We start from the raw sequence: 57,671 nt of genomic DNA, 5'->3' as shown, positions 1-57,671 counted from the left end.
CGCACTGACGCTCAATTGTTCTGCGAACGCCGTTTGCGCGTTGCTGCTGGCACCCAGCAGTACCTGGAGATCGTCGCGGCTGCTATCACTGAGGCTCATAGTGGTCGTGAAAGGCTTGCGCGCGGCCTGCACGAACAGTTTACTGGCCCCATCGGTGGTCGAAGGTGGGGGCACCCGCGCCTGCAGGGTGATACCGGGCACCCGGCTCATGAGGGTGGTGTAGCGGTCGAAGGTTTTCCGGGTCAGCGGGCGCTCGGCCTTGAGCTTGGCAACGAGCTTGTCCAGGTAGACCGAGACCCGGCCAATATCGCCCTGCATCTCGTGATCACGAATATAGCCCTCGACCAAAACCACACGCAGGCGACCTTCGGCAAAATCCTGCACCGGCAAAAAGGCGTAGGACAACAGGTAACCATCCTGCTGGTATCGCTGGGTCAGGCGCCGGGTGGCCTCGATCAGATCGGCAATGGTGACCTCGCGGTTCAACAGGTCCTTGTAATTGTCACTCAGTTCGCTTAGCGGGTAGACGCTCCCCCCCTCGATACGCACTTTGCGGATCAGTACCCGGGTGTTCATCATCAGCGCCTGAGGCTGACTGGCTGCGGGGGTCGGCATCTGAAGCTGCGGTGTGGACGGCCGAAATGCATCTGCCGGCAGGTTGGGTGCCGGCAGGTTGCGTTCAGTTTCGTTGCTGTTCAGAAAAGTGGGAAGTGGCTCGGCCTGTAGCGCACTTACCCAGGAAAGACTCACTAACGCGATTGCCATCGACCGCATAGGACACTCCATCATCCTGAAAAGTACGAGGGAACCAAGACGGTTCCCTCGTCAGACTCAAGCGTAGGTGTTGCCCGTAAGATCGTCTAACCAGGATGATGGCTTTTTACTTCGCACCACCCAATAAACCACCCGTCACGCCGTTCAGCACTCCCCCCAGACCTCCGGTACCCGTGGCGGTGGTGCCGGCGCCGCCCGAGACCGCTACGCCAGCACCGGTGCCCGCGGTTGCACCACCGAGCGCCCCGGTCACGGTATTGACCACGCCGCCAACCGTCCCGGTAACGGCGCCGAGACCACCAGTGCCGCCGGTAGCACCACCCAGGGTGCCGGTCACGCTGTTCACCACACCGCCCACGGTGCCCGTCACGGCGCCGAGACCGCCAGTTCCGCCGGTAGCACCGCCCAGGGTGCCGGTCACGCTGTTCACCACACCGCCCACGGTGCCCGTCACGGCGCCGAGACCGCCAGTTCCGCCGGTAGCACCGCCCAGGGTGCCGGTCACGCTGTTCACCACACCGCCCACGGTGCCCGTCACGGCGCCAAGACCGCCAGTACCGCCGGTAGCACCGCCCAGGGCACCGGTCACGCTGTTCACCACACCACCTACGGTGCCCGTCACGGCACCAAGACCGCCAGTACCGCCGGTAGCGCCGCCCAAGGCACCGGTCACACCGCCCAAGGCGCCGCCAAGGCCGCCATTCCCGGTGCCCGGGCCGTTCAGCACCGTGCCCACGCTGGTGACAGTGTCACCCAGGGCACCCACACTGATGGCCAGGCGTTCGCCGACCGGGTTGGTCGGCCCAGGGTTGGTTTGCGCACCAAGGCTGGTAAGCGCACCGCCGAGGTTATTGGTCACACCGCTGACCACAGTACCAAGCCCGGTTGCAGCGCCCACCTGCTGCGTCACACCCAGCGCAGTGTCGACCACCGGCTGCACGACGCCGCCCACGGTGCTGGTAACCGTAGCAGTGAGATAAGGGGCAGGTCCGTTGTTGACGTGACCAGTACCGCCGACCACAGGCCCGGCCGAAGCCAGCAGGTTGCCCACACCCAACAGGTTCACAGCGGTGGTACCGACCACGCCATCCGGGTCATGTACAGTCAGGCCACCGCCGACACCGGCGACCACCCCGCCCACGGTTTCCAGAAGCCCGCCAGTACCTGGTGCACCGCCGCCATTGGCATTACCGCCGCCCACCAGATCACCCGCCTTGCCAGCGATATTGCCCACGGTTGCGACCAAGCCGCCAGCCAGGTCGGTCACCTGATTGCCACCCGCACCCGCGACCTGCTGGCCGACAGAGGTGACGGCAGTACCTACGGTTTTCAGCACCGAGTTGAGTGGCGCACCGAGGCCGGTGGTTTCGCCCAGGGTACCTGCAGTGTTTTCCACCAGCGCCACGAGTTGCACAGCGCCGGTGTTCAACTGCTGGGTAACATTGTTCAGCGGGCCGGAAGAGGTAGCACCGCTGATAGTGTCGCCCAGGGCGACCACGGTGGTGCCCAGAGAACCCACGACACTGTTGACCACGGGCACCTGTTCGATCACACCGCTGTTGGCCAGGCCCTGCACGCCGCTGCCGAGTTGCGCAACACCGGCGCCGACGCTGCCGAGCGTGTTGCCGATCGCGTTGTTGCCGGTACCGAGTTGGCCCAGCCCCGAACTGACGCCACCACCAATGGTGGAGACGGTAGCTCCCACACTGCCGACCAGGCCACCGGCGGTATCGCCCAGTACCGGCAGGCCATTGACGCTCCCACCGGCGCCGCTGACGGCATTGCCCAGTGCGGAAACTGCGGAGCCTGCCTGATCTGCGACCTGGGCGGTAATCAGCGGATTGCTGGTAGTGGTGCCAGTTCCACCTGTGGAACCATTCCCGCCTGTACCGGCCGAGCCACCTGCTCCATCGGTGCCGCCCGTGCCACCAGTGCCACCGATCACCGTTCCGTCACCACTGCCACCGCCACCCGAACCGCCGGTTCCGGTTCCGGTGCTGCCACCACCACTGCCCGCAGTACCGCCGGTACCGCTGTCGGTGGTGCCCGAGCCGGCGTCGCCGGTCGCAGCATCGGCCGCAGCCGGTGAAGATTCGTCGACCACGCTATGAGAACCGCCACCACCGCTGCTGCATCCTGCCGAGAGGCTCACAGCCATCACCAGTGCCAGTGCCGAACTTGCTTTCATCCACGCTTGAGTGTTCATGGCGACTCCATTGCTTTCGCTGCCGCTGCTTTATGTATGCGGAAACTCCAGGACGGAAATCCGCGTCGGTGCAGCTATCTCAGTCCGGCGGGCGTGGTGTCACAATTCTGAACTTGGTATTAACCGGATATATACGTTGGTGATGGCAAAAAAAATCCTTCTATTTCAGAAGGTTGAAATAGTGATCAGGGCGCAGTGATAGCACTTCGACTTTCGCGCTATAACCAATTGACGGGTATCTGACGCCAAATCGCCGCGCATTCGCGGCGATTTTCCGGGCGCGCTCTATGACGTCAGTCGCTGACCTGGAACGTCAGGCGGGCGGTCTGCCCGCTGGCGTCGAGCACACTCAATTCGTACTGACCGGCGGCGTCGAAGCGCGCCTTGAGCACGTCCTGCCCGGCGCTCTCGCCCAGGGGGGCACCATTGAGGAACCACCAGCGCTGGCCATCGCCGCCCAACGCCGACAGGTCCAGTTGCAGCGCCTCGCGGCTGGTCGCCGGGCGCCGGAGCTGGTCGCCCTGGCGCACCCCGACGATGGACAACGGCGGCGCACTGGCCGGCACCTGTGGCGGGCAGCTCGGATCGATGGCCGGCAGCCGGGCGTCGCGGCGCTCGGCCCGGGTCAGCCAGGGCTCCAGCGGCGCCGGCCACAGGGCGATGTCCCGGGACTGTGCGCCCGGGCAGGTGGCGTCAACCCGCAGCCCCTGATCATTGACCCAGACATGCTCCAGCAAACCGACACCCAGTGGCTGGTCCTGCGCCAGCAGGGTCGGTGGTGTGGTGCCGTCGAGGGTCCAGGCGAAACGCTGGCGCCGACAGTTGCCATCGCTGCGCGCCAGCGGCTGGCCCTGCGGCCAGCAGATCGCCGCCACACCAACGCTGGCCGGCACCGACGGGACCGGCGTGCGAATACCGCGCTGGCTGTCGCGGTTACTCAGCACGTCATGGACTTGCAACATCAGCGGCGCTGCCGAGGCCAGGCCGAACTGGCCCGGCACCGGCGTGCCATCGGGGCGGCCGATCCACACGCCGATCAGGTAGCGCGGCCCGACGCCGATCGACCAGGCATCGCGGAAGCCGTAGCTGGTGCCGGTCTTCCAGGCCAGTTGCGGACGCTGCACCAGTTCGGCGTGGGGATCACGGTCAGGCCGCGCCTGACCGCTGAGGATGCGCCGCACGATCCACGCCGCCCCCGGCGAGAGCATGCGCCGCTCCACCAGCGGTACATCCGGTTGCAGGCGCAGGCTGGCGCTCATGCCGTCGCGGGCGAAGGCGCTGTAGCCGCTGACCAGGTCTTCAAGGCGACTGCCGCCCCCGCCGAGGATCAGCGCCAGGTTGGGCTCGGCCAGGGCCGGCAGGCTGATGGGGATGCCGCCGGCCCGCAGTTGCGCGGCAAAGCGCTTCGGCCCGTAGGCTTCGAGCAATTGCACCGCCGGCAGGTTGAGCGACAACGACAGCGCCGAACTGGCCGCCACCGGACCACTGAAGCCCATGGAGAAGTTGCCGGGGCGGTAGTCGCCGTAGCGCCGCGGTACATCCTGGAGCAGCGATTCGGAATGGATCAGGCCGTCGTCCATGGCCATGCCGTAAAGGAATGGCTTGAGGGTCGAACCCGGCGAGCGCCAGGCGCTGATCATGTCGACATGGCCGAAGCGGCGCTCGTCGGTGAGGTCCACCGAGCCGAGGTAGGCGCGCACGGCCATGGTCTCGGATTCCACCACCAGGATCGCCGCCGAGGTGCGCTCGGGCAGGCGCGCACGCCAGCCGGCGAGGAGGTCTTCGAGGCGGCGTTGCAGGCTGGCATCGAGGGTGGTGCGGATCAGCGGAGGACTGTCGGCGCGGTTCAGGCGTCGGGCCAACAGCGGGGCCAGCGCGGGTTCCTGACGCGGCGCCAGGAGCAGGGGTTCCTCCGTCGCTTCGCTGATCTGCTTTTCCGGCCACACCTGATATTCGCCGAGGCGTTGCAGGACCTTGTCGCGGGCCGCCGTGGCGCGTTGCGGATGGCGATCCGGACGCAGGCGACTGGGAGCCTGGGGCAATACCGCGAGCAGCGCCGCTTCGGCGGGCGTCAGTTGGCTCGGCTGCTTGCCGAGGTACGCCCAACTCGCCGCCGCTACGCCTTGCAGGGTACCGCCGAAGGGCGCGCGGTTGAGGTAGATCTCGAGGATCTCGCGCTTGGACAGGTGCCATTCCAGTTGCAGGGTACGCCAGAGTTGGCGCAGTTTGCCGGGCAGGGTTCGTTCATGGGGATCGAGCAGGCGCGCCACCTGCATCGACAGGGTGCTGCCGCCGGACAGCACCCGGCCACCGCTGAGGTTCTGCCAGGCGGCGCGGCCGAGAGACAGCGGGTTGACCCCGGGATGGCTGTAGAACCAGCGGTCCTCGTAGGTCAGCAGGGCTTGCAGGTAGAGCGGCGAGACTTCGTCCACCGACACCGGATAGCGCCATACGCCATCGGCATCGGCGAAGCGCCACAGTGGCGTGCCGTCTTCGGCCAGGACGACCCGGGCCAGGTCGTCGGCGGGCAGTGGCAATGGCCAGACGCGGTCAGCCAGCCATAGCAGGGCGATCAGGGCCAGTGCCGACAGCCCCGCGATACTCGCCAGACGGGCCTTGCGCCCCCGTGGCAGGGCTAAGCTGAACATGGTCGGGAACCGAGGCGGCCCAATGATGGCCAAAGGCTGGAAGGCAGCGCGAATGCTGTGACGATCATCAGGACACGACCATGCGGGTAGAAGGTTTTTTCGAGTGGCTGGGCCAGGCGCTGGGCGCCGTCATCAAGTTCGTGGTGGACCTGCTCAGCGGATTGTTCGCCATGCTGGCCAGTGCCGGGACGAAGTTCATCGACGGGTTGGCCAACACCCTGGGGATGGATACCTCGCTGATCAGCATCCTGATCCTGATCATCGGGCTGCTGTTGCTGTATTCGGCGGTGCGGGCGTTCATGCGGGCATCGGTGATTGCGGGGATCATCTGGGCGCTGCTGGGGTTGTGGGTGTTGAGTTGGGTGGTGCATTGAAAAGCATCGCTGGCAAGCCAGCTCCCACAGGGACCGCGTGCACCGCTGAACCTGTGGGAGCTGGCTTGCCAGCGATGAGGCCCTCGAGGGCTCAGCGACCCTTGATGACCATCTCTCCTGCACTCTCCCCCACCGCCTGCCAGTCCGGCCGGTACATCGACTCGACCTGCGCCGGCGGAATCCGGTAGCTGCCCGGGGTCACCGCCCGCGCCAGGTACAGCAGGTGGGTGGTGCCGTAGCCATCCAGGTTCAGCGCGGCGACATAGCGGTCATCGCGATACTCCTGGTGCACCACGTTGGCATTCTCCATCGCTTCACGCCATTGCTTCACCGCGCTGCTGGCGTTGTCCAGGCTGGCAGCACTTTGCGCGAGGTTCTGGTTCTCCAGTTCCAGGCCCGCCGGCAGCAGGTCCACCACCAGCGCATCCGGCACCCGCTCCTTGGCCTGGATCGCCAGGTGCACCAGCACCAGATCACCACTTTCCAGCGATTTCAGGTCCAGCGCCTGGCCGTTCATGCCCAGGTAGTCGCGGCGGATGCTCATGTTGTTGCCGCTGGCCGGCGGTGCCTGGCGTGGATAGCCGGACAGGGTCAGACGCTGGTACAGGGTCTTGTCGCCGTCGTTGCGCACGCTCAGCGGCGAAGCCAGCAACGCACCTCCCAGATGCAGGCCGGACTGCTCCGGGCCCAGCTCGCGGGTCTGCCCGGCGCTGTCCAGTTGCGCCGTCCAGTTGCCTTCCGGCTGCAGCGCCAGGCCACGGCCGGCGAGGAACAGCGCATTGCGCTCCTGGGTCGACAACCATTGGCTGCCGGCCAGTTGATCGGAGAGCTTGAACAGGCGATCCGGAATGTCCTTGCTCGCCAGCTTGTATTCATCCAGCAGCGCGATGATCAACGCCTGGTCACGCAGCGAGCTGCCATAGTCGGCCAGCCAGCCCTTCTCACGACCCGCTGCAAGGCCGGCGATCAGCGCCTGATCGGCCCGCGGCTTGTCGCCCATGGTGTCGAGGGCGATCGCCAGTTGCACCAGCGGCAGGCCGGAACGGGCATCGGCACGACGCTCGAACAGGCTGCGCAGCGCACCCAGCGGCGCCTGCTTGCTGCGCGACAGCACCAGTGCCGCGTAGGCCTGTACGGCAAAGCGGCTGTGCTCGGCGTTCTCGCTGTAGTTCACCTCGATCAGGTTGCGCTCCTGCACATAACGCAGCAGGCGCTCGCTGGCCTTTTTCAGGGCGTCCGGCGGTACGGCGAAGCCCTGGTCACGGGCACGCAGGAGGAAGTCGGTGACATAGGCGGTCAGCCAGTATTCCTCTTCGCCGTCGGAACTCCACAGGCCGAAGCTGCCGTTGTAGCGCTGCATGCCCAGCAGGTGCTCGATGCCGATTTCGATCTTGCGCTTGCGCGCATCTGCCGGCTCGCCGGTGATGCCCAGGCGCTTGAGGGTCGCGGCATCAGCGTAGAGCGACGGGTACAGGCCACTGGTGGTCTGCTCGGCGCAGCCATAGGGGTAGGCCTTCAGCGCCCGGATCTGCTCGGCAAGGTTCAGCGGCGGGCGGCTGGACAGCGCCAGGGTGCCTTCCAGGCCGGCCGGTTCGAAGGTCGCCAGGTCCTGCTCGGGCAGGGTCCACGGCTCACCACCGTTCAGCGCCACGCGGTAGTGCTTGAGCTGCGCCGGGTAGGCGGGGCGGATGCCCAGGGTCCAGTCGCGGGAGAAGCCGGTATCGGTTTCGCCCGGCAGCACCAGGCCATCGACGCGCACGGTGACGCGGCCCTGGCCGTAGCCGCCGGTGGCCTGCACCGGGATCTTCAGGGTGACGCGCTGGCCCTGCTTGAGCTTCAGCGACTGGTGGGACTGGCCTTGCAGGTCCAGCTGGCCTTCGGTGGCCAGGGCCACGGCGAGGGTCTGGTCCTGGCCGGACAGGTTCGACAGGTCCAGCGCCAGGCTGGTGCGGTCGCCGCCGGCGAGGAAGCGCGGCGCCGACAGCTCGGCGATCAGCGGCGCAGCGACCACGGTCTTGGCCTCGGCCACGCCGAAGCGGTCTTCGCTCCAGGCCTGGGCCATCAGCCGCAGTTCGCCGTTGAAGTCGGGGATATCCACCGTGGCCTGGCCCTTGCCTTCGGCATCCAGGGTGACCGGGGCGCTTTGCAGGGCAACGATGGTCACGCTGGTGTCCGGACGCTTGCCGCCCTTGGCCATGCCGGCGTCACCACCGAAGGCCAGGCTGGCCAGGCGACCCTGGCCGGCTTCGATCAATTGGCCGTAGATATCCAGTTGGTCGGCGCCGTAGGCCTTGCGCCCGAACATGCCGGTGAACGGGTCCGGGGTGACGTAGCTGGTGATGTTGAGGATGCCCACGTCCACGGCGGCGAGCAGCACCTGGACCTGCTTCGGCACGCTGCCGTCGGCATTGTGCGCCTGGATATTCACGGTCAATGGATGCTTGGGTCGCATCTTCTCCGGGGCGTCGAGGGTCACCGCCAGCTTGCGCTGGGCGCGGTCCAGCGGCAGGTGCAGCACGCCAACGGCGCGCTTGGGCGTGACATTGGCCTTGCGCTCGCCAGGGCGGATCACCAGGGCGCTGACATAGAGGTCATGGCGGGCCCATTTCGGATCGAGCTTGATCTCGAAGGCCTTGCCCTCGGCAGGCACGTCGATCTCCTGCCACCACAGCGGGCCGTCGCCGCCTTCGACCATCAGGTAGCCCTTGCCGGCCGCCGGCGGGGTGACCGTGACCGTGGCGGTGTCGCCGTCGTTGTAGGCCGGTTTGTCCAGGGCCAGGCGTACCTGGTCCGGGCGTACCGCGCCGCCGTCGGCGTTGTCCTGGGCGCGGTAGCCGGCCCAGAAGCGCAGGCTGCTGGTGATACCGGTGTCCGGGTCTTCCACCTCGACGCGGTACGGGCCCCACTCCACCGGGAAGCTCAGCTTGGTGGTGCTGCCCTTCGGCACGCTGACGCTCTGTTCGCTTTCGGTGAGGTACTTCTCGTTGAAGTTGTAGCTCCAGCCGTCGCTCTGCGAGTAGTTCCAGTAGTAGTCGCGACGCTCGCGGACCAGGCGCACCCGCAGGTTGTCGGCAGCCAGCTTGTTGCCGTCGCGGTCGGCCATCAGCAGCTCGATTTCCACCGGGGCATCGCCGTCGGTTTCCTCGCCATCGAACAGGCCGCGCAGACCCGGCAGATGGTCCGCCGGCCAGATCGGTTGCTCAAGGCGGCGGGTGATCGGACGGCCACCGGACTCCTGCAGGCTGGCCTGCACGGTGAGTTGCAGTGGCGAGCGGGCTTCGGCCCATTCGCTGGCGATGGCGAGGGTGGCTTCGCCGTCAGCATCGAGGGTGGACTCTTCCAGTTCCAGGTCGTGGCTCAGGTCTTCTTCGGTGATCGAGCCGAACTGATAGCCGGGCAGTGCCGGGACGGCTTCACGCAACGGACGCACGTAGACCTGGCCGCTGAGACGATTGCCTGCCGCCGGGGCGCCGTAGAGGTAACGGCCATTGACGCTGATTTCCGCGGTTTCATCCGGGCTCAGCGGGGTATCGCTGCCCTTCAGTTCCAGGGCCAGGCGTTCAGGCAGGAAGTCTTCCACCAGCACTTCGTAGACTTGCTTGTGTCCGCCGCCGAGGTCGAACAGCAGTTGCCAGCGCCCGGTCGGCGCTTCGCCGGCCAGTTGCAGCTGGTACTGGTAGAAACCGTTGGCATCCGCCTCCCAGACGAACTTGCGGCTGACCTGCTCATCCGGCCGGCGCACTTCGACATTGATCGGCTGGCTCTTCACCGGCTTGCCGTCCTGGTCGCGCAGCAGGCCGTTGAGCAGCACGGTTTCACCCGGGCGATACAGGTCGCGCGGGCCAAAGACGAAGAGTTGCAGCGGGTTGGCCTGGGGGCCGGTGACGGTGAATTCGGAGAGGTCCAGGGCCGAGCTGTTCAGGCGCAGCATCGTGGTGTTGGCACCCTGGCGTGCCAGCAGCACGTCGGCCTTGGGTGGCAGGGGCAGTTGCGCATGGCCGTCGCTGTCGGTCTTGCCCTGGGCGAGGACCTTGCCGTCGTGGTCGAGCAGGTCGAGGTCGATCGCGCCCAGCGCCTTGCCGCCTTCCAGGGCCTGGGTGAAGACATCCAGGCGATTGCTGTAGCGGTGCACCGACAGGCCGATGTCGCTGAGGGTGAAAAGGGTCGCCGGCTGCGAATAGTTGTAGGTGCCGGCCTCGCGCATCACCGCCAGGTACACCCCGGCTTCCTGCAGGGGCTTGATCCCGGCCATGGGCAGCAGCAGGGTTTCGCGGGTGTTGGCCGGCGGGTTGAGGTCGAAGCGGCCGGCGTAGACCAGGTCGGCCATCGGCAACAGGTCGTTGGCTTCATAGCTTTGCAGCGAGCTGCTGCGGCCCCAGGCGCCGAGGAAGCTCGGCAGCGCCTCAGGCTTGATGCGGAAGAACTCCACCTCGACCTTGTTCACGTTCAGGGCGATCACCGGCAGGCCTTCGGCCAGACGGGTCGGCAGCAGCGAGCCGCGGCTGGCGAAGCCGATGCTCGGCTGCATGTCGCGGGTTTCCAGGCGGCTGACGTATTCGTTGGCGAGCTGGTTGCCATTCAGGCTGCGCAGGCCGGCATCGATGGTCAGCACCAGCTTGCGCTTGGGCTCGAGGTGGCGCAGGCGCAGTTCCATGCGGTTGTCGGAGAGTTCCCAGGCACCGTCGACCTTGCCCTTGGTGGTGTCTACCAGGTGCAGGCGCTCGGCGAAGCGCTGGTCGTCTTGCAGCGGGGCGGAGAAGGTCACCGACAGGGCACTGGCGCCATCGACCTGCACTTCCGAGACATCCACCACGTTCAGCTCGCGACCGGCGTAGCGCTGGGCCAGGGTCGCGTCATCGACCTTCGGCGCGCTGGCGGCCGGGGCGGCGGCTTTCTCAGCCGGGGCCGGAGCGGTTTTTTCGGAAACAGACGAGTCGCAGGCACTCAGCAGCGCCAGCGCGCAGGCCAGCCACAATCCTTTGTTCAGCATGGGAGAAAACTCTCAGGGCAGCAGGGGGCAGACGGGAAACTATATATCAAGGTCCGCGGTTTCACCGGGGAGCGGTGCCGAGGTGAGACAGGGTTCACCGAGCAAAGTGCCGTCAGGTGGGTAGAATGTCCGGCTGGCGACCCACTGCACTCCCCCTGTGGGAGCGAGCTTGCTCGCGAAGGACCGCGAAGCGGTCCCAAAACTCACAAGGACTTCTTGAATGTCTCTGCTAAAAGACTGGCGCCACCGCCCCACCCATCACAAGGTCTGGGCCCTGGCCGCGCCGATGATCCTGTCGAACATCTCGGTGCCCCTGGTGGCCCTGGTCGACAGCACCGTCATCGGTCACCTGCCCCATGCCCACCAGTTGGGTTCGGTAGCGGTCGGCGCCAGCCTCTACACCCTGCTGGTGGGGGTGCTCGGTTTCCTGCGCATGGGTTCAACCGGCTTTGCCGCCCAGGCTGCCGGCCGCTCCGATGGCGACGGCCTGCGCCAGGTGTTGGTACAGGGCCTGAGCCTGGCGCTGCTCTTCGCCCTCACCCTCGGTCTGCTGGCGATCCCCCTCAGTCACCTGGCCCTTGGCCTGATGCAGCCGGGTGCAGAGCTGGAACAGGGCACGCGGGACTTCTTCACCACCCGCCTGCTCGGCCTGCCGGCGGCGCTGGCCACCTATGCCCTGGTCGGCTGGTTCCTCGGCACGCAGAACGCCCGGGCGCCGTTGATGATCCTGCTGACCACCAACCTGCTGAACATCGTCCTCAACCTGTGGTTCGTGCTGGGACTGGACTGGGGCGTGGTCGGTTCGGCGCGGGCTTCGGTGATTTCCGAATGGGTCGCCGCCCTCCTCGGCCTCGCCCTGACCCGCCCCTCGCTGCGCGCCTATCCGGGGCGGGTAGTGTGGCCGCTGCTGGCGCGCTGGCAGAACTGGCGGCCGCTGCTCAGCGTCAACCGCGACATCTTTATCCGCAGCCTGGCGTTGCAGGGGGTGTTCTTCCTGATCACGGTGCAGGGCGCGCGGCTGGGTGAAGCGACGGTGGCGGCCAATGCGCTGCTGCTCAATGGCTTGCTGGTCACGGCCTATGCCCTGGACGGGCTGGCCCATGCGGTGGAGGCATTGTGCGGGCATGCGATCGGCGCGCGGGACCGGGATGCGCTGCGGCGCTCGTTGACGGTGGCCAGTGGCTGGTCGCTGATTGCCAGCCTTGGGTTCGCGCTGTTGTTCCTGTTCGGCGGGCATCTGTTCATCGCCATGCAGACCGATATCCCCAGCGTGCGCGAGACCGCGTTCGAGTACCTGCCGTACCTGGCACTGCTTCCATTGATTGCGGTGTGGAGCTATGTGCTGGACGGGCTGTTCATCGGCGCGACGCGGGCACGGGAAATGAGGAATGCAATGTTGCTCAGCGTGGTGATCGCCCTGCCCTTTGCCTGGTTGGCGCGGGATCTGGGGAATCATGGGTTGTGGCTGGCGTTCCTGCTGTTCATGGCGGTGCGCGGCGGGACGCTGGGGGTGATGGGGTGGCGGTTGCAGCGGCGGGATGGGTGGTTTTGCTGATGGCCTCATCGCTGGCAAGCCAGCTCCCACAGGGTTCTCGGCCAGCCTCAGGAAGCACGCTCGACGCCGTCACTGTAGGAGCTGGCTTGCCTGCGATGGACCGCAAAGCGGTCCCAAAGACCATCCAGCACGAGCCAAGGATTGGATCAGGATTTGGATTCAGCGCCTGATGGATTGCATTTATCCAGATACTCGGTGGGGGCAGATTTTGGGACCGCTGCACGGTCCATCGCAGGCAAGCCAGCTCCTACAGGAATCTCCGTTAGCCACCAAATTCAGAGTCGGCATACATCGGTGGGGACACTGACAACGCCCTCGCACAACACAAGCTGTCACATACCTATCGTTGACGCTGCTGCCCCGCAGGCGGAAAAAGCAACGTCCCAAGGAAGGGAGACCTTAATAAACAGATCAAACGAAAAGGACATCTCATGCCAGTTCCAAAAAACCCTCCCGGCGTCTCGGTCGAGAGCAACATGCGCGAAGCCCAAAGTAAAAAGAATTTCTTCAGCAAAGGCGGAACCTCATTTCTTTTTTCCTGGTTCTACACCAAAGTCAGAAACCGGGGTGCCTGGGACTACAAGCAACAAGGTCGCGATTACGAGGCCTTCGGAAACCTCAACTACGGCGCCTGCGGTACGGCAGCTGGCATTTCGGCAGAGGTACTGCTTAGAGGAGCCGGATGGGCACAAGTCAGAGCAGGTACTGGTAAACCGGAATATGGAAGCTGGTGGTTCAATGCCCCCTATGGCGACGACCCAAGAGATCAACAATGGATCAAGAAGGGCATTGAGTATGCGAAGTTCCTCGGGTACTAAGTGGCTGATCATCGGATTACTGCTGGTGATTGCAGCCCAGTCGCTGTGGATCTTCACACCTGGTCCAAAACCTGAACTGAGCAAGATCATCAACAGCTACCCCATCGGTACCCACAGCGCTGTCTACGAAGTACTGAGTAACAGCGGCGGCGCCACGGTTCCCATGACCTACCTCTACTTCGTCGCCAGCCGGCAGTCCGACGAAGCCGAGGCGCTCAAAATGCTGTGTGATCACACGCCGTTCCTGGTTACCAGACATCCAGGTGCCATTACCGCTGTAGACGGTCTGAAGATCACCGCCCAGACACACGACAGCGTCTACAGCTTCACCAGTACATCGCTATTGCGGGAAGACAATGAGATCAAACCTGTTCTCATCGATCTGACGGCGACCAGCGAGTAGCACCAAAGTCCAGGGTGCTGCTGATGACCTCATCGCTGGCAAGCCAGCGATGAGGCCAGCAGGAGCAATACGGCTGCCTGATCAGCCCACAAAAAAGGCCCGCCCCCGAAATCCCGGGAGCGGGCCTTTTCTACATCGGCAAAGCCTTACGACGACAGATACGAAGACCGCGTCAGCCCCAGCCGCAGCGCATCGAGGAACTGCGTGCGCTCACGTTCGCTGAGCCGTGCACTGGCCACCTTGTCACGGTAGTGAGTCATCAACTCCTCCGGCGACAGGTGCACGTAACGCAGCATGTCCTCGATGGTGTCGTGGGTCTCGATGCCGGCGTGGTACACGCTGCCATTCGGGTTCTGGTAGATGTTCACCGAGTCGGTATCACCGAACAGGTTGTGCATGTCACCCAGGATCTCCTGGTACGCACCGACCAGGAATACGCCCAGCAGGTAATCCTCGCCTTCATTGACCGAGTGCACCGGCATGCTGGTCTCGATGCTCTGCTCGTCGACGTACTGGTTGATCTTGCCGTCGGAGTCGCAGGTCAGGTCCTGCAGCACCGCACGACGCAGCGGTTCTTCGTCGAGACGGTGCAGCGGGATGATCGGCAACACCTGGCCGATGGCCCAGGTGTCCGGCAGGCTCTGGAACACCGAGAAGTTGCAGATGTACTTGTCGGCCAGCTTGTCGTTAAGCTCGTCCAGCACCTGGCGGTGCGAGCGCTGACGCGCCTTGAGCGAGTTGTGCAGGCGCCGGCAGACGGCGAAGTAGCACTGCTCGGCCAGGGCCTTCTCGGACAGGCTGATCTTGCCATCGGCGTACTGCGCGGCCACGTCACTCATGTAGTGGGTGGCACGCCAGTAGGTCTCGGTGACCATCTCGATATCGGTCGGGCCGAGCAGATCGACCAGCCATTGCACGGTTTCCGGCAGGGCTTCCTTGTTCTCGATGGTCGGCACTTCGTCGTTGTGCTTCTCGACGTCGGTGACCTGGATCACCAGCATGGCGTGGTGCGCGGTCAGCGAGCGGCCACTCTCCGAGAAGATGTGCGGATGCGGCAGGCCCTGGGCATCGCAGAATTCCTTGAGCATGCCGACCACGACACCGGCATAGTCGTCCATGTCGTAGTTGATCGAGCTGGCATTGCGCGAGTGAGTGCCGTCGTAGTCGACGCCCAGGCCGCCACCGACGTCGATATGGTCCACCGGCAGGCCGAGGGCACGCAGTTCGCCGTAGTAACGGATGGCTTCCTTGAAGCCGTGCTGGTAGTCGGCCAGGTTGGCGATCTGCGAACCCATGTGGAAGTGCAGCAGGCGGATGCCCTGGTCGAGACCGGCGTCACGGAAGCGCTGCACCACAGAGATCAGTTGCGCAGCGGAAAGACCGAACTTGGACTTCTCGCCCCCGGTATCGGCCCATTTGCTCGACGCGAGCGACGACAGGCGCACGCGCAGGCCGACCTGTGGCTTGACCTTGAGCTCGGCAGCTTCCTCGATCACCAGGGCCACTTCCGACTCTTTCTCGATGACGATGAACACGTTGTGGCCGAGCTTCTGGCCCATCAGCGCCAGGCGGATGAACTCGCGGTCCTTGTAGCCGTTGCAGACGATGGTGCCGCCCTTCGGTGCCAGTGCCAGCACCGCCAGCAGCTCCGGCTTGGAGCCGGCTTCGAGGCCGATGGAGACGTTCTGGGTGGCGATGATGTTCTCGACCACCGCTTCCTGCTGGTTGACCTTGATCGGGTACAGGGCGGTGTACTGGCTCTGGTATTCCAGGCGCGCGATGTTGGCGTCGAAGGCGCCGGTCAGCTGGCGCACGCGGTCCTGCAGGATGTCAGGGAAGCGCACCAGCAGCGGCAGCGACAGGCCGCTCTTGCGCAGTTCGTCGACCTGCTCGTACAGGTCGATCGGCGCGCTGCCCGGGCCGTTGGGGCGCACTTCGACACGCCCGGCTTCATTGATCGCGAAATAGCCCGCGCCCCAATGGCGAATCCCGTAAACACTGCGGCTGTCGGCCACGGTCCATTGGCTGCCATCGTCTTTGCGTGTGCGTCGTACGGACATCGAAGTCCCCTATAAAGAAAGTCAGATAACACCGGCCATGCGGGATGGCGCAGTGTAGAAAATGAAAATGACGATTTTCCCTGTTCGGGTTTGGACCCTTCACAAGGCAACGAGTTTAGACGCAGGCTGAAGAGCACCGCTGCCAGCGATCAACCGCCGGATTTCTTCGCTTTGAAACCCTGCTTGATCAACTCGCCGAGCAGCAGCTCGACATGGTCGCCCTGGATTTCGATGACGCCGTCTTTCAACGCGCCACCGGTACCGCAGCGCCGTTTCAGGGTGCTGGCCAGGTCCTTGAGCTGTTCGAGCGGCAGGGGCACGCCGCTGATGGTGGTCACCGTCTTGCCGCCGCGACCTTTGCTTTCGCGACGCACACGGGCGATGCCATCACCTTCCGGGATGAGCGTCTGCTTGCAGATGCAGGCATCGATGGGTTGGTTGCAGTCCGGACAATGCCGACCTGCATCGGTGGAGAACACCAGGCCGCCAAGGGCGGAGAATGACGAGGCTTTCTTGGCCACTTTTGATCCTCACGTTTGAGGACAAAAAACTGGTCGCCGACCCGGACGGGCCACGACCGCGAAGCCCCACTCTGGCAGGGGCAGCGCACCTGCCACGAAGGGTTCGCGGCAGGGTAAAAAGGCCGCGCAGTGTAACGGCAAATGTCCCACTTGCTAAGTACAGAACTGCGCCAATTTGGACAAATATTGCGACGTCAGGATTGCCGGTCGAGCGCCCGGGCCAATGCAGCGAGGGAGTCGGGGCAATACGGCAGTGTCTGCGACTCTTCCCAGACCACTTCCGGGTTGACGAAACGGGCCTCGCTGACCTCTTCCGGCTGCAAGTGCAGGGGGCCGTCCCAGACCGCCGAGAACACCGCGCACCACAGGCGGTTGCCCGGCACGTCGAAGAAGAAACGGTCATGGGGACGCATTTCGACGCCGCTCACGCCCAGCTCTTCTTCCAGCTCCCGCGCCGCCGATTCGGCGTACGCCTCGCCGGCCGCGACCATGCCGCCGGCCGCTACATCCCAGTAGCCCGGATACAACGCCTTGCTCAGGGTGCGCTTGTGGATGCACAACTGGCCGGCGCTGTTGAACAGCAGGATGAAGGTGCAGCGCCCGATCAGCCCGCGTTCGCGCAACTCGGCGCGAGGCAGCGCGCCAAGCAGTTGGTCGTCGGCATCGACCCAGGCGACCTGTTCCTGGTCCGAGGCGGCACGGTGCGCCGCCTCTTTCTCGCTGATGGTCATATCAGCCCTGCGACAGCAACTGGCGCAGGTCGATGACCGCGGCGTTGGCCCGGGAGATGTAGTTGGCCATGACCAGCGAGTGGTTGGCCCACATGCCGAAGCCGCTGCCGTTCAGCACCATCGGGCTCCACAGCGGTTCCTGGGACGCCTCCAGCTCGCGGATGATCTGGCGCACGCTGACGGTGGCGTTCTTCTTCGCCAGCACGTCGGCGAAGTCCACCTCGATGGCGCGCAGCAGGTGCGACAAGGCCCAGGCCTGGCCGCGGGCCTCGTAGAAGACGTTGTCGATCTGCAGCCACGGAGTCTCGACCATTTCCTCGTCGACCTGCGGCGCCTGGCCTGGCACCACCACTTCGGTCTTCAGCGTGCTGTTCAGCTTGACCCGGCCAACGCTGGCCGACAGACGCTGGGACAACGAACCCAGGCGGGTGGCCACATCGCCCAGCCAGTTGTTCAGGTTGTCGGCGCGGGTATAGAAGATGGCGCCCGAGTCACCGGCGGCCAGACGGGCCTGGTAGCGGTTCAGCGACTTGATGCCTTCCTCGAACTCGGACTCGCTCGACGGCAGGATCCAGCTCTTGTTGTCGAAGTTGAAGCGCGGCTCGGCCTTGGCCAGGTCGGCGTCTTCGGTAGACTGCGACTGGGAGCGGGCGAAGTCCTTGCGCAGGGCGCGGGACAGGTCACGGACCTGGACCAGCACGCCGTATTCCCAGCTCGGCATGTTGTCCATCCACAGGCCCGGCGGGAAGCGGTCGTTGGAGATGTAGCCGCCCGGCTTGTTGAGCAGGGTGCCAGCGACGGTCTTGAGGGTTTCGATGGTGGTGTAGCCAACCACCATCTGCTGGCCGTTGCGCTCGGCGGCGGCCTGGGCGCTCTGCTGGACCGGGAACAGGTCGGGCTCCTCGCTCCAGTACCAGCCGAGGGCGATGGTCACGACCAGGTAGACACCGATCAGCGCACCCAGCGAGCGGCTGAGCAGGCCACGGAAGTAGCTGCCGCTCGCCGTCTCGCGTTTGGCGCTGCGGTCCTCGCGCGCCTCGGCGCCGCCTTTACGGTTTTTCCAGTCCAGCATGGCGTTGTCCTTATTCAGTCAGGGCATGTGCAGGGTTCGACCGCCGCAGCCGGGCATTGGTGCCAGCGCATCGCAAAACTCGGCGGATGCACTGCTGCCAGGGGCGGTCCGGGTGACGGCCACTATAAAGCAAGGGGGCAGGATCGCATAAACGACCATCGGGTCACGAACTGAATGAATCTCCGGCGTCAAAAAATTGATGCAGGGCACTCGATTGCGTCGAAAGTGGTGCTAGCATAGAGCCATCACTCGAACTGCCTCACCTTTAATAAGAAGTAGTCAGGACATGACCGAGCCAGAAGACCCCAATCGTGAGCGACTCAAGCAACACTTTGCCCAGCGGGTCATTCATCAGGCCCGGCAGATCCTGGAAATCTGGCAGCGTCTGCAGCGCAGTGAATGGTCCAGCGGCGACCTTGGTGAGCTGTGCGAGGCCAACCTGCGCCTGCAACGCTACGCCGAGCGTTTCGAGCAACCGGAGCACACCCAGCTGGCCGAAGCCATCGGCCAGACCCTGGACGCGGTCGAGGCCAATAGCGCACGGCTGAGCAGCACCCTGATCAGCGAACTCAACCGCCTGATGCAGCGCCTGTCGCGCACCGGCCTGCGCCAGGGCGACCGCCTCGAACAGACCACCCTGCCGCCGCTGCGCAAGCCGGTGTACATCATGCTCCAGGACCACGATCGCGCCGAGCGCCTGGCCAAGCAGCTGGAGTTCTTCGGCCTGGGCGTGGAAGCCCTGTTCACCGCCGAGGCCTTTCGCGCCTCGATGAGCGAGCGCCTACCTTCGGCCATTGTCATGGACGTGGACTTCTGCGGCCACGGCCAGGGCCTGGTGCTCGCCGAACAGGCCCAACAGGGCCTGGAACAACGGCTCCCGCTGCTGTTCTTCAGCCTCCACGAAACCGACACCCCGACCCGCCTCGCCGCCGTGCGCGCCGGCGGCCAGGAGTTCTTAACCGGTACGCTGGAAGCCTCGAGCCTGCTGGAAAAGGTCGAACTGCTCACCAGCGTCACCCAGTACGAGCCCTTCCGCGTGCTGATCATCGACGACTCCCGGGCCCAGGCCCTGCACACCGAGCGTCTGCTGAACAACGCCGGGATCGTCACCCGCACCCTGACCGACCCGATCCAGACCATGGCCGAGCTGGCCGATTTCCAGCCCGACCTGATCATCCTCGACATGTACATGCCGGCCTGCACCGGCACCGAACTGGCCAAGGTGATCCGCCACAACGACCGCTATGTCAGCGTGCCGATCATCTACCTGTCCGCCGAGGACGACCTGGACAAGCAACTGGACGCCATGAGCGAGGGCGGCGACGACTTTCTGACCAAGCCGATCCGCTCGCGCCACCTGATCACCACGGTGCGCAACCGCGCGGCCCGGGCACGCAACCTCAAGGCGCGGATGGTCCGCGACAGCCTGACCGGGCTGTACAACCACACCCATATCCTCCAGTTGCTGGAGGACTGCAGCTTCCGCGCCCGCCGGGAAAGCCGGCCACTGAGCTTCGCCATGCTCGACATCGACCACTTCAAGAAGGTCAACGACAGCCACGGCCACCCCATGGGCGACCGGGTGATCAAGAGCCTGGCGCTGTTCCTCAAGCAGCGCCTGCGCAAGACCGACTACATCGGGCGCTATGGCGGCGAGGAGTTCGCCATCGTCATGCCCAACACCGATATCGACGCCGCGCACAAGGTCCTCGACCAGATCCGCCAGCGCTTCGCCGAGATCCACTATCCGGCGCAGCCCCAGGACCTGTCCTGCACCTTCAGCGCAGGTATCGTGGCCCTCAGCGAAGAGCTCGACGCCCTGAGCATGGCCACCGCCGCCGACGAGGCGCTGTACCGCGCAAAAGGCGCCGGACGCAATCGGGTGGTGCGGGTGGAGTGGTGAAGTCAAATGGCCACTTTTTTTGACCCGGAAGACGGGTTCGTCATAACCACGTCATAAAATCGCAATAACTTCAGTGCCTTGCCTTCCAGCCGTCGGTAGTCAAGCACATGCGCCTGAAGCTGCTCACCAATCTCAACACCCTGTTACTGGTCCTGGTCTGCCTCGCCCTGGGCGCCACCTTGTGGTGGTCGCAAAAGGCCCTGGAGCGACCGTATCTGCTGATGGAGCGCTACCTGGGCCTGTCCCAGCAGTTCCAGAACCAGGTGGCGCGCAATATCCAGACCTACCTCGGCAGCGGCGATGCACTGCAGCATGCCACCGCGCTGCAGGCCACCCAGGACCTCCAGGAAGAGCTGAAGCAGTTGCCGGAAGACCTGGTCCAGAGCGTGCGCCCGAGCCTCGACAGCCTGGCCACCTTCACCAGCAACGAACTGCTGGCCGCCGGCAAGCTGGCCGGCGATCCCCAGGCCCTGCTGCTGCAGGCCGAGCGCGAGCTGGGCGCCAACCTGGAGCAATGGCTGCGTTACGCGCAGAACGGCAACAACCCGGAAGGCGCGCGCTACACCACCCCTCTTTTCGAAGCCGGGCTGCACCTGAGCCGGCTGTCCCTGGCCCGCGACAAGCTGGTCAGCAGCGGTCGTCCGGAGCTGGCCGAGGAAGTCGAGCGTGAGTTGAACCTGATGGCCGAGCAGGCGAAGATCCTCGACGCCCTGCCGCTGCTCGGCGTCAAGGAAGCCAGCGCTTCCGGCTCCGACGACTTCGCCGCGATGATGGGCCTGGAAAGCGAGAGCAAGAGCGAGGCCGAAGACACTGCGATCGGCCTGCGCCGCGAACTGAATAGCCTGATCACTCGTTATCCGGCCGAGCTGCAACGGACCCGCGAGCAGATCCAGCGCCGTGGCGAGCTGGCGGCCACCACCACCTCGCGTATCGCTGCGGTACAGCAGGCCATCGCCGATCTGGAGCCGGGCGTGCGCAGCCAGCACGGGCAGATCCAGAGCGAAGTGCGCCTGATGCAAGGCGTGATGATTGCTCTGATCCTCCTGATCGCCCTGGTGATCGACCGTCTGCAACGGCGCCTGGCGCGGGTGCTGACCGCTCTTGATCCAGCCCTGTCGGCGTGGGCCGGTGGCGATTTCAGCAAGGCCATCGACCTGCCGCCGAGCAACCGCGAGATGCACGATATCCAGGACTCGCTGAACCGCCTGCGGGATTACCTGGTGGAACTGGTCGGGACCATCCGCCACAACGCCGAGCAGGTGGCCGGCAGCAGCCGTGCCCTGGCCGGCATGAGCAGCGCCCTGCACGACGGCGCCGAGCGCCAGGCCGGGGACACCGCGCAGATTCGCGATGCGCTGGGTGAGCTGGAAGCCACCATCGTCCAGGTGGCTGGCGACGCCAGCCAGGCCGCCGATGCCAGCCGCCAGGCCGGTGAAGCGGTGGAACAGGGCCAGGCGGTGATCGGCCAGAGCCTGACCGGGCTGCGCAAGCTGGTGGACGAAGTGCAGGGCAATGCCCAGGTGGTCGAGGAGCTGGCCCAGGAGTCGGCGACCATCGGTGGTGTACTGACGGTGATTCGCGCCATTGCCGAACAGACCAACCTGCTGGCCCTCAACGCGGCGATCGAAGCGGCGCGTGCCGGCGAGATGGGCCGCGGCTTCGCCGTGGTCGCCGAGGAAGTGCGCTCCCTGGCGCAGCGCACCACCGGCGCCACCGGTGAGATCCAGACCCTGATCGTGCGCCTGCAACAGGCCGCGCAGGAATCGGTGGAAGGCATGCGCGCCCAGCTCGAACACGCCGAGGCCACGGCCAACCAGGCGCAGGCGGCGGATGGTGCGCTGGATGAAATCGTCACGGCAATCCAGACCATTGCCGACACTGCGGTGCGGATTGCCGATGTGACGGCGCAGCAGAGTGGCGCGGTGAGCGAGATTCGCGATCACAGCGAGCGGATTCACGGGCTGGGCGAGGACAACCTGCAGCGGATCGGTGAAGGGCGCGATCAGGGCGAGCAGTTGTTGCGGTTGGGTGGAGAACTGAATACGGCGGTTCGGGCTTTCCGTTTGTAGGTGGCCTTTCGGGCCCTATCGCTGGCAAGCCAGCTCCCACAGGTTTCTGTGTACACCGCACACCCTGTGGGAGCTGGCTTGCCAGCGACAGGGCCATCAGCAACGCAGCAAATCCCCGAGTCGGCTATCATGCGGGAATTTCCGCCCCACCCCGCGAGCCCACCATGCGTCGTCTGCTTTGCCTCCTGCTGCTGGCCCTTGCCCTGCCCGCCATGGGCGCCGGCCTGTTCGACAGCCGCCCCAGTGCCACCCTTGGCGCGTCGTCCCTGAACAACAGCGCTGATTTCCTGCCGGTGCGCGAAGCCTTCAAGCTCAACCTGATGGACGGCGACAGCAAGACCATCAAGCTGCGCTTCGTCCCCGCCGAAGGCTATTACCTTTATCGCCACCGCTTCCAGTTCCGCACCGAACCCGCCGACATCGCCCTGGGCACGCCGCAACTGCCGCCCGGCGAGGCCAAGCACGATGAGTTCTTCGGCGATGTCGAGGTCTACCATGGCATCCTCGATATCGACCTGCCGCGCAGCGACGACCAACGTCCCTTCGCCCTGGTGGTCACCTACCAGGGCTGTGCCGACAAGGGTCTGTGCTACCCGCCGGAAACCGAACGCCTGAGCATTGCCGGCAACAGCAGCGCCACCGCCCCGCCCGCAGCCAGCACCCAGCAAGCCTGGACCTGGAACAGCCTGCTGCTGTTCTTCCTCGCCGGGGTCGGCCTGACCTTCACCCCTTGCGTGCTGCCGATGCTGCCGATCCTTTCCGGGGTGGTCCTGCGTGGCCAGGTCGGCGGTTTGCGCGGCCTGGCCCTGTCCCTGGCCTACGTGCTGCCGATGGCCGCCTGCTTCGCCCTGCTCGGCGCGCTGATGGGCCTGTTCGGCGCCAGCCTGAACCTGCAGGCACGCCTGCAGTCGGCCTGGGTGCTGGTGCCGTTTTCGCTGTTCTTCGTGCTCTTCGCCCTGGCCATGTTCGGCCTGTTCGAGCTGAAACTGCCGCGTGCCCTGAATGACCGCCTGGACCGCGTCGCCGGCAACACCAAGGGCGGTTCGCTGCTCGGCGCCGCCGTGCTGGGCGTGGTCTCCAGCTTGCTGGTCTCGCCCTGCGTATCCGCGCCCCTGGCCGGCGCCCTGTTGTATATCAGCGCCAGCGGCGATGCCCTTGGCGGCGCGCTGAAGCTGTTCGCCCTGGGCCTGGGCATGGGCGCCCCGCTGCTGCTGGTGGCGACCGGCGGTGCCGCCTGGCTGCCGAAGAGCGGGCCGTGGCTGGTGACGGTGAAAAACGCCATCGGCGTATTGCTGCTGGGCCTGGCCATCGGCCTGCTCAGCCGCGTGCTGCCGGGGCAGGTCACCCTGCTGCTGGTTGGTTTGCTGGCCGCCGGAGTGGCGCTGTTCCTCGGCGCTCTGGAATTCGGCTACAAGGCGCCGCGCCAGCGCCTGGCCCAGTTGCTCGGCCTGTTCCTGCTGGTCTATGCCGTGGCCTGCTGGTATGGCGCGCTGAGTGGCCAGAGCGATCCGCTGCGGCCCCTGCCCGTCGCCGGCAACGCCGCCGTCGTCAGCCAGGCGAAGAGCGACACCTGGCAAACCATCGACAGCCCCGCCGAACTCGACCGCGTTCTTGCCGAAGCCAAGGCCGCCGGCCAGCCGCTGGTGCTGGACTGGTACGCCGACTGGTGCATCAGTTGCAAGGTGATCGAGCATGAAGTGCTGAATGCGCCGAACGTGCTGCCATTGCTCAAGGAATACCGGCTGGTGCGCTTCGATATCACCCAAAGCAGCGCCGAACAGCGCGCCCTGCTCGACCGCTACCAGTTGTTCGGCCCGCCCGCACTGCTGTTCTTTGCGGCAAACGGCAGCGAAAACAGCGCCGCTCGCGTGGTGGGCGAGACCAACGCCGGCGAATTCGCCGAGCATCTGCAGCGCATCCGCGCCGATCTGCGTCTATAACTTCCCGGGGCTGCGAAAAACCCGCGACTGATGACCGGGATTAACAAAATAGTCATATATTTCGCGCGAATCTCGGTCATCGTGCTGGCTATTGCAGGCAACTGGACAGTGCTCGGGTCTTTGCGGCATAGTCGCCGCGCTTGTATTCATGTCCTACAAAAAATCAAAGGATGCGCAGATGGCGACCCTACTGGTGCTGCACGGCCCCAACCTGAACTTGCTCGGCACGCGCGAGCCCGGTGTCTACGGCGCCGTGACCCTGGCGCAGATCAACCAGGACCTGGAGCAGCGTGCCCGCGCCGCCGGCCACCATCTGCAGTACCTGCAAAGCAATGCCGAGTACGAACTGATCGACCGGATCCACGCCGCCCGCAACGAAGGCGTGGACTTCATCCTGATCAATCCGGCGGCTTTCACCCACACCAGCGTCGCATTACGTGACGCATTGCTGGCGGTGAGCATCCCATTCATCGAAGTGCACCTGTCGAACGTGCACAAGCGCGAGCCGTTCCGTCACCACTCCTACTTTTCCGATGTAGCCGTGGGAGTGATCTGCGGTCTGGGCGCCAGCGGTTACCGCCTGGCCCTGGAGTCCGCCCTGGAACAACTGGCCGCCAAATCCTGAATAACGCGGGCCTGGCCTTCGCCAGGCTTTCAAGAACGTTTCAATCACGTTCATACGACCCTGACCAAATCTTGGGAGTTGATGATTAATGGATATTCGTAAAGTCAAGAAACTGATCGAACTGCTGGAAGAGTCCGGCATCGACGAGCTGGAGATCAAGGAAGGCGAAGAGTCCGTGCGCATCAGCCGCCACAGCAAGGCGCCAGCCCAGCAGTACTACGCGCCGGCCCCGGTTGCCGCCGCCGTCGCTCCAGCTGCCGCCCCGGCGCCAGCCGCTGCCGCTGCTGCTCCGGCCGCCGCTGCTGCGCCTGCACTGAAAGGCACCGTGATCCGTTCGCCAATGGTCGGTACCTTCTACCGCAAAGCCTCGCCAACCTCGCCAGCCTTCGTTGAAGTCGGCCAGTCGGTGAAGAAAGGCGACACCCTGTGCATCGTCGAAGCCATGAAGATGATGAACCACATCGAAGCCGATATCGGCGGCGTCATCGACGCCATCCTGGTAGAAGACGGCCAGCCGGTTGAGTTCGACCAGCCGCTGTTCACCATCGTTTGAACCGCGGAGAGCCTGCGATGTTGGAAAAAGTTCTGATCGCCAACCGCGGCGAAATTGCCCTGCGTATCCTGCGTGCCTGCAAGGAACTGGGTATCAAGACCGTCGCCGTACACTCCACGGCCGACCGCGAGCTGATGCACCTGGGCCTGGCTGACGAGTCCGTGTGCATCGGCCCGGCCGCATCCAAGGATTCCTACCTGCACATCCCGGCGATCATCGCCGCGGCCGAAGTCACCGGTGCCACTGCCATTCACCCTGGCTATGGCTTCCTGGCGGAAAACGCCGACTTCGCCGAGCAGGTCGAGAAATCCGGCTTCGCCTTCATCGGCCCGAACGCCGACACCATCCGCCTGATGGGTGACAAGGTGTCGGCCAAGGACGCCATGATCAAGGCCGGCGTACCGACCGTACCGGGCTCCGATGGCCCGCTGCCGGAAGACGAGGAAACCGCGCTGGCGATCGCTCGCCAGGTCGGCTACCCGGTGATCATCAAGGCCGCCGGTGGCGGTGGTGGTCGCGGCATGCGCGTTGTGCACAAGGAAGAAGACCTGATTGCCTCGGCCAAGCTGACCCGTACCGAAGCCGGTGCGGCGTTCGGCAACCCGATGGTCTACCTGGAGAAGTTCCTGACCAACCCACGTCACGTGGAAGTCCAGGTGCTCTCCGATGGCCAGGGCAACGCCGTGCACCTGGGTGACCGTGACTGCTCGCTGCAGCGTCGTCACCAGAAGGTCCTGGAAGAAGCCCCGGCCCCGGGCATCGACGAGAAGGCCCGCCAGGAAGTCTTCGCCCGCTGCGTCCAGGCGTGCGTCGAGATCGGCTACCGTGGCGCCGGTACCTTCGAGTTCCTCTACGAGAACGGCGCGTTCTACTTCATCGAGATGAACACTCGCGTGCAGGTAGAGCACCCGGTTTCGGAAATGGTCACCGGTATCGACATCGTCAAGGAGATGCTGAGCATCGCCGCTGGCAACAAGCTGTCGTTCACCCAGGATGACGTGGTGATTCGTGGTCACTCCCTGGAGTGCCGGATCAACGCCGAGGACCCGAAGAAGTTCATCCCGAGCCCAGGCACGGTCAAGCACTTCCACGCACCAGGCGGCAACGGCGTTCGCGTCGACTCGCACCTGTACAGCGGCTACGCGGTTCCGCCGAACTACGACTCGCTGATCGGCAAGCTGATCACCTACGGTAAAGACCGCGAAGAAGCCATGGCACGCATGCGCAATGCCCTGGATGAAATCGTCGTCGACGGGATCAAGACCAACATCCCGCTGCACCGCGAGCTGGTCCGTGACGAAGCCTTCTGCAAGGGCGGCGTCAACATTCACTACCTTGAGCACAAGCTGGCTTCGGAGTAATCCGGACGGTTTTGCCCCGCTGTGAATGCGAAAGCCCCGAACCCAGGTTCGGGGCTTTTTTATTGTTCTGGAGAACAACACGGACCCTGTGGGAGCTGGCTTGCCAGCGATAGGGCCAGACCAGACAACTTCATTGCCCAAGCCGGCTTCATCGCTGGCAAGCCAGCTCCCACAGGGGTCAGCGTCGCTTGCTAGAGGGTAGTCAGTTGCAGGGACTGCGCCGCGATCTGCTGCACCGTCGCCGGCCGCCCGGCCAGGGTGGTGACCTGCCCGTCACCCCGCTGCACCAGCGGCTCCTGGCGGAACCGCTGCATGAAGCGTCGGGCCCGTACGGCGATAGCGCTGTTGCCACCCAGCGAAGCCTCCAGCAGGATCGGGTCGAGCACCTTCTGCACACTGGACCGGGTCGAGGTGAACACACGTGTCGCCCCGTCCGCCAGGTCAAAGCACACGCCATAGATATTGCCCAGGCACGACGAATACGACCAATGGTCCCACTGCGCCTGGATGCCCCGTCGCGCCAGGGCCGAACGCAGCGGCCCACCGATATCCGCCGCCGTGGACAGCCAGTCGCCCCCCACCAGCACAGCACTGACCCGCCCTTCTTCCCCGCCACGAAGAACGCCGTGCAGCGCCGTGTCCAGCGCCTCCTCCACCAGCCGGCCGATATTGTGATCGACATGGATCAGCGCCCCGCCATGGGTCGCCGGGTTGTACAGGCAGACGGCAACGCAGGATTCGATATTCAGCGAGTACAGGTAGTTGTCGCTGCTCGCCGGGTTGAAGCGCGCGATCAGGCCCTCACCCTGCAGGACACCGCGCTGCGGCAGCGGGCTGGTCCGCGCCGGGAACGCCTCCGCCACGTCCCAGACTCGCCCGAGATACTGGCTCGGCGCCCCGCCCCGAAGCCCGACCCGCTCGTTGAACTGCCAGCGATTGCCCGGCCCCAGGCGGATCGGCACCCGGTAGTGGGCCCGCGGATAACGGGGATCGAGCAGGCGCAAGGTGTTCAGGCCACGGTCGTGAAGCACCTGGAAGTAGCGCCCGCGATCATTGACGTAGAAGGCTTCACGCCCGTCGTCACCGAGGCGGCTGTAAACCCCGCGCCAGACCCCGCCACGTTCCATGCTGCGCAGGTTGTCCGGGACCTTGCGCAACGCCCGCTGCTCATCCATGACGCTGACCGCCGCCCGCTCGCCCTGGCGGATGCCCGGCCGGGCCTGATCGGTAAGCTGGGTCCAGCGGCTGGCCTCGCTGGCCTTGCGCAAGCCGGCCCGCGAAGCATGGGTCAAGGCGCCCCAGGCGCCCGGCAAGGCAATGCCCCAGAGCGCAATCGCCACGCCCACCCAGTGGTTCAGCGCCGCCGAATCGTCATCGGCGATGTGGCTGGCGATCGCCTTGGCGCTGCCGATGGCAATGAATACCGCGTCGAGGGCGAAGCCCAGCGGCGGAAACGCCAGGCTCAGGGGAAAGGCCGCGTACAGCAGGCCCTTGGTCACCTGCTCGACGATCACCTCGTGGCGGCTGCGGGTCACCGCCTCGATATCGCTGACATGACTCTCCAGGAACGCGTCGTACTCGGCCATGAAGTCGCCAATCCGGTTGCCTTCGCGCAGGGTGTCACGGGTTCGCTCGCCCTTGGCCAGATGCAGCAGCCACTCGGACACCTGCGGCCGGTCGACGAAGCGCACATGTTGCAGATACCAGTCGTGCAGCGCGCCACGGCCGGCGCCGACGAAGCCCTGGTACTTGCGCAAGGTCAGGCCGTCGGGCGCCTGCGGCGTGTACAGCCAGTCCTGGGCCACGCCGCCGACGATACGCCGGAACACATACAACCCGGTGCTTTTGCGTCCGTTGAGGGTGAAGCGGAACAGCCCGTCGCCGGCGATATTGTCTGCCGACTCGCCCTGGGGCTGGCGCACCTCGGCCAGTTGCCCGACGACCTCGAGCAACCAGTCACGCTCGTCGTCATCGATCATCTGCTTCCCGTGCGTGGCCTGTACATCGCGCAGCAGGGTGGTTTGCGCCAGGGCGAAGTGCAGGGCCCGGCGCTTGGCATACAACGGGTCGGTGGGGTCGAGGAAACGTCCGCGAATCGAGTCGGCATACGCCGAGCCGATATAGGCGCTGCGCACGTAGCTCAGCAGTTCGGCAGCACGCACCCTGCCCAGGTCCTGGCCGACGGATGAGCGCACCGGCATCCGCGGGTTGTCCAGGCCCCAATTGTCGTCATAGCCATAGATGGCCAGGTCGAGCAGGGTGCGGGTGAGCTTTCCCGAGGCATTCAGCCCCGGGAAGAAATCAAAGAGGATGGTCTGCGGATCGACTTCTCCGGTGACCCCGCAATCGCGCAGGTAATTGGCGATGGCCGCCTTGACCGTGCGCCGGGAGAACGCCAGCAGGCTTTCCTGCTCGTCGACCTGCTGCTGCATCGCCTGGTTGAGCAGGCGCAGGTCCTCGTTGAGGCCGGCGATCACCCGGCGCTTGTCCAGCGGCAGCTCGGCGAACCAGTGCGGCGCTTCGTACCAGGCAACCTGTTCGAGATGGTTGTCCCGCCCCAACTCGACCAGGTAGCGGCTGCATTCGGCGTAGCCATGGCGCGGGCCACGATGGTCGCGGGACAGGTCCCAGGCATCGGCACGTTCGCGTACGCTGGTGTAGAACTGCTGGGCCTTGCGCTGCCCGCGCACATTGATGCGCTCCAGCAGGTAGCGGGTGCCCGCCTCGTCGGCCAGCCACTGGCCCAGTTCCACGGCCAGGGCGCGCAGCGAGGCCAGCTCGATCCACTCCTGGCCATCGGGCTTGCCGGGCGCATACAGCACCAGCCCGGACAACTGGTGCGCGTCGTCCTCGTGATAGAACAGCAGCAGTTGCGCCAGCGGCTCATCGGGGAACTGGGAAACCCCGGTGACCTTGTCGCCCGGAGCGTCGCGGCCCACGCCGTTCCCCGCACGGACCCGCAAGACCCGCGCATAACTGTCGGCGCCCAGGTGCCCCTTGCAGCGCGCGATGAAGGCGCTCTGCTGCAGGCGCATGTCGTTCAGGTCGAGCAGCGCGGCGAACACCTCGGGGCTGGCATAGCGCTCGGCCAGCGCCTGGTGATAACCGGCGCGGGGGTCGACCGTGAACAGCAGTGCGTCGAGAAAGCCGGGCGGCAGCACCTGGTTCAGCGCGCCCGGATCACGCAGCAAGGTGCGCGCCTTGTCCCGGCCGGGCGCGAACGGGCCTTCGGCGACCAACTCAGCGAGACGCAGGGTTCGCTCTACCGGGTAACGCGGATGCTCGACCCGGGTGCGCACCTGCAGTTCGTCCGGGTCGATGTCCAGGCCGAGGGTCAACCGGCAGTGGTCGATGATCGCCAGGCGAGCATGGGCCTCCAGGGAGTCCACCCCATACAGCAACAACGCGAGCTGTTCGCGCAGCAGGCCATGCTGGCGCTGGAAATGCCGCAGCACCTCCAGCTCTTCCCCGCTCAGGGCGCCGAACCAGTCGCCCAGCGCCACCCGGACCAGGGCGTCGATCTGCTGGCGCTCGGCCTCGGGCAGGCTGCCAGTCCCCTCGAACAGCGTGCGCCAGCGCTTATCCATGTCCTGGATATAGTGCTGCAGGCTCTCGCCATCGAAGCGCTTCAGGGTTTCCGCGCAGAACAGCGCCTTCAGCGCCGAGCAATGTTCTTCGAGACGCTCAAGGAAACGCTCACCCAGTGCACTTCGCTCATCGAGTCCGGCCGGGCGCTGCACCCATTGCCGGCGCAGCGCCTGGCAGTAATCGTCCAGCACCCCGGCCGCCGCGCCCTCGATGATCTGCATCAGGGTCTGCTGGCGTTCGCTCCAGCCTTCCTCACCATCCTCCGGCGCATCCTCCATCAGCCAGCGCAGCGGGCCGTGCAGGTCGGCGTCGAAATCCGCCAACTGGCCGTCGATCAGGCGTTGCAGCAAGGCCAGCAGCAGCGCCCGGCGAAAACCGGGGGCGATATCGCCTTGCGGGTAATAGGTGCGCAGGTGAACCATCAGGCGCTCGCGGGCGAACACCTCGAAAAACGGCCGCTGCTCGAAAAACCCGTCGATCCACAGCTCCCAGCGCGTCAGTTGCAGCAGCGACAGGCGTGCCGCGCCATCCTCCAGCTTCGTGCTCATCGTCTGACTCCTTGTTGAATGAGGCAGGTCAGGGTGCGTGAGTCCTGGCACGACGAGGTGATAGATAGTTAACCGGGTTGTTATCCACTTTGCCGCCCGGCTCGCGTAGACTGGCGGGCTTTCGCAGCACTGCGCTGAATCCCCTGGTGAAGGTACCCCCATGCCCTGGTTACAAGTTCGTCTGGCCATCACTCCGGAACAGGCCGAAACCTATGAAGACGCCCTGCTGGAAGTGGGCGCGGTTTCCGTGACCTTCATGGATGCCGAGGACCAGCCGATCTTCGAACCGGACCTGAACACCACGCCACTGTGGTCCAACACCCACCTGCTGGCGCTGTTCGAGGCCGATGCCGAGCCCGAGGCGGTGTTCGCCCACCTGCAACTGCTGACCGGCGCCGAGCTGCCGGAACACCACGCCGAAGTCATCGCCGACCAGGACTGGGAGCGCAGCTGGATGGACAACTTCCAGCCGATGCGCTTCGGCCAGCGCCTGTGGATCGTGCCGAGCTGGCACGCGGCGCCGGAGCCGGATGCGGTCAACCTGCTGCTGGACCCGGGCCTGGCCTTCGGCACCGGCACCCACCCGACCACCGCCCTGTGCCTGGAATGGCTGGACGGCCAGGACCTGAAAGGCGTCAACCTGCTCGACTTCGGCTGCGGCTCGGGCATCCTCGCCATCGCCGCGCTGCTGCTGGGCGCGCGCCGTGCCACCGGTACCGATATCGACGTGCAGGCCCTCGAAGCCTCCCGCGACAACGCCGGGCGCAACGGCATCGCCGAGGCGGATTTCGACCTGTACCTGCCGGAGCAGATGCCGGCGATGCAGGCCGACGTGCTGGTGGCCAATATCCTCGCCGGCCCGCTGGTCTCGCTGGCACCGCAGCTCAGCGGCCTGGTGCGTCCGGGCGGCCTGCTGGCGCTGTCGGGCATCCTCGCCGAGCAAGGCGAAGAGGTGGCCGCGGCCTACGCGGCGGACTTCGACCTGGATCCGATCGTCGTGCGCGACGGCTGGGTCCGGATCAGTGGTCGCCGCCGCTAACAGCACCTAGACTTCACCTCAGCCCACCCCGGATCGCCGCATGACCGACAGTTTCGTCACCCAGTGCCCGCATTGCCAGACCAGCTTTCGCGTCAGCCATAACCAGCTGAGCGTGGCGCGCGGGGTCGTGCGCTGCGGCAATTGCCTGCAAGTGTTCAATGCCGCCAAGCAGTTGCTGGAACAGAATGCGTCGTTGCAATCGGTCCTGAGCCCGCCCGTTCCGGCACCGGTCGTGGTGGAAACCGCCGAGCCGCCGCTCGAACCCGCCCCTGCCGACAAGGCACCGGCCCTGCCGGCCTGGGGCGAGGTCGACCTCGACCAGCTCGACCTCGACAGCGAGCTGGCCCGCCTCGAACAGCGCGAGATCCAGCCGAGCCTGTCGTTCCACGCCACCCCGCGCCGCGAAGACAGCCTCAGTGCCAAGCGCGATGACGCCGATGCCGACGAGCGCCTGGAAGACGGCCTGTTCAGCACCGAGGACCGCGACCCGGTAGCGCCGATACTCGACGAGCCGCCGCTGCAACTGGAGCGCCCCGAGGAAGAGCAACCGCAGCCGGAAATCCGCACCGAGCCTTCGCTTTCGCTGGACCTGCCGGAGCCGGACGACACGCCGCCGGTCCGCTCGCTGGCCCTCGATGAAGAAGAACAGGACGAGCCCGTCGAGCGCGGCGCTCGCCTGTCGGCCCGCGACGATGATGACGAGGCGGATGACCCCGAACCGGAGATCTCCGAGCGTCGCGAACCGGGACTGGGCGCCCTGCCCCCGGCCGGCAGCGCGCCGCGCAAGGAATCCCTGGTCGACCTGGTCGACGACCCGATCCAGCTCGACTGGCAAAAGCCGAAAAGCACCCTGGGCCGCAAGCTGCTGTGGTCAGTGCTGATCCTTCTGGCCGCTGCCGGCCTGGCCACCCAGTACATCTGGTATCACTTCGACGAACTGGCCCGCCAGGACCAATACCGTCCGTGGTTCCAGGAACTCTGCCCGACCCTGGGTTGCACCGTGCCGTCCAAGGTGGATATCGGCCGGATCAAGAGCAGCAATCTGGTGGTACGCAGCCATCCTGACTTCAAGGGCGCGCTGGTGGTGGACGCGATCATCTACAATCGTGCACCGTTCTCCCAGCCGTTCCCGCTCCTCGAACTGCGCTTCGCCGACCTCAACGGGCAATTGATCGCCAGCCGGCGCTTCAAGCCCGCCGAGTACCTCAGCGGCGAGCTGGCCGGGAAGGACGAGATGCCCAGCCAGACCCCGATCCACATCGCCCTGGACATCCTCGATCCGGGCCCGAAGGCGGTCAACTACAGCCTGAGCTTCCGCTCTCCCGAATGACAGCAGCGGCAAGCCGCAAGCTTCCAAGCCACAAGAAAAAGCAGCGGCGGCACGCGGTTGCTCTTTCTTGTGGCTTGAAGCTTGAGGCTTGTAGCTGGTCGCCAGAGCGACCCAACTGTTCAGATTTTATCCAGATTCATCTTTATCCGGTCATCGAGAGCGGGTATCATGCCCACCCTTTTTCGAACTCTAATGATCCGGCCCCACAACAGGGAACTCCTATGTCGGCGGTACGCATCGGCCCATACGAACTGCAGAACAACCTGATCCTGGCCCCCATGGCCGGAGTCACGGACCAGCCTTTCCGCCAGCTTTGCCGACGGATGGGCGCAGGCCTGGTGGTGTCGGAGATGGTCAGCAGCGACATGAGCCTGTGGAACAGCCGCAAGTCGCGCCTGCGCATGATCCACGAAGGCGATCCCGAACCGCGCTCGGTACAGATCGCCGGTGGCGACGCGCAGATGCTTTCCGCCGCAGCTCGCGCAAACGTGGAGCTGGGCGCGCAGATCATCGATATCAACATGGGCTGTCCGGCAAAAAAAGTCTGCAACAAGGCCGCCGGCTCTGCTTTATTGAAAGATGAAGCGCTGGTCAGTGAAATCCTCCACGCGGTGGTCGCCGCGGTGGAGGTGCCGGTGACCCTGAAGATCCGTACCGGCTGGGACCGCGACAACAAGAACGGCCTGGTCGTGGCGAAGATCGCCGAGCAGGCCGGGATCCAGGCGCTGGCCGTGCATGGCCGGACCCGCGCCGACCTGTACACCGGCGATGCCGAGTACGAAACCATCGCCGCGATCAAGCGGGCGGTTTCGATCCCGGTCTTTGCCAATGGCGACATCACGTCACCGCAGAAGGCCCGCGAGGTGCTCCACAGCACCGGCGCCGACGGCCTGCTGATCGGTCGTGCCGCCCAGGGACGACCCTGGATCTTTCGCGAGATCGAGCATTACCTGCGCACCGGCGAGACCTTGCCGGCGCCGCAGCTGGGCGAAGTGGAAGGGATTCTGCTGGAACACCTGGCAGCGCTGCATGCCTTCTACGGCGATGTAATGGGCGTACGAATCGCCCGCAAGCACGTTGGCTGGTACCTGGCAACGTTACCGGGGGCCAAGGAATTCCGCGCCCGGTTCAATCGTTTGGAAGACACAGAAGCGCAATGCGCCGACGTTCGCCAGTTCTTCCGCGAACGCGAACAGAGCCTTGAGACAGAGGACGGACAAGGGGTGGCCGCATGACGATGATGACCGAGACTTTAGTGAGTGGAACAACGCCCGTGAGCGACAACGTCAACCTGAAACAGCACCTCAATACCCCCAGCGAAGAGGGCCAGACCCTTCGCGGAAGCGTGGAAAAGGCGCTGCACAACTATTTCGCCCACCTCGAAGGTGCGGCCGTCACGGACGTGTACAACCTCGTGCTCTCGGAAGTCGAGGCGCCCCTGCTGGAAAGCGTGATGAACTACGTCAAGGGCAACCAGACCAAGGCCAGCGAGCTGCTTGGACTGAACCGCGGCACCTTGCGCAAGAAACTCAAGCAGTACGACCTGCTGTAAGCCAGAACCCCAACCAAAAAGGCGACTCCCGGCGAGCTCGCCTTTTTTGCTGACTCCACCGCGTTATGGAATCTGAAATGACCGACCAGACTACCCGCCTGCCGATCCGCCGTGCCTTGATCAGCGTTTCCGACAAGACCGGGATCCTCGAATTCGCCCGTGAGCTGCAAGGCCTCGGCGTCGAGATCCTGTCTACCGGCGGCACCTTCAAGCTGCTCCAGGACAACGGCGTCGCCGCGGTCGAAGTCGCCGACTACACCGGCTTCGCGGAAATGATGGACGGCCGGGTCAAGACCCTGCACCCGAAAATCCACGGCGGCATCCTCGGCCGTCGCGGCACCGACGACGCCATCATGCAGGAGCACGGGATCAAGCCGATCGACCTGGTCGCCGTCAACCTGTACCCGTTCGAAGCCACCATCTCCAAGCCGGGTTGCGACCTGCCGACCGCCATCGAGAACATCGACATCGGCGGCCCGACCATGGTCCGTTCGGCGGCGAAGAACCACAAGGACGTGGCCATCGTGGTCAACGCCAGCGACTACGCCAGCGTCCTGGAAAACCTCAAGGCCGGTGGCCTGACCTACGCCCAGCGCTTCGACCTGATGCTCAAGGCGTTCGAACACACCGCCGCCTACGACGGCATGATCGCCAACTACATGGGCACTGTTAACCAGGCCGCCGAGACCCTGTCGACCGAAGGCCGCAGCGAATTCCCGCGCACCTTCAACAGCCAGTTCGTCAAGGCCCAGGAAATGCGCTACGGCGAGAACCCGCACCAGAGCGCGGCGTTCTATGTCGAAGCCAAGCCGTCGGAAGCCGGCATCGCCACTTCCGTGCAACTGCAAGGAAAGGAACTGTCGTACAACAACGTGGCCGACACCGACGCCGCGCTGGAATGCGTGAAGAGCTTCGTCAAGCCGGCCTGCGTCATCGTCAAGCACGCCAACCCGTGCGGCGTCGCGGTCAGCCCTGAGGGCGGCATCCGCCAGGCCTACGAACTGGCCTACGCCACCGACACCGAATCGGCCTTTGGCGGCATCATCGCCTTCAACCGCGAGCTGGACGGCGAAACCGCCCGTGCCATCGTCGAGCGCCAGTTCGTCGAAGTGATCATTGCCCCGAGCGTCAGCGAGGAAGCCCGTGCCGTGGTCGCGGCCAAGGCCAACGTGCGCCTGCTGGCCTGCGGCGAATGGTCGGCCGAACGTGCCGCTGCCTGGGATTTCAAGCGCGTCACCGGCGGCCTGCTGGTACAGAGCCGCGACATCGGCATGATCACCGAGGGCGACCTCAAGGTAGTGACCAAGCGCGCGCCGACCGAGCAGGAAATCCACGACCTGATCTTCGCCTGGAAAGTGGCCAAGTTCGTCAAGTCCAACGCCATCGTCTACGCCAAGAACCGCCAGACCATTGGTGTCGGCGCCGGCCAGATGAGCCGCGTCAACTCCGCACGTATCGCTGCAATCAAGGCCGAGCATGCCGGCCTGCAGGTGCAGGGTGCGGTTATGGCATCGGACGCGTTCTTCCCGTTCCGTGACGGCATCGACAACGCCGCGAAAGTGGGCATCACCGCCGTCATCCAGCCAGGTGGCTCGATGCGCGACGCCGAAGTCATTGCCGCCGCCGATGAGGCAGGTATCGCCATGGTCTTCACCGGTATGCGCCACTTCCGCCACTGATTTCAGCTTTCAAGCTTGACGCGGACCCTGTGGGAGCGGGTTCACCCGCGATTACGGTAGTGAATTCACCGACGTAATCGCGGGTAAACCCGCTCCCACACGGGCCCTGCAAAGTCCAAGAGTCATGTTTTGTTCTGTGGGAACGGGCTTGCCCTCCGGCCTTTCCCATGAAAGCCAACAGCATTAGCGTCATCGAGGTTTGCACATGAACGTTTTGATCATCGGCAGCGGCGGCCGTGAGCACGCCCTGGCCTGGAAAGTCGCCCAGGACCAACGGGTCGAGAAAGTCTTCGTTGCCCCGGGCAACGCCGGCACCGCCACCGAAGCCAAGTGCGAGAACGTCGCCATCGACGTCCTGGCCCTGGAGCAACTGGCCGACTTCGCCGAGAAGAACGTCGCCCTGACCATCGTCGGCCCCGAGGCACCGCTGGTTGCCGGTGTCGTCGATCTGTTCCGCAAGCGCGGCCTGGACTGCTTCGGCCCGACTGCCGGCGCCGCCCAGCTGGAAGGCTCGAAAGCCTTCACCAAGGACTTCCTGGCCCGCCACAAGATCCCGACCGCCGACTACCAGAACTTCACCGAGATCGAGCCGGCCCTGGCCTACCTGCGCGAAAAAGGCGCACCGATCGTCATCAAGGCCGATGGCCTGGCCGCAGGCAAGGGCGTGATCGTCGCCATGACCCTGGCCGAAGCCGAAGACGCCGTGCGCGACATGCTCGCCGGCAATGCCTTCGGTGAAGCCGGTTCCCGTGTGGTCATCGAGGAATTCCTCGACGGCGAGGAAGCCAGCTTCATCGTCATGGTCGACGGCGCCAACGTGCTGCCGATGGCCACCAGCCAGGACCACAAGCGTGTCGGCGACGCCGATACCGGCCCGAACACCGGCGGCATGGGTGCCTACTCCCCGGCTCCGGTGGTCACCGCCGACGTGCACCAGCGCGTCATGGACCAGGTGATCTATCCGACCGTGCGTGGCATGGCCGCCGAAGGCAACGTCTACACTGGCTTCCTTTATGCAGGCCTGATGATCGACAAGGCCGGCAACCCGAAGGTCATCGAGTTCAACTGCCGCTTCGGCGACCCTGAGACCCAACCGGTCATGCTGCGTCTTGAGTCGAGCCTGGTGCTGCTGGTCGAGGCCGCGCTGGCCAAGGCCCTGGACAAGGTCGAAGCGGTGTGGGATCCACGCCCGAGCCTGGGTATCGTCCTGGCTGCCGGCGGCTACCCTGGCGACTACGCCAAGGGCGCGCCGATCAAGGGCCTGGGCGCTGCCGCCGCGCTGCAAGGCAAGGTGTTCCACGCCGGTACCGCGCTGCAGGACGGCCAGGTCGTCACCAGCGGCGGCCGCGTGCTCTGCGCCACCGCCCTGGGTGATACCGTCGAGGCCGCCCAGCAACAGGCTTATCGCCTGGCTGCGGAACTCGACTGGGAAGGCGCTTTCTACCGCAAGGACATTGGCTATCGCGCCATTGCCCGCGAGCGGGGCGAGCATCAGGAGTAATCCGCCGGCACGCAAGCGCAGCGCCCGCGTGGCGCGGCTTGCGGCCAGTCGACAGGGCCCCTGCGGGGCCTTGCCTTCGACTTGGCAGGCCGCGCATAGTTGTGCACCGGCATCACGCTAGGAAGGGATATTTCGTGCGTTGGCTCAGGACTGCCATTGGAATCATCGTCAGCTTGCTGACCCTGCTCTGCCTGCCTCCGGCGCTTGCCGATTCCGGCAGCGGCTGGGCCGTTCTGCTCGATACCCAGGGCAACCTGCAACTCGGTGATATCCGCTCCGAACGCTACCGCAACCAGTTCGCCCCCACAGAACTTTCCCAGCTCAACGCCGCCGCGCCCAACCAGGCGCTCTGGCTGCACCTGCGCCTGCCTCCCCGTCAGCAGGAACAGGTGATCCGCGTCTTCGCCCCCGATCTTTCCCGTCTGGACCTCTACGTCCTGGACGGCAACACCCTGCTGCAGCAAAGCCATGCCGGCCGGCGCAGCGAGAGTGGCCTGCTGACCCTGGGCAGCAGCGACCACCTGCTTTCCCTCCCGGCCAGCCCGGTGGCACTGGACGTCTATCTGCGCCTGGTCTCCGAACACCAGTTGCGCCCGGGCATCAGCCTGCTGCCAGCGGTGGACGCCGCCGCCGACCAGCGCCGCCCGCTGCTGTTCGGCCTGCTGATCGGCTGCCTGGGCATGCTGGTCCTGCACAACCTGACCCGCTTCGCCTATTCGCGCTCGTCCAGCAGCCTGTGGCTGGCCGGCTACCACGTATTGATGATGCTCAGTGCGCTGATCCTGCTCAACCTCAGTGGTCCGTGGAATCTCTGGCACAGCGCGCAGACCCCGGCCGCCTATCTCACGGTGATGCTGGCCATTCTCTGCGGCCTGGCCTTCACCCAGCGTTTCTTCGCCCCGCTCGGGCCTTCGCCGGTCAACCGCCTGCTCCACGGGCAGATGCTGCTGGTGGTGTTCTGCGGGCTGTTGCTGTTGTTCGTCGACACCTTGCCGCTGAACCTGATGACCTACGCCCTGGTTGCCCTCGGCAGCCTGAGCATGCTGATCATCGCGGCGTGGCACTGGTACAAGGGGTTCGCCCCGGCACGGCTGTTCGCCCTGGCCATGCTGATCTTCAACCTCGGCTGCCTGGTGGTACTGCCGGCCCTGCTCGGCCTGACCCGCACGCCCACCCAATCGCTGCTGTTCATCCTCATCGGCCTTACCGTGCTGACCGGCCTGCTGCTCAACCTCTCGGTCAGCGAGCGCCTGCGCAGCATCAACGACGAGCGGGTCAGCGCCAGCCGCGAACAGGCGGCGAGCAACGCCGAGATCAACGCCAAGGCCGAGTTCCTGGCGAAGATCAGCCACGAGATCCGCACCCCGATGAACGGTGTGCTGGGCATGACCGAGCTGCTCCTCGGCACGCCGTTGTCGGTCAAGCAGCGCGACTACGTGCAGACCATCCACAGCGCCGGCAACGAGCTGCTGACCCTGATCAACGAGATCCTCGACATCTCCAAGCTGGAGTCCGGGCAGATCGAGCTGGACGATGTGCAGTTCGACCTCAATGCGCTGATCGAGGACTGCCTGGGGATCTTCCGGGCCAAGGCCGAACAGCAGAACATCGAGCTGATCAGCTTTACCCAGCCCCAGGTGCCGCGGGTCATCAGCGGCGACCCGACGCGCCTGCGCCAGGCCATGCTCAGCCTGCTCGACAATGCCCTGAAGAAGACCGACCACGGCGAAATCCTGCTGGTGGTGGCCCTCGACCAGCGCGGCGACCAACCGCGCCTGCGCATCGCCGTGCAGGACAACGGCGAAGCCATGCAGGCCCCGGAGCGCGAGGCCCTGCTGCAGGCCGAACTGCACAGCAAGCACTTCCTCTCCAGCAACAAGCTCGGCGGGCACCTCGGCCTGGTGATCGCCAAGCAACTGGTCAACCTGATGCACGGCGAATTCGGCATCAAGACCAGCCACAACCAGGGCAACACCCTGTGGCTGACCCTGCCCCTCGACGCCCAGCGCCTGGAGCAGCCGGCCACCGACCTCGACGCCTCGCTGCGCGGCGCGCGGGTGCTGGTGGTGGACGACAACGACACCTGCCGCAAGGTCCTGGTCCAGCAATGCGGGGCCTGGGGCATGAACGTCAGCGCCGTGCCGTCGGGCAAGGAAGCGTTGGCCCTGCTGCGCACCAAGGCGCACCTGCGCGACTACTTCGACGCGGTCCTGCTCGACCAGAACATGCCCGGCATGACCGGCATGCAACTGGCGGCGAAGATCAAGGAAGACCCGAGCCTCAACCACGACATCCTGCTGGTGATGCTCACCGGCATCAGCAACGCGCCGAGCAAGATCATCGCGCGCAATGCCGGGGTCAAGCGCATCCTCGCCAAGCCGGTGGCCGGCTATACCCTCAAGACCACCCTGGCCGAGGAGCTGGCCCAGCGCAGCAAGGCCCCGCCGCCGAGCCTGGCGCCACCGCCAAAGCCGGTGCCAATCGAACTGCCGGCAGACTTCCGCATTCTCGTCGCCGAGGACAACAGCATCTCCACCAAGGTCATCCGCGGCATGCTCGGCAAGCTCAGCATCGAGCCGGACACCGCCAGCAACGGCGAGGAAGCGCTGAAGGCGATGAAGGCCCAGCGCTACGACCTGGTGCTGATGGACTGCGAGATGCCGGTGCTCGACGGTTTCTCCGCGACCCAGCAACTGCGCGCCTGGGAAGCGGCCACCGGGCGCCCGCACACGCCGGTGGTGGCGCTGACCGCGCATATCCTCGCCGAGCACAAGGAACGCGCACGCCAGGCCGGGATGGACGGGCACATGTCCAAGCCGGTTGAACTCTCGCAACTGCGCGAGCAGATCGAATACTGGGTGGCCCGTCGCGAACAGTCGCGCCCGCCGGCGGATGCGCCGCTGTCACACTGATACACTTGCCCGGCCCCTGCCCTTTCGCGAGCCCCGACCATGCTCCATGAGTTGTTCAGCGTTTACCTGAAGATGCTCGTGCTCTACAGCCCGTTCTTCGTGCTGTCCTGCTTTATCAGCCTGACCCGCGGCTATTCCAGCAAGGAGCGCAAGCACCTGGCCTGGAAGGTGGCGATGGGCGTATTGATCGCCAGCGTCCTGCTGTACCTGTTCGGCCGGGTGATCTTCGGTGTGTTCGGCATCACCGCGGACGCCTTCCGCATCGGCGCCGGCAGCGTGCTGTTCATCTCGGCGCTGGGCATGGCCCAGGGCAAGTCGGCGGTACAAACCGACAACGTGCAGCAGGACGTGACCATCGTCCCCCTGACCATCCCCCTCACCGTCGGCCCCGGGACCATCGGTGCCCTGCTGGTGATGGGGGTCGGCCAACCGCACTGGGACGACAAGCTGCTGGCGATCGTCAGTATCGCCCTGGCCAGCGCCACCGTCGGCCTGGTGCTGTATCTCTCCAACCGCATCGAAAGGATCCTCGGCGACCAGGGCCTGCAGATCGTCAGCCGGCTGATGGGCCTGTTCGTCTGTGCCCTGGCGGCGCAGATCATCTTCACCGGGATCAAGGGTTACCTGCTGTCCTGATCACAGTTCGTAGAGTTCATCCTCCAGGGCCTTCAGCAGCCGCTGCCGGACCTTGTCGCCGAACTGCTGCTCGAACAGCCGGGCATTGAAACGCACCAGCTCGGCCCGCACCCGCAGGCTGGTGCGCTCGCGATAGAGAAAGCCGTTGCCCAGTTCCTCGCGGTTGAGGACCTCGTGATACAGGACCATGTCCACGTACCCCGGGCGCGTCACCCGGCATGGCAGCAACTGGAACGACGTCGACTCCAGCGAGCGCTGCTCGAAACGGAACAACGCCGGCTGGACCAGTCCCAGGGCATCGATGGACCAGCGGGTAATTTCGGAATACTCGGGGCCGGCGGCAGCGCCAATACGCCTGAGCATGGCCTCGCGCACCGAGCGCCGTTCCAGGTCGGGGTCGAAGGGTTCCCGCGGTGAGGTCGCGTCCCAGCCGAGGAATTTCAGTTGCTGGCGGTAATAGTCGTAGCCGTCGCTGACCTGGCCTTTATCGACCACCTCGCGGGTTGCGCGCTGGGCGAACAGCATGGCGGTCTGCACGCGCTCGCGCATGTCCTTGTCGACCTCCGGAAAAAAGGACATCAGGGCGTTGCCGACCACGGCCGCCCGAAGTTGCTCTGTCATCTTGGGTTTCCTCAATGAAGGGTATGGCTGGCCGGCATGCGGACCACGCCGTCGCGCTCGTTGTCACGCAGGTCCGGCGCGGGCTCGGCCAGCAGGCTCTGGAAGTACAGGTCGCCGCGCAGGGTTGCGCCGGGCAGCGGCGCTTTCAGCCAGTCAGCGCCGAGGGTGGCGCGGGTTTCCAGGGCGATGCTGCACAGACTCAGTTGCCCGTCGCGATGCAGTACGCCCAGTTCCAGCACCAGTTGGGTGAAATCGCCGCGCGGCTGCAGGGCGCTGCCCGACAGTTGCGCAAGCCCTGGCTGGTTCAGCAGCAGTGAATCGATGCCCAGTTCCAGCGCTTCGCCCGACTCGGCATGCTGGCTGCCCAGCCACAACAGCAGTGGCTGGGTCGGCGACAGCAGGGTCCGGCCTCCGGCGCTTTCCACGCTCTGGCAGCTGTGGGTCACCCGCCAGCCGCGCCGCCCGAAGGCATTGCGGTAGGCGCGGTACCAGCGCCGGTGCTGGTCGAAACGCGAGCTCATCACGCCGTCGGCGAGCAGCTGCGCCTGCCCCAGCGAATCCAGGGCGTGGCGCCGCTCCCGCTCGCTGACCTGCGGGGCGACCAAAACCAGGCTGCCCCCGGTGATCCACATCGTATAGCCGTCGACATCCATGTCCGTTCACTCCAGAAAATCGCCGGGGGCAAGCCGGCCGGGGTCAGATTTCGTAGTCCATGATTCGCGAAACCGCCCGCTCACCCAGGCGTTGCTCGACCAGATCCCGCGCCTTGGCGTAGACCTGGGTGTTGAACGACAGCGCTGCGGTGCTGCGGTAGGTCGCCGAGGTGTTGCTGTCCCAGTCGAACAGCACGGTATCGAGGTCTTCCTTGCGCACGGTGCGCTGGATCGCGCCCAGCGCCATGACCACCTCGCCGTCCTTGGTCTCGATGCACGAGGCCACGCCGACCATGACATTGGACTGGCGATACAGGCTGCGCTTGAACAGGGTCAGGGCTTCTTCGTCCTTGTTCAGGCCTTCGATGGCCTTCTCCGCGAAGGCACCCAAGGCCTGGACCAGCGGCCCGCCGCTCAGCAGGCTGGAAGCCGCCACCTGCACGGCCTTGACCGCGACGTTGGCGAGCTTGAGGGATTGCGCGGTATCGCTGGCTTTCTCATGGGTACGCCGGGCCACGGCCCAGCCGCAGTCGGTCATGGCTTCGAGGAAATAGTCGAACCAGGCTTCGCTCAGGGTGAGCTGGTTGTGTCGTTTGTTCGCGACCAGGGAAGCAAACAGATAGCTGTTCTTCACGTCCTGGCGGTTCTGCGCGGTCATGCCGGCGCCGAAGGCCAGCAGCGAGCTCTCCACCACGGCGGCGGAGCTCAGATCGAGGGGTTCGTGGGTATCTTGGGTCATTGCAAAGTCCTTCTTGGCTGTGCCCTCCAGGTGGAGGGAAGGCCAAGGTACGTGGCAATGGACGGAGGGTCAGGAACGAAGTCTTTCCCCTAAGGGCATGGGTATCTACACAACTAGGGCTGAAGGCTGACGCAATTCAGGTAGGAGCGTGGCTTGCCCGCGAAGGGCCGCAAAGCGGCCCCAAAACCTGCCACGCCGAGCATCTGGAGTACAGCAGTCGAGCAGGCGCTGATTCCAGAAAAGCGCTCTCCATCTAGCTCGTGCTGGATGGTTTTGGGGCCGCTTTGCGGCCCTTCGCGGGCAAGCCACGCTCCTACAGATTCTGCGTTGACCCGCCATCCGTTTCTGAGCGAGAGATGTGTAGATACCTATGACCTAAAGGCCGGGTCGCTGAGTCAGTGAGCCAGCTCTTGCGAAAGATGGGGGTGCCTGACGATGAGACGCATCAAGCAAAGCACTCCACCTGGCGGGACATGGCGCCCTTGCTCCCAGTCGCGAAGCGTCGCTACCGGAGTGGCTATGCGCTCGGCGAACATCGCCTGAGTCAGTCCGGAACGCTCCCGCGCCTGACGCACCAGGATTTGCTCAGGCGTGGTAATCCGGCCTGCTCCCGCGTTGGCTTCTTGCAGGGCTTGACGGAGGTCTGGAATGCTTTCGCCAGCATCCTCCTCGATGGCTTTGGCAACCGCTTCGATATCAATGTCACGCATATCACACCACCTTGCCGATTTCTGCGGGGCTCATGTTGGGTGTTTCCTATCACTTTTCGCTTCGCTCGATAGTACGGGAAACCCGTATATTACGGGCACATGGCTTGCTCATATGTTCGTATCAAGGTGCGGATGCCCAGTCCCCTAAAATTGTCCACATGAACGAGACAGTCATACCGTTTTCAGCCGATTTATCCTTTTTCGAGAAATCCCTAATCTGGACACATCTAGCGGCAACCACCCAAAACAAACTTCTCGAACCAAAGGATCTTCACCATGACCAACGCCACCTACAACCGCCTGAACAAAGACGACGCCGTAGTTCTCCTGGTCGATCACCAGACCGGCCTTATCTCTCTGGTACAGGACTTTTCGCCCAACGAGTTCAAGAACAACGTGCTGGCGCTGGCCGACCTGGCGAAATTCTTCGAACTGCCGACCATCCTGACCACCAGCTTCGAACAAGGCCCGAACGGCCCGCTGGTGCCAGAGCTGAAAGAGATGTTCCCTGACGCGCCGTACATCGCGCGTCCAGGCCAGATCAACGCCTGGGACAACGACGACTTCGTCAAGGCGATCAAGGCGACTGGCCGCAAGCAGCTGATCATTGCCGGTGTGGTGACGGACGTGTGCGTAGCATTTCCGACCCTGTCGGCGCTGGCTGAAGGCTTCGAGGTGTTCGTGGTGACCGATGCGTCCGGGACCTTCAACACCACCGTGCAGCAGGCTGCGTGGAACCGCATGACCCAGGCCGGCGCGCAGATGATGAACTGGTTCTCGGTGGCCTGTGAGCTGCACCGCGACTGGCGCAACGACATTGAAGGGCTGGGTAACCTGCTGTCGCAGCGGATTCCCAACTATCGGAATTTGATGAACAGCTATTCGGCGTTTACTGCCAAGTGATTGCTGAATGAAAGAAGCCCGCTCGGTCAGAGCGGGCTTCTTTGTTTGCTACCGTGCGATGGATTACATCACGGCTCTGCGAGTTCCATCGTGATCAGGTAGCGCTCCTCAGCAGAATGTTCTCTATCTCTCGTACGCGCCGCCCATAGCGAAACCTGATACCTGTCTCCTGCACGCCACCGCACTCGACTGTCATTGCTTGGGTCTCGCATCCATGCCCGCCACTCAGGGGTATCCGCAAACGGAGGATGAGTGTCGCCATCTACCAACTGCCATCCACCTTCCTTCCACTGCATCTGCAAATCGAGAATGATCTTGAGCGTTTCCTCCAGCTTCAATGGTTCGAGTTGAGGAGACAAACGCACGCTTCGGACCGTCTCATCAGGCATAAAACTCACTGTGAAAAAGCGGGCCGGCGGGGTCGTGAATTCATACTGCCTGTCCACCAGACGAAGACTGGCATCGGAACTCGGCTTCTGGTACCACGCACGCCCCGGCAATGCCGGCCCAATCTTGGCACTGGACCTGCGCTGCATTTCTAGCCAAGGCTCGCCGAGTCTGAGTGCGATTTCGGGATCCGATCCAGCCCCCAAGTAGGGGATGGCCCACGAAAGGATGCTCGTTAATACAAGCAAGCCCAGACCTCCACGCAGCATGTTTGTGATCACTGAACCCCATTCCCTTCTGCAATATCCATAATTGCCCTCTCGATAGCCGGACGACTCGTACCCCGTAGCAATTCATCAAACTGTTTAGCAGCCCTAAGCACGAATGGCATACGCTGTTCGACATCCGCCAGGTTGGCAAGAAAGGAGCGGTCAAACTCAATGGTTCGACCATCATCCAGTCGACGACACTGGCTGGCCAAGGTTAATTCAACTGGCTGCCCAACGCCCCTCGGCAGATTAGTCACATAAGCGAGCTGGTTGCCCTGCAAGAGGGTCACCAATCGAGGATCGTTGTACATGATATTTTGCAGGACATTAACTTGCTCGTGCTCAGCCAGAAACTCTACGCTTCGGGCGACATCTCCCGACTCGATACATTCAAACGCCAATATGATTTCTTTAAAATCCCGCCCAAATCGCAAATCTATTTCCATCACCGGCCAGTAGACCAACCTACCGTCTTTTTTGTGAATATTTGATCGCTTCGAGAGACACTCCTTCAGCTCTTTCAAACCGCGCTTTGCGTAAAACGCGTGAAGCGGAAAAACATCGAGGAAGAGAGCTGTATTTCCGAACGCGAGCATTTCGTTTACATATTGAAACTGCTCTCGAATAGTTCCGTTCGCTTTCGACTGAACCCAGTGAGTGCCTAGATTGTGCATGTTCATCAAGCGTTGCATCGGACGAATCGAGGCTTTCCTGTCAGGGGCGACGTTCAACAACGGAAAGGGATTGTCTTCACGCGCTTGCCGATAGTCGTGAAGGTCAGACAAACTCTGCCCTGTGAGGCGTTCAAACTCAGACAGACCACTATGGTTGTCCCCGTCGAGCACACGCTGCGCAGCAGCATCCTCGGCTTGCATTTTCTCGATGATATCGGAAGCATGCAGTAACCCACAGCCCACCTGTTTGGATGCAAAGGCCGCAAGACCTGCCCACTGGAAACGGTTATCGTATAACCACAACTTGGCGTAGGCCGCATTGATTGCACGGTTACGCTCTCGCGGATCGGTTATCAGCGCACCACCTGGAGCTATGATCTCCTCCGCCTCTCTCTGAAAGGTAATCCATAAGCATTCGCATGTAAGTATTCGCAGATCGGTGATACGCTCCCAACGGCCGTGCTCATCGCACCTTAGCCATCTGTCGCACTCTGAGATTGGTCGATCCGGCCTGTGCAGTTCGAGCTTGTCAAACTCATGTTCCTCGAACAATTTCATTTCAACTCCTCGCCTTACTAGCATAAAGGGGAGGAACTGTATTGACGAACACTCTAGAAGCTCAAGGAATTTTCAAATACAAAAACATCATGAATCAACTTACAAAAAGACACAACTCCGCCTCACCTGAAGGCACTTCAAAATCACACTAATTTTCCTTGGCAGCTCATCTGTTTGCGCAGAACAGGACTAAATCCCCTAGGAAAATTCCTACCAATAAATTGATTTCCATAAGTTTCATAAAATTCTCAACAGAGCTATTCAAAGCTCGGAGATAATGGCGAGTTGCCAGGCGGACTTGTCCGCTCGCACAAGACAGTCATACAGCTTTCAGCCGATTTATCGCTTTTCGAGAACGGTCCGCTGGTTCCAGAGCTGAAAGAGATGTTCCCGGACGCCCCGTACATCCCGCGTCCAGGCCAGATCAACGCCTGGGACAACGAAGACTTCGTCAAGGCGATCAAGGCCACTGGCCGCAAGCAACTGATCATCGCAGGCGTAGTGACGGACGTATGCGTGGCCTTCCCGACCCTCTCGGCGCTGGCTGAAGGTTTCGACGTGTTCGTGGTGACCGATGCGTCCGGGACCTTCAATACCACTATGCAACAGGCTGCGTGGAACCGCATGACCCAGGCCGGTGCGCAGATGATGAACTGGTTCTCGGTAGCCTGTGAGCTGCACCGCGACTGGCGCAACGATATCGAAGGGCTGGGCAATCTGCTGTCGCAGCGGATTCCCAACTATCGCAACCTGATGAACAGCTACTCGGCGTTCACTGCCAAGTAAGGGATGTTGTTGCTGATGGCCTCATCGCTGGCAAGCCAGCTCCCACAGGTTCAGCGGTGCACGCGATCCCTGTGGGAGCTGGCGTTGCCGGCGATGAGGCCGGAGCAGGCGACATCAATCCTGCGGATACCACCGCGGCGTATACACCCACTCCCCACCCTCAGCCCGGGCAAAGGTCCGGGTAGTCGAAGACCCCACCAACACCATCGTGCGCATATCCACCATCTCCGGCACCAGCTCGCCCAAGGTCACCACCTTCAGCGATTGCCCTGGCCGGGCGATATCGCGACCGAGCACCACCGGCGTGGCCGCGTCGCGATGACGACGAACGATGTCCAGCGCCTGCCCCAACTGCCACGGACGGGAGCGGGATATCGGGTTGTAGAAGGCCATCGCCAGGTCCGCCTGGGCCGCAAGATCCAGACGCTTCTCGATGATCGACCACGGCTTGAGGTTGTCCGAAAGCGAGATCACGCAGAAGTCATGCCCCAGCGGCGCCCCGGCCTGGGCCGCCGTAGCCAGCGAGGCCGAGATACCCGGCAGCATTTCCAGCTCGACCCGGTGCCAGGCCGGATCATCCGACGCCTCCAGCGCCTCAAGTACCGCCGCTGCCATGGCAAACACACCCGGGTCGCCAGACGACACCACGATCACCGAGCGCCCCTGCGCCGCCAGCTCGAACGCATGCCGCGCACGCAGCAGTTCTTCGCGGTTGTCGGTGCAGTGCAGCACCTGGTCCTCACGGAACGGCCCGGCCATGCGCACGTAGGTTTCATAGCCCAGCACATCGTTGGCCCGGGCCAGCTCGGCCTTGACCGCCGGCGCCATCAGCTCGGCAGCGCCAGGACCGAGGCCGATCACCGCAACCCGACCACGGGCACGACCGATCCGCTCCGGATCGATAGGCTCGGCCGCCACGGCGATCGCCAGACCCTCGCCCACGACCTGAGGAGCGAGCAATTGCGGCAGGGCATGGGCAGCCAGTTCGCTGACCGAAGCAGCGGCTGCGAAACGCAGCGGCACGCCCAGGTCAGCAGCCGCGACATGCAGCGACGCCTCGGCCGTCTCGTCTTCACTGGCCAGCAGGCAGGCCAGCGAAGCCTCGGCGATCTTCGCCTGATGCAGCGCAGTACGCACCGATCCAGCCAGTTCCGGCACAACCGCCGATACCGCCACCAGCACGCAACGCGGATGGATCAGCAACTCATTGGCCACCGCCTCGCGCTCGCCACAGCCGACGCGGATAGTCAGTTGCGCCGCTTCGCTCTGCGGCAAACGGGCCTCGTCCAGCCAGGGCGCGGCACCTTCGATACGCACGCTTTCCCCGGCCAGCAGATCGGAAACGAAACGCTTGCCCAGCTCCAGGTCCGCCAGTGCATAACCACTCGGCGGATTGAGCAGGCAGGTGCCGAAACGCAGCTCGCCACTGGTGGTGATCGCCGCCGCGACACCCAGCCCGGCCGCGATTTCCCGGGCCATCACATTCACCCCGCCCAGCCCGCCAAGCAGCGGCACCACGGCGCTGCCGTCCTCGGCCACGGCCAGCACCGGCGGCTCCGCGCCCTTCTCCAGCAATACACTGGCGAGGCTGCGGATAACGATGCCGGCGGCGCACAGGGCAATGATCGGCGTGTCCTGCTGGTAGAGCTGGCGCAGGGTCGCGCCGAATTCCTGATAGCTGCGGTCGACGTCCTCGACCCGGCCGGCCAGGCCGTGGATCAGGGCATCGGGGTAGAAGCGCTGGATCTTCCGGGCGGTATCCAGGCTGCCCTTGCCGAGCACGACAATGGCGGGTGCGCGTCGGGTCATCAGCCTTGCCACCTTTCGCCAGGAACGATGATCAGCGAGAAGTACGGCGACGACTGCGGATCGACTTCATCCAGCGCGACGATCTTCTGATTGGCCATGGTCGCCCGCTCGACGTACAGCGCACGGCCATCCAGGCCCAGCTCGGCCAGAACCGCGCGGACCTTGGGGAAGTTGCGCCCGAGCTTCATGATCACCGCCGCATCGGCATCGGCCAGGCGGCGCTTGAGTTCGTCATGGGGCAGCACGCCGGAGAGCACCGACAGGCTCTGGTTGCGATACACCAGCGGCGCACCGAGCACCGAGGCGCCACCGAGCATCGAGCACACGCCCGGAATCACCTGGGCGTCGTAGCGCTCGGCCAGGCGGTCGTGCAGGTACATGTAGGAGCCGTAGAAGAACGGATCACCTTCGCAGATCACCGCCACATCGCGGCCGGCATCCAGGTGTTCGGCCACAGTGACGCTGGCTTCATCGTAGAAATCGCTGATGACCTGCTCGTAGGACAGCGGTGCCGGCAGGGCCTCGGTGGTCACCGGGTAGACCAGCGGCAGGAGGGTCTGCTCGCTTTGCAGGTACTGCTCGATGATGCCGAAGGCGTTGCCGCGCTTGCCCTTGGCGACGAAGTACGCCACCACCGGCGCTTCGCGCAGCAGGCGCAGGGCCTTGAGGGTGATCAGTTCAGGATCGCCGGGGCCGACACCCAGGCCGAGCAAACGTCCGCGGGCCTGCATCATTCCACCTCCGTGGCGAGGGCGTTGACTGCGGCAGCCGCCATGGCGCTACCGCCCAGGCGGCCTTCGACGATCACGAACGGTACGCCACGGCTGTCGGCGGCGAGCATCGCCTTGGATTCGGCGGCGCCGACGAAGCCCACCGGGAAGCCGAGGATCAGCGCCGGTTTCGGAGCGCCGGCATCGATCATTTCCAGCAGGTAGAACAGCGCGGTCGGGGCATTGCCGATCACTACCACGCTGCCTTCCAGATGTGGCCGCCACAGCTCCAGGGCCACGGCGGAACGGGTATTGCCCAGCTCTTTCGCCAGGTCCGGCACGCTCTCGTCGCGCAGGGTGCAGATCACTTGGTTGTTGGCCGGCAGGCGCGCGCGGGTGATGCCTTCGGCGACCATGCGCGCGTCGCAGAGGATCGGCGCGCCCTGGGCCAGGGCTTCGCGACCGGCCTTGCCGGCGCCTTCGGAAAAGCGCAGCGAGTCCACTACCTCGACCATGCCGCAGGCATGGATCACCCGCACCGCGAGCTTTTCCAGGTCGGCCGGAATCCGCTCCAGGCGGGCCTCCTGGCGAATGATGGCGAAGGAGTTGCGATAGATCTCCTGGCCGTCGCGGATGTAATCAATCATCGAGGGTTGCTCCGTGGCGGGCGTCCAGGGTGGCGCCCGCTTCTTCCAATGTCAGGTTGCGCCCGGCAAGGCTGCCGGGGCCCGGCTGGGCCGGGTCGTGAAAATACAGGTCGTAGCGACCGGGGCCGACCGCCAGCAAGGTGCTCGGCGCGGTATGGGCCATGGCGCAGGAACGCTTGCAGCCGCTCAGGTGGATACCGGCGACCGGGCCGCGCTGGCGCAGGCTGGAGGCCAGTTGCACGGCGTCCGCCTTGGTATCGGCCAGGGCCTTGGCGCAGCCGGCGGAACCGGTGCAGGCGACCACGCCGGCCATGGGCGCGGCAGGGTCGGTGATCAGGCCAAGACAGGCCAGACCGGCCAGCACCCGCTCTGCCTGGGCCGCCGCCACATTGGGCAGCAGCACGCTTTGCCAAGGGGTCATGCGCAGGCTGCCGTCGCCCAGCTCGCGGGCCAATGCCGCGACGCCACGCAGTTGCCGGGCGCTCAAACGTCCGAGCGGCGCCATGGCACCGACGGCGACACGGCTCGCTTGCTGCTGGGGATAGACACCCAGGTGCAGGGCGAGGTCACGTCCCTGGCGGCGCCAGCCGGTGACGGCGGCGTCACGGCGCAAGGACAGCGGCAGGCCGGCGAGGAATTCGTCGACGCCCACGCTCTGCAGCAGTTGGCGCATGCGCGACTGCCCGGCATCGGCCAGGTCGAGGAAGCGCTTGAGCACCGCGTGCACCAGGGCCAGACCGTCGCTCAATGGAACGGCGGCCAGCGGCGCGTCATGTCCGGGGCAGCCGGCCAGGCCGAAGGCCAGCCACAGCTGGTCGTCCAGGCGCAGCGGCGACAGCCACAGGTCATGAGGATGGCGCAGCATCGCCAGGGCCTCGCCGCCATCCAGTTGCACGGCGAACTTGGCCGACAGTTCATGGAAGCGTGGCGTGGTCTGCAGCAGGTCGAGCATCCGCGCGCCCAGCGCCCGGGTATCGAAGAGCATGGCCGGGTCGAAGCCGGCGGCCGGGCTGAGCATCAGGTTGCGCACATCGTCGCCGGCCGCTTCCCGCGGGCCGAGGCCGGCGGCGAGCAGTTGCGCGACCAGCCCCTGGTGATCCTCGCCCACGCCGCGAATCTGCAGGTTGCTGCGGTTGGTCACCTCGATCACCCCGCCGGCGAAACGCTCGGCCGCCGCCGCCACGGCCTCGGCCTGGTCGGCTTCGAGATGCCCGGCATCCAGTTTGATCCGCGAGATCCCGCCGTCCAGCGCCTGGACGATGCGCCACAACCCCGGGCAGGCCGAGGGGCGAATGGCAGGAACAGGGCAGGACTGGCTCAAGGGATCACCCGTCAATCGTGGAAAAGCGGCTGGGTGCCGGAAGGCGCGGTATTATGCCTGCTTTGCCCGGCGGCGGGCCAAGCCTGCCGGTCGGATTGCCCCGGAAAAGAGGAACGGCATGGCGCCCTGGTTGACCATAGTAGGAATCGGCGAAGACGGCTTCAGCGGCCTCGGCAAGCAGGCCCGCAGGGCACTGCTGGGGTCGGCGAAGGTGTTCGGCAGCCCGCGCCAGCTGGAACTGCTGCCGCACTGCCTGAAAGCCGAGCGCCTGACCTGGCCCAGCCCGTTCTCCCTGGCCCAGGTCCTGGCCTTGCGCGGCGAACCGGTGTGCGTGCTGGCCAGTGGCGATCCGATGTTCTACGGCGTCGGCGCCAGCCTGGCGCGGCAGGTGCCGGCCGCCGAGCTGAACGTGATCTCCGCACCGTCGTCCTGCGCCCTTGCCGCCGCCCGCCTGGGCTGGCCGTTGCAGGAGGTGGTGATCGTCTCGGTGGTCGCCCGTCCCCTTGCTCAACTGAACGCCCATTTGTACAGCGGCCAGCGCCTGCTGGTGCTGTGCAACGACGGCAGCAGCCCGGCCGCCATCGCCGCGCTGCTGCGTGAGCGGGGTTTCGGGCCAAGCCGGATGACGGTGCTGGAACACCTGGGCGGCCCCGCCGAACGCCAGGTGCAGGGCAGCGCCAATGACTGGAACCACGAGGCGGTCGCCGACCTCAACCTGCTCGCCCTCGAATGCCTGGCCGATGCCAGTGCGGCGCACCTGTCGCCGCTGGCCGGGTTGCCGGACAGCGCCTTCCAGCATGACGGCCAGATCACCAAGCGCGACGTCCGCGCCATCACCCTCGCCCGCCTGGCCCCGCGTCCGGGCGAGCTGCTTTGGGATGTGGGCGCCGGCAGCGGCTCCATCGGTATCGAGTGGATGCGCGCCCATCCCTCCTGCCGGGCGCTGGCGATCGAGGCCGACGAGGGGCGCCAGCAACTGATCGAACTCAATCGCGACGCCCTCGGCGTGCCCGGCCTGCAACTCATCCGTGGCCGCGCGCCGGAGGCCTTGCAGGGGCTGGAGCCGCCAGACGCGATCTTCATCGGCGGCGGCGTGACCATTCCGGGCGTGCTGGAGCATTGCTGGGCGCAACTGCGCCCGGGCGGTCGCCTGGTGGCTAACGCCGTGACCCTCCAAAGCGAAGTGCGCCTGATGGACTGGCGCCAGCGCCACGGCGGCGAGCTGACCCGCATCCATGTCGCCCAGGCCCAGCCTCTAGGCGGCTTCGACACCTGGCGCCAGGCCCTGCCGATCACCCTGCTCGAAGCGCTCAAGGATGCGTGAGGAAAGCGCCGAACAGCCGGCCCCGCTGCGCAGCGGCCTGACCACCGGCAGCTGCGCCACCGCCACCAGCCTCGCAGCGGCGCGCCTGCTGCTGACCGGACAGGCCCATGACGCAGTGGAGATCACCCTGCCCAAGGGCAAGCAGGTGCAGATGCGCCTGGAGTTCTGCCGCCTGCATGAAGACGGCGCCGAGGCCGGCACCCTGAAGGACGCCGGCGACGACCCGGACGTGACCCACGGCGCCCTGCTCTACAGCCGCGTGCGCCTGATCGCGGAGCCCGGCGTGCGCTTCGTCGCCGGGCAAGGCGTCGGCACCGTGACCCGGCCTGGCCTGGTCCTGGCGGTGGGCGAGCCGGCGATCAATCCGGTACCGCGGCGGATGATGAGCGAGCACCTGACCCAACTCGCCGCAGATTGCGGCTATGCAGGCGGCTTCGAAGTCACGGTCAACGTGCAGGACGGCGAAAGCCTGGCCCTGAAGACCATGAACCCGCGCCTGGGCATCCTCGGCGGGCTGTCGATCCTCGGCACCAGCGGCATCGTCCGGCCGTTTTCCTGCTCGGCCTATATCGCCTCGATCCACCAGGGCATCGATGTGGCCAAGACCAACGGCTACGAACACATCGCCGCCTGCACCGGCAACGCCAGCGAGGACACCATGCGCCGGGTCTACAACCTCCCGGAGATCGCCCTGATCGAGATGGGCGACTTCGTCGGCGCGGTGCTCAAGCACCTGCGCAAGGTGCCGGTGGCGCGCCTGAGCCTGTGCGGCGGCTTCGGCAAGATCAGCAAGCTGGCCGCCGGGCATATGGACCTGCACAGCCGGCATTCCAGCATCGACCTGCCGCAACTGGCCGAATGGGCGGCGGCGGTCGGCGCCGATGCCGGGTTGCAGCGCGCAATCATCCAGGCCAACACCAGCCAACAGGCCCTGGCCCTCGCCCATGCCGCCGGTGTGCCGCTGGGCGACGCGGTATGCGCCCACGCCCTGGCCTTCGCCCGCAGCGTGGTGCCGGCGCAGGTCGAGGTGGAAGTCTTCGCCATCGACCGCCAGGGCGGGATCGTCGGCAAGGCGGGTGTGCAATGAACCGGCGGGTGCTGTTGCTGGGTGGCGTGGCCGAGGCGCTGCGGATCGCCCGGCAGTTGGGGCCGCAGCATGTCTACAGCCTCGCCGGGATCGGCCGGGTGCCGGATGACCTGGCCTGCCAGGTGCGGGTCGGCGGATTTGGCGGGGCCGAAGGGCTGGCGGAGTACCTGCACAGCGAGGGCATCGATCTGCTGATCGACGCGACTCACCCTTACGCCGCGCAGATCAGCGCCAATGCCGCCCGGGCCGCCGACCTTGCCGGCATTCCCTGCTGGGCCCTGCGGCGTCCGGCGTGGGAAGCGCAAGAAGGCGACGACTGGCACGACGTACACGACTGGGCCGGGCTGGTCGAGGCGCTGCGGCCGTTCCGGCGCCCGCTGTTCACCCTCGGTCGCGAACCACTGCAACATCTCGACGAAATCCCGCCTGGGCAGTTCTGGACCCTGCGCGCCCTCGACGCCTGCCCCGGCAACGAGCGCTGCGAGGTGATCGGCGCGCGAGGTCCCTTCCTTCTCGAAGACGAGCGAGCGCTGTTCGAGCGCCGCCAGATCGATGTGCTGATCAGCAAGAACAGCGGCAGCGGCGCCACCGAACCCAAGCTGCAGGTGGCCCGGGAGCGCGGCATCCCGGTGCTGATCCTTGCCCGCCCGGCCCTCCCGAACGTCGACCGGCAGTTCCCCGACCCGGCCAGCCTGCTGGCAGCGCTGAGCGCAGAACACTTGCTGTAATTGCCCGGTGCTTGCCAATCCCCGGGCAAGCGTTTCCAATGCCGTACCCCCTCACAACGCAAGGCTGCGGACTATGGAACTGCAATGGTGGATCTGGCTGGTGCTGGGCTTCGGCCTGATCCTGCTGGAACTGGTGCTGCCCACCTTCTTCATCATCTGGTTCGGCATCGGCGCGGTGGCCGTCGGGGTCATCGCCGGGCTGGTGCCGGGGCTGTCCCTGGCCAGCGAGCTGATCATCTGGGTGGTGCTGTCGTCACTGACCGTGGCCCTGTGGTTCAAGGTGTTCAAGCCGCGCCAGGCCGACAAGCGCTGGACCGCCGACGAAGTGATCGGCGAAGTCGGCCTGCTCACCGTCGCGGTGTCCGAGTTCCAGAAAGGCCGCGTGCGCTTCCAGAAACCGATCCTCGGCAACGAGGAATGGACCTGCATCGCCAATGCCGACATCGCGGCCGGCGAGCGGGTGCGCATCGTCGCCATCGAAGGCAACACCGTAAGGGTCGCCAAGGCCTGAACACGGGGTTCAGGACATCATCAAAGGAGAGAGAAACGACATGACCAGTCTGATCATTACCGCAACCATCGCCCTGTTCGTGCTTGTCACCGTGTTCAAGGGCGTACGCATCGTGCCCCAGGGCGAGGAATGGGTGGTCGAGCGCCTGGGCCGCTACCACACCACCCTCAAGCCGGGCCTGAACATCCTGGTCCCGTACATGGACGTGGTCGCCTACCGCCTGCCGACCAAGGACATCATCCTCGACGTGCAACAGCAGGAAATCATCACCCGCGACAACGCGGTGATCGTCGCCAACGCCCTCTGTTTTGCCAAGGTGGTGGACCCGCAGAAAGCCTCCTACGGCGTGGTCAACTATGCCTACGCGGTGACCAGCCTGACCATGACCTCGCTGCGTGCCATCGTCGGTGCGATGGACCTGGACGAAGCGCTGTCCAGCCGCGAACAGATCAAGGCGCGGTTGCGTGAGGCCATGTCGGAACAGACCGAGGACTGGGGTATCACCGTGCGTTCGGTGGAAATCCAGGACATCAAGCCGTCGCCCAGCATGCAGACGGCGATGGAGCGCCAGGCTGCTGCCGAGCGTGAGCGGAAAGCCGACGTGACCCGTGCCGAAGGCGCCAAGCAGGCGGCGATCCTCGAAGCCCAGGCCCGCCAGGAATCGGCCAAGCTCGATGCGGCAGCCCAGGTGAACCTGGCGGAAGCTTCGGCCCAGGCCATCACCCTGGTGAAGAATGCGGTGGGCACCGACGTGACCCCGGCCATGTACCTGCTGGGTGAGCGCTACATCAATGCCATGGAGAACCTGGCGGCGAGCGACAACGCCAAGATGGTGGTGCTGCCGGCGGATCTGCAGGAGGCTGTGAGAGGGATGCTGGGCCGAACCAAATCCTAAGACCGATCGCTTGTCCTCTTGTAGGAGCGTGGCTTGCCCGCGAAGGACCGCGAAGCGGTCCCAAAATCTCGCGGGCAGCACCAATTTTGGGAGCGCTTCGCACTCCTTCGCGGGCAAGCCACGCTCCTACAGGGGTGATGAGCCAGCCATTCGGTGCGGCACTTCATCGCACCCCCATTTTTTACTTCCCCCCGATCTTCTGGCTAAATAGCCAGCATCCAAATCCCACCGGATCAACCCATGCCCGCACACCGGCTTGCCTACGCCTGGATCGCCTGCTTCGCAGTGCTGTTCAATCTGCTGGCCATGCCGTTGTCCGCGTCCGCCGCCAAGGCCCCAGCCGAGCAACTGTTGTGGGGCGCGTTCTGCTCCACCGGCGGCACCAAGCTGGTCGCCATCTCCATCGGCCAGCTCGACCCCAGCCAGAGCAACGACGACCACGCCGTCATGCAGCATTGCTGGTGCTGTTCCGGTTCCGCCCCTGCCCTGGCCCTGCCCGGCACACCCGCACAACTGACGCTGCCCGAACATGCCCTGGCCAGCGCCCTCGATGCACTCCCCCCCGCCCAGCCGACACCCCGCGAACGCTGGCCTGCGCTCAATCCCCGCGCCTCCCCTTCGGTCTGATTCACCTACGCTCTTAACGCGCACAATCCGAATCGACTGGAGACACCCCATGTTCAAGAACGCCCTGCTGCTGGCCGCCCTGCTGCTGCCTGCCGGTTTCGCCACTGCCCACGAATACAACGCCGGCAACCTGCATATCGCCCACCCGTGGTCCCTGGAACTGCCACCGAACGCACCCAACGTCGCGGCCTATTTCATCATCGACAACAAGGGCGCCGAGGCCGACCGCCTGCTCAGCGTCGATACGCCGATCAGCGACCGCTCCGAACTGCATGAACACGTGATGAACGGCGACGTGATGCGCATGCAGCAGGTGCCGAATGT

Annotated in this window: 45 protein-coding genes and 1 pseudogene (2 of these 46 cut by a window edge); 27 read left to right on the top strand and 19 right to left on the bottom strand. The window is 64.9% G+C overall.

What is annotated here, in order from left to right; all coding sequences use genetic code 11:
• The 3 genes from AC2CQI_RS23520 to pbpC form a co-directional block, all read right to left on the bottom strand.
• Positions 1-774, bottom strand: the start of a protein-coding gene (locus AC2CQI_RS23520) for a ShlB/FhaC/HecB family hemolysin secretion/activation protein (protein WP_075804665.1). It extends 897 nt beyond the left edge of the window; only the first 774 of its 1,671 coding nucleotides appear in the window; its start codon is at positions 772-774; the stop codon falls past the left edge of the window.
• Positions 775-880: 106 nt separating this feature from the next.
• Positions 881-2,980 (bottom strand): collagen-like triple helix repeat-containing protein, encoded by a 2,100-nt coding sequence (locus AC2CQI_RS23515; RefSeq protein WP_484578034.1) that lies wholly within the window; start codon positions 2,978-2,980, stop codon positions 881-883.
• 293 nt (positions 2,981-3,273) lie between these two features.
• Positions 3,274-5,628 carry a peptidoglycan glycosyltransferase PbpC gene (gene pbpC / locus AC2CQI_RS23510; RefSeq protein ID WP_484578033.1) on the bottom strand — a complete coding sequence of 785 codons (2,355 nt, stop codon included), beginning with the start codon at positions 5,626-5,628 and terminating at the stop codon, positions 3,274-3,276.
• A gap of 80 nt (positions 5,629-5,708) precedes the next feature.
• On the opposite strand from pbpC, the gene AC2CQI_RS23505 reads away from it, so the two are divergent.
• Positions 5,709-6,002, top strand: a complete 294-nt coding sequence (locus AC2CQI_RS23505; protein WP_075804668.1) for a hypothetical protein — start codon at positions 5,709-5,711, stop codon at positions 6,000-6,002.
• Positions 6,003-6,093: 91 nt separating this feature from the next.
• On the opposite strand, the gene AC2CQI_RS23500 is transcribed toward AC2CQI_RS23505, so the two are convergent.
• Entirely contained in the window at positions 6,094-10,992 is a 4,899-nt protein-coding gene (locus AC2CQI_RS23500) for an alpha-2-macroglobulin family protein (protein WP_484578032.1), read from the bottom strand.
• Between the two features lie 220 nt (positions 10,993-11,212).
• Between AC2CQI_RS23500 and AC2CQI_RS23495 the strand changes: the two genes are divergently transcribed.
• The 3 genes from AC2CQI_RS23495 to AC2CQI_RS23485 all read left to right on the top strand — a co-directional run bounded on the left by AC2CQI_RS23495 (position 11,213) and on the right by AC2CQI_RS23485 (position 13,768).
• Positions 11,213-12,547: an MATE family efflux transporter gene (locus AC2CQI_RS23495; protein ID WP_484578031.1), complete on the top strand. Its 1,335-nt coding sequence runs from the start codon at positions 11,213-11,215 to the stop codon at positions 12,545-12,547.
• A gap of 431 nt (positions 12,548-12,978) precedes the next feature.
• A complete protein-coding gene (locus AC2CQI_RS23490; RefSeq protein WP_484578030.1) occupies positions 12,979-13,365 on the top strand; it encodes a polymorphic toxin type 44 domain-containing protein in 387 nt (128 codons plus the stop codon).
• Positions 13,343-13,768, top strand: a complete 426-nt coding sequence (locus AC2CQI_RS23485) for a hypothetical protein (protein ID WP_484578029.1) — start codon at positions 13,343-13,345, stop codon at positions 13,766-13,768. The genes AC2CQI_RS23490 and AC2CQI_RS23485 overlap by 23 nt, the downstream gene beginning before the upstream one ends.
• Before the next feature lie 146 nt (positions 13,769-13,914).
• Here AC2CQI_RS23485 and speA read toward each other — a convergent pair whose 3' ends face one another.
• From speA to AC2CQI_RS23465, 4 genes are all read right to left on the bottom strand, one after another.
• Positions 13,915-15,828: an arginine decarboxylase gene (gene speA, locus AC2CQI_RS23480; RefSeq protein ID WP_075804672.1), complete on the bottom strand. Its 1,914-nt coding sequence runs from the start codon at positions 15,826-15,828 to the stop codon at positions 13,915-13,917.
• Between the two features lie 149 nt (positions 15,829-15,977).
• Positions 15,978-16,349, bottom strand: a complete 372-nt coding sequence (locus AC2CQI_RS23475; protein WP_075804673.1) for a translation initiation factor Sui1 — start codon at positions 16,347-16,349, stop codon at positions 15,978-15,980.
• Between the two features lie 194 nt (positions 16,350-16,543).
• Positions 16,544-17,080: an NUDIX hydrolase gene (locus AC2CQI_RS23470; protein WP_484578028.1), complete on the bottom strand. Its 537-nt coding sequence runs from the start codon at positions 17,078-17,080 to the stop codon at positions 16,544-16,546.
• Between the two features lies 1 nt (position 17,081).
• A complete protein-coding gene (locus AC2CQI_RS23465; RefSeq protein WP_484578027.1) occupies positions 17,082-18,152 on the bottom strand; it encodes a DUF2333 family protein in 1,071 nt (356 codons plus the stop codon).
• A 286-nt stretch (positions 18,153-18,438) separates the two neighbouring features.
• Between AC2CQI_RS23465 and AC2CQI_RS23460 the strand changes: the two genes are divergently transcribed.
• The 6 genes from AC2CQI_RS23460 (at position 18,439) to accC (ending at position 26,603) form a co-directional block, all read left to right on the top strand.
• Complete coding sequence (locus AC2CQI_RS23460) at positions 18,439-20,055, top strand: diguanylate cyclase (RefSeq protein WP_484578026.1); 1,617 nt, start codon at positions 18,439-18,441, stop codon at positions 20,053-20,055.
• 107 nt (positions 20,056-20,162) lie between these two features.
• On the top strand, positions 20,163-22,124 hold the full coding sequence (locus tag AC2CQI_RS23455) for a methyl-accepting chemotaxis protein (RefSeq protein WP_075804677.1): 1,962 nt from the start codon (positions 20,163-20,165) through the stop codon (positions 22,122-22,124).
• Positions 22,125-22,288: 164 nt separating this feature from the next.
• Positions 22,289-24,064 (top strand): protein-disulfide reductase DsbD, encoded by a 1,776-nt coding sequence (locus AC2CQI_RS23450; protein ID WP_484578025.1) that lies wholly within the window; start codon positions 22,289-22,291, stop codon positions 24,062-24,064.
• Between the two features lie 178 nt (positions 24,065-24,242).
• Entirely contained in the window at positions 24,243-24,689 is a 447-nt protein-coding gene (aroQ, locus tag AC2CQI_RS23445) for a type II 3-dehydroquinate dehydratase (RefSeq protein ID WP_075804679.1), read from the top strand.
• A gap of 88 nt (positions 24,690-24,777) precedes the next feature.
• A complete protein-coding gene (gene accB, locus AC2CQI_RS23440) occupies positions 24,778-25,242 on the top strand; it encodes an acetyl-CoA carboxylase biotin carboxyl carrier protein (RefSeq protein WP_075804680.1) in 465 nt (154 codons plus the stop codon).
• Positions 25,243-25,259: 17 nt separating this feature from the next.
• Positions 25,260-26,603: an acetyl-CoA carboxylase biotin carboxylase subunit gene (accC, locus tag AC2CQI_RS23435; RefSeq protein ID WP_075804681.1), complete on the top strand. Its 1,344-nt coding sequence runs from the start codon at positions 25,260-25,262 to the stop codon at positions 26,601-26,603.
• A 191-nt stretch (positions 26,604-26,794) separates the two neighbouring features.
• Here accC and AC2CQI_RS23430 read toward each other — a convergent pair whose 3' ends face one another.
• A complete protein-coding gene (locus AC2CQI_RS23430; protein WP_484578024.1) occupies positions 26,795-30,739 on the bottom strand; it encodes a dermonecrotic toxin domain-containing protein in 3,945 nt (1,314 codons plus the stop codon).
• Between the two features lie 160 nt (positions 30,740-30,899).
• Between AC2CQI_RS23430 and prmA the strand changes: the two genes are divergently transcribed.
• The 8 genes from prmA to AC2CQI_RS23390 all read left to right on the top strand — a co-directional run bounded on the left by prmA (position 30,900) and on the right by AC2CQI_RS23390 (position 41,388).
• Entirely contained in the window at positions 30,900-31,778 is an 879-nt protein-coding gene (prmA, locus tag AC2CQI_RS23425) for a 50S ribosomal protein L11 methyltransferase (RefSeq protein ID WP_064301578.1), read from the top strand.
• A 40-nt stretch (positions 31,779-31,818) separates the two neighbouring features.
• The gene (locus AC2CQI_RS23420; protein WP_484578023.1) at positions 31,819-33,108 is read left to right on the top strand and encodes a DUF3426 domain-containing protein; all 1,290 of its coding nucleotides are present in this window, start codon (positions 31,819-31,821) and stop codon (positions 33,106-33,108) included.
• A gap of 221 nt (positions 33,109-33,329) precedes the next feature.
• Positions 33,330-34,343, top strand: coding sequence for a tRNA dihydrouridine synthase DusB (gene dusB / locus AC2CQI_RS23415; protein ID WP_484578022.1), 1,014 nt, complete (start codon positions 33,330-33,332; stop codon positions 34,341-34,343).
• Positions 34,340-34,660, top strand: a complete 321-nt coding sequence (fis, locus tag AC2CQI_RS23410; protein WP_003186237.1) for a DNA-binding transcriptional regulator Fis — start codon at positions 34,340-34,342, stop codon at positions 34,658-34,660. The genes dusB and fis overlap by 4 nt, the downstream gene beginning before the upstream one ends.
• A gap of 77 nt (positions 34,661-34,737) precedes the next feature.
• Positions 34,738-36,339 carry a bifunctional phosphoribosylaminoimidazolecarboxamide formyltransferase/IMP cyclohydrolase gene (gene purH / locus AC2CQI_RS23405; RefSeq protein ID WP_075804685.1) on the top strand — a complete coding sequence of 534 codons (1,602 nt, stop codon included), beginning with the start codon at positions 34,738-34,740 and terminating at the stop codon, positions 36,337-36,339.
• A 205-nt stretch (positions 36,340-36,544) separates the two neighbouring features.
• A complete protein-coding gene (gene purD, locus AC2CQI_RS23400; protein WP_075804686.1) occupies positions 36,545-37,840 on the top strand; it encodes a phosphoribosylamine--glycine ligase in 1,296 nt (431 codons plus the stop codon).
• A gap of 134 nt (positions 37,841-37,974) precedes the next feature.
• A complete protein-coding gene (locus tag AC2CQI_RS23395) occupies positions 37,975-40,752 on the top strand; it encodes a hybrid sensor histidine kinase/response regulator (RefSeq protein WP_484578021.1) in 2,778 nt (925 codons plus the stop codon).
• A 39-nt stretch (positions 40,753-40,791) separates the two neighbouring features.
• The gene (locus AC2CQI_RS23390; protein WP_075804688.1) at positions 40,792-41,388 is read left to right on the top strand and encodes a MarC family protein; all 597 of its coding nucleotides are present in this window, start codon (positions 40,792-40,794) and stop codon (positions 41,386-41,388) included.
• Here the strand turns inward: AC2CQI_RS23390 and AC2CQI_RS23385 are convergent, their stop codons facing one another.
• From AC2CQI_RS23385 to AC2CQI_RS23370, 4 genes are all read right to left on the bottom strand, one after another.
• The gene (locus AC2CQI_RS23385) at positions 41,389-42,009 is read right to left on the bottom strand and encodes a hypothetical protein (protein WP_484578020.1); all 621 of its coding nucleotides are present in this window, start codon (positions 42,007-42,009) and stop codon (positions 41,389-41,391) included.
• An 11-nt stretch (positions 42,010-42,020) separates the two neighbouring features.
• Positions 42,021-42,662, bottom strand: a complete 642-nt coding sequence (locus AC2CQI_RS23380) for a hypothetical protein (protein ID WP_075804690.1) — start codon at positions 42,660-42,662, stop codon at positions 42,021-42,023.
• 43 nt (positions 42,663-42,705) lie between these two features.
• Complete coding sequence (locus AC2CQI_RS23375) at positions 42,706-43,401, bottom strand: hypothetical protein (RefSeq protein ID WP_075804691.1); 696 nt, start codon at positions 43,399-43,401, stop codon at positions 42,706-42,708.
• Positions 43,402-43,796: 395 nt separating this feature from the next.
• A complete protein-coding gene (locus AC2CQI_RS23370) occupies positions 43,797-44,111 on the bottom strand; it encodes a helix-turn-helix domain-containing protein (protein WP_484578019.1) in 315 nt (104 codons plus the stop codon).
• A gap of 276 nt (positions 44,112-44,387) precedes the next feature.
• Between AC2CQI_RS23370 and ycaC the strand changes: the two genes are divergently transcribed.
• On the top strand, positions 44,388-45,014 hold the full coding sequence (gene ycaC, locus AC2CQI_RS23365; RefSeq protein ID WP_484578018.1) for an isochorismate family cysteine hydrolase YcaC: 627 nt from the start codon (positions 44,388-44,390) through the stop codon (positions 45,012-45,014).
• Between the two features lie 68 nt (positions 45,015-45,082).
• Here ycaC and AC2CQI_RS23360 read toward each other — a convergent pair whose 3' ends face one another.
• Together AC2CQI_RS23360 and AC2CQI_RS23355 are read right to left on the bottom strand one after the other, a co-directional pair.
• Positions 45,083-45,682, bottom strand: coding sequence for a hypothetical protein (locus AC2CQI_RS23360; RefSeq protein ID WP_484578017.1), 600 nt, complete (start codon positions 45,680-45,682; stop codon positions 45,083-45,085).
• The gene (locus AC2CQI_RS23355) at positions 45,679-46,902 is read right to left on the bottom strand and encodes a DUF2515 family protein (RefSeq protein WP_484578016.1); all 1,224 of its coding nucleotides are present in this window, start codon (positions 46,900-46,902) and stop codon (positions 45,679-45,681) included. Before AC2CQI_RS23355 ends, AC2CQI_RS23360 begins: the two co-directional genes overlap by 4 nt.
• Before the next feature lie 354 nt (positions 46,903-47,256).
• Between AC2CQI_RS23355 and AC2CQI_RS23350 the strand changes: the two are divergent.
• Positions 47,257-47,688: pseudogene (locus AC2CQI_RS23350) on the top strand (isochorismatase family protein); the annotation flags it as partial.
• A gap of 114 nt (positions 47,689-47,802) precedes the next feature.
• Here the strand turns inward: AC2CQI_RS23350 and cobJ are convergent.
• The 4 genes from cobJ to cobG are packed head-to-tail and all read right to left on the bottom strand — an operon-like array spanning position 47,803 to position 52,175.
• The gene (gene cobJ / locus AC2CQI_RS23345) at positions 47,803-49,497 is read right to left on the bottom strand and encodes a precorrin-3B C(17)-methyltransferase (protein ID WP_484578015.1); all 1,695 of its coding nucleotides are present in this window, start codon (positions 49,495-49,497) and stop codon (positions 47,803-47,805) included.
• Complete coding sequence (locus AC2CQI_RS23340) at positions 49,497-50,228, bottom strand: precorrin-2 C(20)-methyltransferase (RefSeq protein WP_075804695.1); 732 nt, start codon at positions 50,226-50,228, stop codon at positions 49,497-49,499. The genes cobJ and AC2CQI_RS23340 overlap by 1 nt, the downstream gene beginning before the upstream one ends.
• Entirely contained in the window at positions 50,228-50,854 is a 627-nt protein-coding gene (locus AC2CQI_RS23335; RefSeq protein WP_484578014.1) for a precorrin-8X methylmutase, read from the bottom strand. The genes AC2CQI_RS23340 and AC2CQI_RS23335 overlap by 1 nt, the downstream gene beginning before the upstream one ends.
• Positions 50,847-52,175 carry a precorrin-3B synthase gene (gene cobG / locus AC2CQI_RS23330; protein WP_484578013.1) on the bottom strand — a complete coding sequence of 443 codons (1,329 nt, stop codon included), beginning with the start codon at positions 52,173-52,175 and terminating at the stop codon, positions 50,847-50,849. The genes AC2CQI_RS23335 and cobG overlap by 8 nt, the downstream gene beginning before the upstream one ends.
• 118 nt (positions 52,176-52,293) lie before the next feature.
• On the opposite strand from cobG, the gene cbiE reads away from it, so the two are divergent.
• From cbiE to AC2CQI_RS23295, 7 genes are all read left to right on the top strand, one after another.
• A complete protein-coding gene (cbiE, locus tag AC2CQI_RS23325; protein WP_484578012.1) occupies positions 52,294-53,499 on the top strand; it encodes a precorrin-6y C5,15-methyltransferase (decarboxylating) subunit CbiE in 1,206 nt (401 codons plus the stop codon).
• Complete coding sequence (locus tag AC2CQI_RS23320) at positions 53,492-54,586, top strand: cobalt-precorrin-5B (C(1))-methyltransferase (RefSeq protein ID WP_484578011.1); 1,095 nt, start codon at positions 53,492-53,494, stop codon at positions 54,584-54,586. Before cbiE ends, AC2CQI_RS23320 begins: the two co-directional genes overlap by 8 nt.
• Positions 54,583-55,314, top strand: a complete 732-nt coding sequence (locus AC2CQI_RS23315; RefSeq protein ID WP_484578010.1) for a cobalt-precorrin-6A reductase — start codon at positions 54,583-54,585, stop codon at positions 55,312-55,314. The genes AC2CQI_RS23320 and AC2CQI_RS23315 overlap by 4 nt, the downstream gene beginning before the upstream one ends.
• Positions 55,315-55,387: 73 nt before the next feature.
• On the top strand, positions 55,388-55,825 hold the full coding sequence (locus AC2CQI_RS23310) for an NfeD family protein (protein WP_075804701.1): 438 nt from the start codon (positions 55,388-55,390) through the stop codon (positions 55,823-55,825).
• A gap of 40 nt (positions 55,826-55,865) precedes the next feature.
• Entirely contained in the window at positions 55,866-56,720 is an 855-nt protein-coding gene (locus AC2CQI_RS23305; RefSeq protein WP_075804702.1) for an SPFH domain-containing protein, read from the top strand.
• 240 nt (positions 56,721-56,960) lie between these two features.
• Entirely contained in the window at positions 56,961-57,347 is a 387-nt protein-coding gene (locus AC2CQI_RS23300) for a DUF2946 domain-containing protein (RefSeq protein WP_075804703.1), read from the top strand.
• A 49-nt stretch (positions 57,348-57,396) separates the two neighbouring features.
• Positions 57,397-57,671: the 5' portion of a copper chaperone PCu(A)C gene (locus tag AC2CQI_RS23295; RefSeq protein ID WP_484578009.1), read on the top strand. Its footprint extends 199 nt past the window's final position; the window shows 275 of its 474 coding nt (coding positions 1-275); its start codon is at positions 57,397-57,399; the stop codon falls past the right edge of the window.

Source organism: Pseudomonas sp. P2S-1, from assembly GCF_057197725.1.
Note: the sequence above shows the minus strand (reverse complement) of the source record. Positions and strands in the feature narration are given on the sequence as shown.

What these genes read in the sequence shown, in the direction of transcription:
- AC2CQI_RS23515 (WP_484578034.1), bottom strand. Translation starts at nt 2,980, where the DNA reads ATGAACACTCAAGCGTGGATGAAAGCAAGTTCGGCACTGGCACTGGTG.
- pbpC (WP_484578033.1), bottom strand. Translation starts at nt 5,628, where the DNA reads ATGTTCAGCTTAGCCCTGCCACGGGGGCGCAAGGCCCGTCTGGCGAGT.
- AC2CQI_RS23505 (WP_075804668.1), top strand. Translation starts at nt 5,709, where the DNA reads ATGCGGGTAGAAGGTTTTTTCGAGTGGCTGGGCCAGGCGCTGGGCGCC.
- AC2CQI_RS23500 (WP_484578032.1), bottom strand. Translation starts at nt 10,992, where the DNA reads ATGCTGAACAAAGGATTGTGGCTGGCCTGCGCGCTGGCGCTGCTGAGT.
- AC2CQI_RS23495 (WP_484578031.1), top strand. Translation starts at nt 11,213, where the DNA reads ATGTCTCTGCTAAAAGACTGGCGCCACCGCCCCACCCATCACAAGGTC.
- AC2CQI_RS23490 (WP_484578030.1), top strand. Translation starts at nt 12,979, where the DNA reads ATGCCAGTTCCAAAAAACCCTCCCGGCGTCTCGGTCGAGAGCAACATG.
- AC2CQI_RS23485 (WP_484578029.1), top strand. Translation starts at nt 13,343, where the DNA reads ATGCGAAGTTCCTCGGGTACTAAGTGGCTGATCATCGGATTACTGCTG.
- speA (WP_075804672.1), bottom strand. Translation starts at nt 15,828, where the DNA reads ATGTCCGTACGACGCACACGCAAAGACGATGGCAGCCAATGGACCGTG.
- AC2CQI_RS23470 (WP_484578028.1), bottom strand. Translation starts at nt 17,080, where the DNA reads ATGACCATCAGCGAGAAAGAGGCGGCGCACCGTGCCGCCTCGGACCAG.
- AC2CQI_RS23465 (WP_484578027.1), bottom strand. Translation starts at nt 18,152, where the DNA reads ATGCTGGACTGGAAAAACCGTAAAGGCGGCGCCGAGGCGCGCGAGGAC.
- AC2CQI_RS23460 (WP_484578026.1), top strand. Translation starts at nt 18,439, where the DNA reads ATGACCGAGCCAGAAGACCCCAATCGTGAGCGACTCAAGCAACACTTT.
- AC2CQI_RS23455 (WP_075804677.1), top strand. Translation starts at nt 20,163, where the DNA reads ATGCGCCTGAAGCTGCTCACCAATCTCAACACCCTGTTACTGGTCCTG.
- AC2CQI_RS23450 (WP_484578025.1), top strand. Translation starts at nt 22,289, where the DNA reads ATGCGTCGTCTGCTTTGCCTCCTGCTGCTGGCCCTTGCCCTGCCCGCC.
- aroQ (WP_075804679.1), top strand. Translation starts at nt 24,243, where the DNA reads ATGGCGACCCTACTGGTGCTGCACGGCCCCAACCTGAACTTGCTCGGC.
- accB (WP_075804680.1), top strand. Translation starts at nt 24,778, where the DNA reads ATGGATATTCGTAAAGTCAAGAAACTGATCGAACTGCTGGAAGAGTCC.
- accC (WP_075804681.1), top strand. Translation starts at nt 25,260, where the DNA reads ATGTTGGAAAAAGTTCTGATCGCCAACCGCGGCGAAATTGCCCTGCGT.
- AC2CQI_RS23430 (WP_484578024.1), bottom strand. Translation starts at nt 30,739, where the DNA reads ATGAGCACGAAGCTGGAGGATGGCGCGGCACGCCTGTCGCTGCTGCAA.
- prmA (WP_064301578.1), top strand. Translation starts at nt 30,900, where the DNA reads ATGCCCTGGTTACAAGTTCGTCTGGCCATCACTCCGGAACAGGCCGAA.
- AC2CQI_RS23420 (WP_484578023.1), top strand. Translation starts at nt 31,819, where the DNA reads ATGACCGACAGTTTCGTCACCCAGTGCCCGCATTGCCAGACCAGCTTT.
- dusB (WP_484578022.1), top strand. Translation starts at nt 33,330, where the DNA reads ATGTCGGCGGTACGCATCGGCCCATACGAACTGCAGAACAACCTGATC.
- fis (WP_003186237.1), top strand. Translation starts at nt 34,340, where the DNA reads ATGACGATGATGACCGAGACTTTAGTGAGTGGAACAACGCCCGTGAGC.
- purH (WP_075804685.1), top strand. Translation starts at nt 34,738, where the DNA reads ATGACCGACCAGACTACCCGCCTGCCGATCCGCCGTGCCTTGATCAGC.
- purD (WP_075804686.1), top strand. Translation starts at nt 36,545, where the DNA reads ATGAACGTTTTGATCATCGGCAGCGGCGGCCGTGAGCACGCCCTGGCC.
- AC2CQI_RS23390 (WP_075804688.1), top strand. Translation starts at nt 40,792, where the DNA reads ATGCTCCATGAGTTGTTCAGCGTTTACCTGAAGATGCTCGTGCTCTAC.
- AC2CQI_RS23385 (WP_484578020.1), bottom strand. Translation starts at nt 42,009, where the DNA reads ATGACAGAGCAACTTCGGGCGGCCGTGGTCGGCAACGCCCTGATGTCC.
- AC2CQI_RS23380 (WP_075804690.1), bottom strand. Translation starts at nt 42,662, where the DNA reads ATGGATGTCGACGGCTATACGATGTGGATCACCGGGGGCAGCCTGGTT.
- AC2CQI_RS23375 (WP_075804691.1), bottom strand. Translation starts at nt 43,401, where the DNA reads ATGACCCAAGATACCCACGAACCCCTCGATCTGAGCTCCGCCGCCGTG.
- AC2CQI_RS23370 (WP_484578019.1), bottom strand. Translation starts at nt 44,111, where the DNA reads ATGCGTGACATTGATATCGAAGCGGTTGCCAAAGCCATCGAGGAGGAT.
- ycaC (WP_484578018.1), top strand. Translation starts at nt 44,388, where the DNA reads ATGACCAACGCCACCTACAACCGCCTGAACAAAGACGACGCCGTAGTT.
- AC2CQI_RS23355 (WP_484578016.1), bottom strand. Translation starts at nt 46,902, where the DNA reads ATGAAATTGTTCGAGGAACATGAGTTTGACAAGCTCGAACTGCACAGG.
- cobJ (WP_484578015.1), bottom strand. Translation starts at nt 49,497, where the DNA reads ATGACCCGACGCGCACCCGCCATTGTCGTGCTCGGCAAGGGCAGCCTG.
- AC2CQI_RS23340 (WP_075804695.1), bottom strand. Translation starts at nt 50,228, where the DNA reads ATGCAGGCCCGCGGACGTTTGCTCGGCCTGGGTGTCGGCCCCGGCGAT.
- AC2CQI_RS23335 (WP_484578014.1), bottom strand. Translation starts at nt 50,854, where the DNA reads ATGATTGATTACATCCGCGACGGCCAGGAGATCTATCGCAACTCCTTC.
- cbiE (WP_484578012.1), top strand. Translation starts at nt 52,294, where the DNA reads ATGGCGCCCTGGTTGACCATAGTAGGAATCGGCGAAGACGGCTTCAGC.
- AC2CQI_RS23320 (WP_484578011.1), top strand. Translation starts at nt 53,492, where the DNA reads ATGCGTGAGGAAAGCGCCGAACAGCCGGCCCCGCTGCGCAGCGGCCTG.
- AC2CQI_RS23315 (WP_484578010.1), top strand. Translation starts at nt 54,583, where the DNA reads ATGAACCGGCGGGTGCTGTTGCTGGGTGGCGTGGCCGAGGCGCTGCGG.
- AC2CQI_RS23310 (WP_075804701.1), top strand. Translation starts at nt 55,388, where the DNA reads ATGGAACTGCAATGGTGGATCTGGCTGGTGCTGGGCTTCGGCCTGATC.
- AC2CQI_RS23305 (WP_075804702.1), top strand. Translation starts at nt 55,866, where the DNA reads ATGACCAGTCTGATCATTACCGCAACCATCGCCCTGTTCGTGCTTGTC.
- AC2CQI_RS23300 (WP_075804703.1), top strand. Translation starts at nt 56,961, where the DNA reads ATGCCCGCACACCGGCTTGCCTACGCCTGGATCGCCTGCTTCGCAGTG.